Source organism: Kribbella sp. NPDC056861 (genome assembly GCF_040687575.1).
Classification (GTDB): Bacteria; Actinomycetota; Actinomycetes; order Propionibacteriales; family Kribbellaceae; genus Kribbella.
The window spans coordinates 31229-88899 of record NZ_JBFBNQ010000002.1 but is presented as its reverse complement, the minus strand read 5'-3'; the positions used below and the strand labels follow the sequence as shown (position 1 = coordinate 88899).

Here is a 57671-nt window from a genome sequence, read left to right as displayed (position 1 = left end):
ATGTTGTGGACCGGGGTGGCGACGGCTTCGAGCAGCCCCTCGAGGCTGTCGGCATCCGACCAGACGTCGGACATCTGCATCGTCCCCGGCGGGTGGTCCAGCCAGCGGCCGCGTGGGCGGCGGGGACCGAGCTGGGAAGTGAGTGCGTCGGCGGGCAGGCCGAGGATTCCTTCGAGCGCCTCGACGGCCAGCAGTGAGGCCGGGCGTTCAGGCCGGCTGCGACCTCGGCGCCAGTACGCCAGGGTGGTCTGGCTGACCATGATGTTCTGCTCGGCGAGCAAGGTCTGGATCTGCTCCAGGCGCAGGCCGCTGGCCTCGATCGCCAGGTGCAGCGCGGCGGAGAACGGTCCAGTCCGAAGCACATGGGCCAGTTCCCGGCCGATGATCTGCTCTCCCATGTGCAGAGTATCCGCCTCCGCCCGCCAGTTGCTGAGCCCGGACGCGCCGAGGCGGCCCGGCCGGGGCGCCGACTGCGCGCTCCGGCCGGGCCGTTCGGGTCAGGAGACGTTCAGGGCCACGTCGTCGACCACGAAGCTGGTCTGCAGCGACTGGTCCTCGACACCGTTGAACTTCAGCGTCACGGTCTGGCCGGCGAACTGCTTCACGTCGAGCACCTTCTCGGCGTATCCGCTGGCCTTGTTCAGGTTCGAGTACGACGCGACGGTGGTGCTACCGAGCGTCACAGTGAGCTTGTCGTAGGCAACGTTCTCGGTCTCGGCCGAGTCGATGTGCAGCCAGTACCGCAGCGTCACGGTCGCGCAGCCGGAGGGGATGGTCACCGACTGGGACGCGTAGTCGGTGTGGGTCACGCCCTGGCCACCGAGCCACGCGTACCGGGTGCCACCGTGAGCAGCCTGCTGCGACCAGCTGCCGATCACGTTGGCGTTCGCCGACCACGGGGTGCTGCCGGTCTCGAAGCCGGGGTTGCTGACGACCTGCTGCGCGGTGCAGCCGCCGGTACTTCCGATCGTCCAGGTGAAGGTCGTCTGCCCGGTCTTGTTGGCCGAGTCGGTGACGGTCACGGTCACGTTGTACGTGTTCTGGGTGGTCGGCGAGCCGGTGATCTTGCCGGTGCTCGATCCGATGGTCAGCCCGGCGGGCAGACCCGAAGCGCTCCAGGTGTACGGCGTGGTGCCGCCGGACGCCTGCAGTTGGAGGTTCGCCGTACCGCCGACAGCCGTGGACTGGTTGCCGGGGTTGGTCACCGTCGGGCCGGCCGGAGTGCCGCCGCCGATGAAGCCGGTGTAGAGCAGCACGTTCGGCGAGCCGGAGTTGATGCCGGTCAGCTTGCCCGTGGTGCCGTTGTTGACGAGCGCGTCACGGACCTGCTGCGGGGTGGCGTTGGGGTTCGCGCCGAGGTAGAGGGCCGCTGCGCCGGCGGTGTGCGGCGAGGCCATCGAAGTACCGGTCATCGTCGCGGTGCCGGTGTTGCTGCTGTAGGAGGCGGAGATGATGTTGGTCCCCGGCGCCCAGATGTCCAGGCACGAGCCGTAGTTGGACGGGCCGGTGCCGGTGTAGCGAGCGTCGTTGATGGTGCTGTTGCCGACCGTGATGGCTGCCGGCACCTTCTGCGGACTGAAGTAGCACGAGTCGTCGTTGTTGTTGCCCGCGGCCTGCACGAACTGAACGCCCGACGCGATGATGCCCTTGACCGCGTTGTCCAGCGCGTCGCTGCTGCAGCGGGAGCCGCAACCGACGCTGTAGTTGACGACGGCCGGCTTGACGGCGTTGGCCTTGATCCAGTTCATCCCGGCCAGGATCTGGTCGTTCTCACCGGAGCCCTGACAGTTCAGAATGCGAACGGAGACGACGTTGGCCTTCTTGGCCACGCCGTACGTGGTGCCCACCGCGGTCCCGGCGACGTGCGTGCCGTGGCCGTGGCAGTCGGCCGGGTTGCTGTCGTTGTCGATGTAGTCGACGCCCTGCTTCACCCGGCCGGTGAACTCCTGGTGGTTCGGGTTGATGCCCGTGTCCAGGATGTAGACGGTGACGCCCTGCCCGGGGTTGGCCGGGTAGGTGTACGACTTGCTCAGCGGCAGGTCGCGCTGGTCGATCCGGTCGTCGCCCCAGTTCGGCGGGTTGTTCTGGGTGTCGGCGATCTTCATGGTCTGGACCTGCTCGACGTACGCGACGGACGGGTCCGCCGCCAGCCGGCGGGCCTGCGAGTCGGTCATCCGGGCCGAGTAGCCGCCGAGCACCTGGTCGTAGACGTAGTCGACGGAGCCACCGAACTTGCCGACCAGGCCGTCGGCGCGGGTCCGCAGGGCCGCGGCCCGTACCTTGCCGGCCGGGGCGTCCTTCAAGGCGACGATGTACTTGCCCGACACCGCTGTCGGGGTGCCCGCGTTGCGGACGACTCCCTCGGCGGCCTGCGCGGTGGGCGCCGCCATGGTCGCGAAACTGATCGCGACCGCTGCGGCGATCAGCGCGCGCGCTGTTGTGTTCCTCATGCCTGGTTCTCCTCTGACGGGCGGGTCATGCCAGGCAACGGAGGCTATGGACAGCGGATCACCGGGGGATAGGTTCGCCAACACCTGCGGGACACCTGCTGTTTCAATACTGTTTTTTGACTGTGCGGGCACGCGAAGAAGCGGTCCGGACCCGGGTTCGGGTCTGGACCGCTTCTTTGGTGCAGCGTCAGTGCGTGTGCGGCTCGGTGCCGTGCTCGGCCTCGTGCGCCGCGATCTGCGCGCGGACCTCTTCCATGTCGACCGCGCGGAGCTGGGTGATCAGGTCCTCCAGCGCGGCGGCCGGCAGCGCGCCCGGCTGGGAGTACAGCACCACACCGTCGCGAACGGCCATCAGCGTCGGGATCGAGCTGATCTGGAACGCCTGGGCCAGCTCGACCTGGGCCTCCGTGTCGACCTTGCCGAAGGTGATGTCCTCATGCGTCTCGGAGGACTTCTCGAACACCGGCCCGAACATCTTGCACGGACCACACCACTCTGCCCAGAAATCCACCAGGACGAGTCCGTCGGAACCGACGAACTTGTCGAAGTTCTCCTGGGACAGCTCGACCGTTGCCACTACGACCTCCGAAGATAGACGAATACGTCCTGTACAACAGCGCGGGAGCCATCAGTGTTCCCAGTCGTGGGAACCGCAATCGACGCCGGCCGGCGGGCTGTCCAGCTCGAGCTGGTTCGGCTCGACCTGGCTCAGATCGGGATGTCGATGAACGGCGACCGGTAGTCCTGCACCTCGTCCAGGATCGCAGCCGCGTCGTCCGGGCTGAGCTCGGCCCGCTCCTGCTCCGCTTGAATCATCTGTTTCAGCAGTCTGGTCTCGCCGGCGGTGGCCAGTCCGGTGATCTCCGGGTGTCCGTTCAGCAGCCACGCTGTGGCGGCCGTCACATAACGCTGCTCGTCGAACGGCCGGTACCAGGTGTCGTACGTCTTCTCCTCGCCGTCGAGCCAGTTCCGCCGGGAGATCATCTTGATCGTCATCAGTGCGGCGTCCGTCGCCTGCACCGCCTCCACAAGCGCTGCGTAGTCATCGGCGTACTGCGGATCGGTGGACAACTTGTAGTTCAACGGCGTCAGCACGCTGTCGAAGTCGAACCGGCGCAGCCCCTCGCGGTGCACCGACGGCGCCTCGGCGGTGTGCCCGGTGATGCCGATCGCCGCCACCATGCCCTCCTCCTTGGCCCGGATCGCGGCCTCGAGCGAACCGCCCTTGCCGGTGACCAGGTCGAGGTTCTCCAGATCGCAGACGGCATGCATCTGGATCAGGTCGAGGTGGTCGGTCTGCAGCCGCTCCAGGGAGCGGTTGATCTCGGCCCAGGCCTCGTCGTACGTGCGCCGACCGGTCTTCGTGGCCAGGAAGATCCGGTCCCGGATCTCCGGCATTCGCGGCCCGAGCCGAAGCTCCGCGTCGCCGTAGTCGGCGGCCACGTCGAAATGGTTGATCCCGGCATCGAGTGCTTCCTGGATCGAGGCGTCGGCGCGATCCTGGTCGACGCCGCCGAGTGATGCGGCGCCGTAGATCAGGACCGAACTCCGGTGCTCGAGCCGGCCGAGTCGACGAGTCTCCATGCTTGTCCTCTCAAAGTCCGCGGATCGGTCAAACACTAGTACTTTGACCCCGCGCCACGGGAGAGTTTTCCACAGGCCGGTCCAGCGGATCGGTTACTATCTGTGATCAGTTGAATCGTTCTGCTTACCATGTTCACTGGACGGATATTCGAACGTCGGTTCCATGTGGCATGGTGTGCGCTGCCTGATTGACGTGATCGGGCATGAGAGAGGAGTTATGGCGAGGGTACCGAAGCTGTCACGCTTCACTTTTCGAGGTGCAGCGGGCGCGGAAGCGGGTAACAGTATGGCTGCGGGGAGCGATGGAACCTCGGGATCCTGGTCTCAGGCCTCCCGGCGAACAGTTGCTTGCCGTATTCTCCCGGCTACTGTCCGCGTAACTGCTGTCTGAGGGGCGGGTAGCGATGAGTTGGTGGCGAACGTTGCTCAATCTGCCGCCAAAAGGTGAGCACTGGGCGGACCAGAAACGCACGAAGCAGAGCCGCTCCAGCAAGGCGGGTAAGCAACGCCCGCAGAGCAACACTGCGCCGGAGTGGTGGTCCCACCCGGATGGGCCGGTGTCACCCACGCCTCGGCAGGCGCAGGGGGTGGCAGCGCAGTACAGCCAGCCCCAGCCGCCGAACACCGGTGGCGTGATGGCACCTCCGCGACGGCCGCAACAGCCTGGAGCCCAGCCGCCTCCTGGTCAGGCGCCCCCTGGCCAGCCCCCGACCGCCGGTCCGACGGGCCCGCAGCAGCCGGGCGGTCCGAGGCAGCCCGAGCGACTTCGGCAGCGGTCACCGCATGGCGCCCACGCGGCGCCTGGTCCAGTGCGCGAGCCGATCCTCGAGCCCAACCAGACGCCTTGGTCGACCGAGCCCGAAACCTCCTTCTCGATCTGGGGCAAGCGGTTCTTGCGCGGCCTCGCGGTCGCCGTCCTGCTGCTCGCCGCGATCAGCGGCGTACGGTCCTGGATCCGGCCGAACACGACGGCGACCACCAACGGCGGGGTCAGCCAGAGCAGCTTCCCGTCCGACGAGGCCCGAGCAGTCGCGACCCGGTACGCCGTCTCTTACCTGAACTGGGACGAAGGCAACCCGGACGCACGCCCGGCCCAGATCGGTCTCGACCTCGCCGCCGGCCTGGACGCCCGGGCCGGCTGGAACGGCCGCGGCAAGCAGACCGCGGACAAGGCCTACCCGGGTGAGGTGAAGGTCGACTCCAGTGGCGTGACGGCGGTCGTCGACGTCCGGGTCCAGGTCCGGGCGTTCACCAAGTCGGGCCGCAGCTACCTGCCCGGTCCGTACACCTGGCAACGCGTCTCCGTGCCGGTGGCACGGTCGACGTCGCGGGTCGTCGCCAGCGGCCCGCCCACGTACATCGCCGACGAGCGGGTCGCCCTGCCCGAGAACATGCCGCCGGCCGGACAGCCGGACGACGAACTGACCGCAGTGACCATGAAGGACGCCGAGGCCTTCTTCAGCGCCTATGCCGAGTCCGACGCCAAGGTGGAGGCGGTGACGGCGCCCGGCGCCGCGATCCGCAGCCTGAACGGCGTCGTCAAGCTGGGCGACCTGAAGTCCTGGCAGGTCTACACCGGAAACGACAACGAGCGCCGGGCCACGGCTGCCGTTACCTGGGACGGAGCCGGGGACACCACCCTCGACCAGACCTATTCGCTCACTCTTCGGCGTACTGTCGCCGCGGACGGAGCACAGCGATGGCAAGTGGCTGCCGTCGGATGACCACAGCAGACAGCCGTCGGATGATCAGCGCAGCAAGGGAGATACCGCAATGATGACGCACCAACTCGTCGCGACCATGGTGGAGCTGACCGCGCCGCTGGCCGACAGCAACGTCCCCACGGGGGCGGACTTCAAGGACTGGGTCCTGGTCATCGCGGGGAACATCTTCATCGCGATCCTCGTGCTGCGCGCGATCGGGCACTACTTCAAGCGCGAGTGGGGCGAGCTGTTCGGCCACATCGCGGCCGGTGTCCTGGTCGGTGGGCTGATCTACGCCAACAACCAGACCATCAACGTGCTCAAGGGCTTCTGGGGATTGCTGGCCGGAGGTAATTGATGCGTGTCGGCCGCACCCTGACCCACCACTTCGAGATCGAGACCCGGCAGTACGACCTGCTCGGGATCGACCTCGGTGAAGGCGCCCGCCGCCGGATGATCATCTTCGGCGCGGTGATCATCCTGGTCTGGATCGCCTTGCTGGTCCCGTTCATCGGCGTTCCGCAGAAGGCCACCGTCAGCCTGTACATCGTGCCGCCGTTCGTGATCACCGCGTTCGGCTGGCGGGCCGGCCGGCACCACGAACGCCGTCGCCGGGTGACCGAGTGGGCGCTCGCCGTCCGGTACGCGTTGCGCGCGCACCGGCCGATCATCGGGCTCGGCGCCCGGGCCGCCGACAAGACGGAGTACCTGCCCTGGCGTGAGCGGGTCGCCACCCAGAAGGTGGCCAACATGGCGCGCGCCCGGGTGACGCCGGAGTGGGAACGCGACGACGTGACAGAGCTCGACCCGCAGGTCCGCGCCGGTGCGGACATCACGGTGAACCAACGGGCCCGGCTCCTCGGAGCGGACTACGTGCAGAAGGTCAGTCGCAGGACAGCGTCTGGGAAGAGGACTTGATGAAGATCGCTGACAAGCTCCTGAACCTGGTCGGTGTCGGCCGCGAGCGCGGGCTGCCGCCGCCACGGCTGGTCGCCATCGCCGACGGTCTGCTGGTGACCGAGCGCAGCGCCGAGGCGTGGTTCCTGATCTCCGTCGCGAACACGGACCTGGCCACCGAGGCGGAGCAGGACGCCGCCCTCGACGCTGCCGTCAGCGCCGCCGCGACGATCCTCGGCGACCGGCTCAGCCACCTCAAGGTGGTCTGGGGCCGCTCGACCGGCCAGGACTACATCGACAGCGTCGCCGGCCACTACCGGATCGGCGACCACGAGGGCTGGGCGCAGACCCGCGCCGACCGGATCGACGAGATGCGGATGCCGGAGCGGTACGTCGCGCTCGGCGTCCACCTCAGCGACCGCGACCCACGCGCGACGGCGCAGGTCCGCGGCTCGATCAGTGACGCCCTCGGTACGACGTCGTGGCGGGTGAGCGCGCGCGAGCTCGCGCACCTGGACGAGCGCGTGCACAAGCTGGCCCGCCAGCTCGGCTCGACCGTCTGGCGCGCCCACACGGCTCCGGCCGAGGTGATCTCCTGGCTGATCAGTCGCGAGATGCACCGCGGCGCCGTCGCGGCTCCGCGCCGCGGCCTGATCACCGGCGCCTCGCTGGCCCGCCTGACGGCCGGCCGGGTCGTGCCGTACACCGACCACCTGCGCATCTACGACAGCCGCGGCCAGATCGCGGCGTACACGAGTGTGCTGGCGATGACCGACTTCCCCGAGGAGCTCGAGACCCCGGGCGCGGGGGAGTGGCTGCGCACGCTGTCCGAGATCAAGGCGATCGACGACGACGGCGACGAGATCGACGTCACCGTCGAGGCGTCGGTGCGGTTCCGGGTGCTGACCAAGAAGACCGCGCGGCACCTGGTCGACGAGACCCGCAAGAGCGCCAAGGAACAGCGCCGCTCGGCCGCCAAGGGCACCGCCGAGGAGACCGCGGACGAGATCGTCGAGACCGAGCGGATCATGCGCGAGGTCAAGCGCGACATCAACCGCTCCGGCCTGACCCTGGTCGAGGACCACCCCCGCCTGCTGGTCAGCGCGGACACCCGCGAGGACCTGGACGCGTACGTCGACGCCGTCATCGCCCACTACGCCGACCGTGGCATCACGGTCGCCGCCGGTGCGGACGAGCAGCGGGACCTGTGGCTGGAATCGCTGCCAGGAGACCAGCTGCGAGTCCCCGACCTGGGACACGTGCGGGAGTCGACCGCCTTCTTCGGATCATGGTTCTGGGGCGGTGCGTCGATCGGTGACGCCACCGGCCCGTCGATCGGCTATCTGACCGGCTCGACGCCCGGGCTGGTGCGCTTCGACGCTGCTGCCGGTTCGGCCCTGGGTGACGCGACGACCACGCTGTTCCTCGGTCGATCGGGTCGAGGCAAGACCACCGCCGCCATGCTGGGTGGCCTCGACTCCGCCTTTGCCGGTGCCTGGGTGCCGCTGCTGGACCTCAAGGGTGACGCGGCGGGAGTTTCGGCGGTAGCCGCGGAGTACGGGGTGCCTACTGCTGTCATCGAGATCACGGCCCAGTTCTCTGGTGCTGCTGACCTGCTGCGCGTGCTGCCTGTCGACGACGCTTTGCTGCAGGCGCCTTCGCAGCTGATGCTGCTGCTGCCTCCGCACCTGCGTGGTGCGGCGGAAGCGCCTGTCATGGCGGCGACCCGGGCCGAGATCCAATCGCCCGACCCGTCATCGTGGGGCGTTATCCAGCGGCTCTGCGCGGCCGACTCGGAGACCACACGGACGGTCGGTTTCGCCCTGCGCGACCTCGTCGAGACGGGCCTCGGCTCCGTCGTCGCCGGCCCGCCGTCAGGCCTCTCGTCGCTGACGACCAACCCTGGCCTGTGGGTAGTCCAGATGCCCGGCCTGACGCTGCCCTCGCCGGAGTCCGCGCCCGAGTCGTGGTCCCCGATCGAACGGGTCGGCATGGCCTGCCTCCGCGGCTGCCTCGCCTGGATGGTCCGTACGACGGGCCGCCGCGAGTTCCGTGGCCGCTCGAAGGTCGTCATCGTCCCCGAGGTCCACCTGCTCACCAAGACCCCCGACGGCGCCTCGTTCCTCGACTACATCGCCCGAGTCGGCCGAGCCCTCGGCGCCTCCCTGGTCCTGGACACCCAGGACCCGGCGTCGATCCTGAAGCTCCCCGGCCTGGTCGAGCAGATCACCACCCTGTTCGCCTTCAGCCTCCGCTCCCGCGAACAGGTCGACTCCCTGCTCGAACTCCTCGGCCGACCCCAGACAGCGCCGTACCAAACCCTGGTCCGCGGCATCAACACCGCCGCCAACGGCAAGTCCATCCGCCACGGCCACTGCATCATGCGCGACCGCTGGGACGAGGTAGCCACCGTCCAGATCGACATCCCCAGCCAGCGAGTGGCCGAACTCCTGCGCACGACTCCCGAGTCCGAACACGACCTCGAGCCCACGCAACCCATCCTGGCCCCCTACGAGGACCCGGACCCCTTCGCCGAAGACGACGAAGACCGCGCCGACGCCCTCCTCGACCGAGCCGACACCGTGCTCCCAGCCGCCGCCGCAGTGGCCCAGGCAGAAGCCCACACCCAGGAGCCCGTCCAGGACGACCCCCTCCCATCGGTCCCGGTAGTAGAAACCTCCTCCCACCACGCCCCACCTGCGCCTCCGCCACCGCCCGGTGCCGCGGCCGCCACGCGCGTCGCCACCCCGCAAAACGGCACCGCCCTCACCAACGGCTCCCACCCCGTCCCGCCGCCTCCTCCCACCAGCGAGGACCACCACCACCCCCCTCGCTACGAAGAGCCCATCGGCCCCAACGAGGTCTACGACCAAGAAGCCGACTACAACGAAGCGATGTACCCCGCCGACCCCTCAACCTCGTCTGCTGAGCAATCCCCACAGAATGCTTCGGCCAAGAAGGAGCACGTCGGATGAAGTGGTCGCGGCGGATCAGAACGGCGTTGACGGTCCTCACCTTCTCGGTGATCGTCACCGCTCAGCTCGCATTGGCAGCTGATCCGCAGCAGCAGACGACGCCGACCGGTTTCGGTGATCTGCTGCCGGTGCCGGACCTGACTCACGGCGATACCCGCACCTTGTTCGAGCAGTACAACCCGATGGCCTACAGCCTTGAGTACGAAGGTAGCTTCAGCGATCCGTTCCGGCCGGTCTTCAACTCTTTCGCCGAACTGCTGATGCTCTACATCGTTGCCTCAACTCGTGCGGCGATCGCTATCGGCTGGTGGTTGTTCGCGTTCACCGATATCCGGGCGCTGATGGATGCGACGTCGCAGGCCATCGGCGGTGTCAGCACCCAGCTCACCGGTTGGCTGCTGCCGTCTGCGCTTGCGCTGGGTGCCATCGCGGCCTATGTGCAGCGCAGGACGAGCGGTTCGGCGCTCGGGCAGCTCGTCTGGGTCTTCGCAGCGGGCCTGGTGGCGATCAGTCTCGCGCTCGGTCCCGCGACCTGGCTCAAAGGTGTCGACGGGGCGCGCCAGATTGGTGCTCAGACGGTGATGGGAGCGTCCGGCCAGGTAGTCGGTGGGACGATGAAGGTCCCCTTCGAGACACCAGAGCCGGCCTTTCCGGGGACGCCCAGAGACACGATGTTGAGGAAATCGGGAGATTCCGCTTGGCGTGGGTTTGCGGTGACGCCGTGGTGTATCGCCGAGTTCGGCTCGATGGAGGCCTGCACGCGGTACGGCAAGGGCATGCTCGATGTGGGTATCGACAAGAGCCAGCGGATGGACTACATCAAGAACACCGTCGCCAAGGCCGAGGGAGGCGGTGACACGGCAACGGTCAAATGGGCGAAAGGTGAGAATCCGTTCGGCCGGATCGGTGTACTGCTGATCGCCGCTGTCGCCGCTACGTTGTTCGCATTCCTCAACATCGGCCTTGCCGCGACGGCGTTGATGGCGTTCGTGGGGTGCCTGGTGATGCTGGTGGTCGGCGTCATCTTCGCGTGCCTGTTCATCATTCCCGGCAGATCTCGCCAGTGGGGTATGAATTGGCTTGAAGCTCTCCTCGGGTTGGTTCTGCAATCTGTGGCAGCCATGCTCGTTTTCGGGGTGGCCCTGTCGCTCCTCACGGCGGTCTTCGGACTGAGCCAAAGCCTTGGCTGGCTTCCTGTCACCGGGCTCGCGCTCGTAGTCCTGATTGCGGCGTTCCGGCTGCGGAGGCTGCTTGAGTCGATGACGTCGATGATGCGGCCAGGTGTCGGCAGCATGATGATGGGATCGTTTGCCCGACGAGGCGCGGTCCAGGCTGTTCGTCGGGTCGTCACTGCCATTCGCAGCCGAGGCTCGGCGCCCGCCAGCGCGGAAGGCGAGAAGAGCCGCCCAACGACCCAGCGAGGCGGTGGCGGGCAGGATGCCGATGGTCGCACCGAGACCAACAGGGTCTATCGAAAGATGCCCGCTCCTGGGACAGGTCGTGGGCAACAGGGTGAGGGTCACGCCGACACTTCTCCAGAGCAGACGGTCGGCAAGCCGGGCGACACATCGAGGCCCGGTGTCGGCGGAATCGGAACCAAGAAACCCGGCGGTCGACGCGACACGACCAGTCGTCCAGGAGGCGTTCCCGCGCCCGGCGGCCCCAAGCCGTCAACGAAGCGAGTATCGAGAGACATCTATCAAGGTGGCACCATCGAGGCACCCCAGCCCACTGTCGGCTCGAAGAAGAACTCGACCGATCGAAGCTCGGGCCGGCATGCGAAAGCCTCGGTGACTGCTGAGCAATTGCGTCAGGGACGGTACGAGCCTCGGAGCCTTGTTCCCTCGGCCAGCCTGCGCGAGGGCCCGCCCAAAGCGCCACGGGAACTCCGTAAGACGGCAGCGTCCCAGCGTCGATTCCGGGAGTACTCGGCTGCTCGGAGCAGTGGACCGACCAGCCATCGATCCGCGGGCGGTCGGTGATCCCGCGTGGGCTCACGACCAGGCCGCAGGGAGGCGAAGCGGCGGGACCAGGCCGGGGACGGATTGTGGGCCTCCGGCCCCACGCCCGAGGACGAGGACGACCCTCGCTCCCGGCGCGCACGCCGGCGCGATGATCTCGCGCGGCAACGCGCGACACTGCGGGATCGTCGGACCAGCGAGCCGGCGAGCCCGGTCGGAGTCATAGTCGTCATCGTGCTGCTGGCAGTTCTGGTGCTTGGCATCGGTGGCGGTTTGCCTAAATTGCTGAACCGCGATGGGGAGAAGGCGCAAGGACCCGTGGGTCTGCTGACGCCGAGCGGTCAGGGCACGGAAGCACCAGTGCCGTCCAGCGGTCCCCAGTCCAGTGATACGCCAGGATCTACTCAGTCTGTGACAGCGCTACCGCTTCAGTCGCAGCGACCTGGGGCCGAGCAGACTACGTCAGCTGATACGACGGCCAAGAACTGGGCAAACCTGTTCTACGCGCGCACACCTCTCAGCGAGACCTACGAGCAACTGGTGGGGCGTGCGGCCGAGTTCACAACGTCTGAACTGGCGTCGAGTTTCTCCACTGCGGGCGATGCCACGTACGACGCGCTCCGGACCTCGGAAGGGACGTCGAAAGTCGTGTCGGTCAAGGTTGCAGCCCCGCGTCCCGACACTGCACCGGTCGACACTCCGACCCGTATTACAAGGCTTGTGACTGTCACGGTTGCGACCACTGGAAAAGACGCGACCCAGTTCGAGGTCCCTCTTCTCCTCACCGTTATCCCTGAGGGCGATCGCTGGCTGATCAGTGTGGTGAACGGTGGCACTGGGCCATGAGGACCGGGGGCGAGCGCGATGTATAGCACTAGAGATCTTGCCGGGGCCGCGGGTCTCGGTGCGGCCAAGGGAGTTGCGACCAAGGTCGCGACCGCCGGGGGACTCATCCTGGTGATGGTCGTCATGATGCTTGCGCCGTTCGGGGCCAGAGGAGACCAGGTCAACGCGGCCTGTCCGCCGGGAGTTGCCGGCGGAGCTCGCGATCCGGTGCCGGACGGGCCATTACGAATTACCCAGATCGCCTACGCGAAGATCATCGATGGCGTCGCGGTGTCCCGAGGACTCCCCGGCCAGGCGACTCTGGTTGCGTTGATGACCGCATTGCAGGAGTCACAGCTGCAGAATCTGACCTATGGCGACCGTGACTCCGTTGGCCTTTTCCAGCAGCGGCCCGCTGCGGGCTGGGGGACAGTCGACGAAATCATGGATCCGGTCTATTCAGCTGAGGCGTTCTTCGGTGGTGACAAACCGCCAAGCCCGCCAGGTCTGGTGGACATCGACGGCTGGGAATCCATGCCCTACACGGTTGCCGCGCAAGCCGTACAGGTCTCGGCGTTCCCGGACGCCTACGCACGTCACGAAGACACGGCGCGCGACATCGCTGAGCAGGCCGGTATCGACCTGAACAGAGCAGGTAATCCTTACGCGGGACGCGACAAGGTGGCACCTCCCGCAACAGGGTCTGTCGTTCCTGACGTAGAGCAGGCCGACTGTGGGGGTGGTGTCCTTGACGGACGCCCCATCGCAGGAACCTGGCCGCCCGAGGAGCAGTCAGTGCCGGACCCCACCGTCCCCGGAGGGATGTTGACCCCTCGCACCGCAGCCTGGGTAGCCAAGGCCAAGTTGGCGCTGCAGAATCCGAGCATGTCCTGCTGGGACGCACACGTCTGGAACCCCACCAGTGACCATCCGAAGGGCAAAGCCTGCGATGTGATGGTTGGCGCCGATGGCCGGAAGTCTGCGGTCGCCAAGGCCAAGGGCGATCAGATCGCGAACTGGAGCATCGAGACAGCGGCGACAACCGGCCTCAGATACGTCATCTGGTACGGGAAGATCTGGAGTGCCAGGACCGGCCAGTGGAAGCCGTACAACGGTGGTGGCGTCTACAATCCGACGGATGCGACTGGCGGTCACTATGACCATGTGCATGTGTCGATGTACTGACGACCGCCGGGTCGCAGGAATGGCGCCCGATCTGGTAGTGGATTCAACGAAGGAGACGTCAACTGTGCAGCCGTCCGGTGGATCAAGGGCATCCCATGAGCGGCTCTGACGGCAACGAGGGCAGGCCAGGAGGGTTCTCACCTGACGACTGGCAGCCGCCCACTGGGCCACCTCCTGGTGGAGCACCGGATGCGCCTGACTCTGCTCCGGGGTCCTTCTCGTTCAGTGACCCTGTTTCGTCGACTCCGATCACTCCAGCAGGACCGCGTATGTCTGTTCCGTCAGCGGCCCAGCTGTTGCTGGGGATCCCCTGGGTGATCTGGAGTTTCGGAATCGTCTCATCGTTGTCGACGATGATCTTCGACGGTTTCTCCGCAGTGGTGCCGGTCGTGCTGTGGATACTTTCGGGGTTGCTGATCTTCTGGCCACGGACGGAGTACTACCTCGCCAAGTTCTTCTTCCGCCTACGCGAGCCGACCATGCTCGAGCAGCAGAAGCTGGATGTCGCCTGGCGCGCAGTGTGCTCCCAAGTTCATGTGGATCCGAAGTATTACAAGCTCTGGATCGAGGAGTCCGACGACATCAATGGGTACGCCATGGCGGGAAAGTCCGTCGCGGTGACTCGTTGGGCCCTCAACTCCCTGCCGCCGCGTCAGCTCCAGGCCGTTCTTGCTCATGAGCTCGGACATCACCAGGGCGGGCATCCGTGGGCCGGTCTGGTGGCCTTCTGGTATTCCTTGCCCGGTCGGTCACTGGCTGGACTGGTGAGCGCCATCCTCCGCTCAGGTCCGGTCGCCGGCTGTCTCGTGGGTGGGTTTCTGTTCTGCTCCGCAGCCGGCCTGTTCATGGCTTCGCTGATCTTCAACCACGGCTGGGGCTGGGTCTTCTACACGTTCATGCCGATCCTCGTGCCGATTCCGCTTGCCTGGTTCAACCGGAAAGCCGAGTTAATGGCGGACCGAGTGGCAGCGGACCTCGGCTACGCCCGTGACACCATCACCTTCCTCTATGACCTTCAGGCGCAAGGAGAAGACGTCGCCAGGCGTGCCGCTGGTTGGCGAGGCGCCCTTTATTCGAGTCACCCATCGCTTGCGGTTCGCATCACCACACTCGAACGCTATCTACAAGGCAGCCGGCCATGACCAAGCGCCGTGAGCAGTTCGAGGCGCTCAGGCAGAAGTTGGCAGCCATCGCCGGGTCGGTTTCTGGCCCTGCGAACACAGAGCCAACCCGGCAGACGGGACCGACCGTGCCGCCTTGGGAGTCCATCCGGGCCGCGCACCCGCGGCTGGCCAGCCAGTTGGACGAACTCGCGGCCGGCGCCGACTTCAACGACGTCGATCGGGCTCGCCTGATCAACGCGATCCGCGGTCGTGCCGCAGAGCCCGCTCAGCTCGAGCAACTGGCGCAGGCGATCGAGCGCGACAGCAGCGCCGCGTTGGTCCACCCGTCGCAACAGAGAAATCTTCCCGGCCGGCGGTTCGCACAGCACAATCTGCTGGCTGGCCAGGTCCGGCTGGGAGAGGTCGTACCGGACCATCGGGGTGACTTCGAGATCACTGGTGACTTCGGGATCGACCTGGATGTGCTGAGGACCTCCATGCTGGTGATCGGTCCTCCCGGCTCAGGTAAGACCCGCGGAATTGCGACACCCATCGTGGAGCACCTCTCGCTGGCGGCTCTCACCGGTAAGGCCAGCATGGTCGTGGTCGATCCGAAGGCGATGGACTTCGCCTATGACGGATGGTTCGACGTCACCATCGACCCACTGAATCCCACCTGTGGTTTCAGTCTCTTCGGTGGTTCACGAACAGCAGACGTTGCAGCTGACCGTTTGGCCTCGGCACTGTTGCCGCCGCAGGTAAGCGATGACAAGGCCTACTTCATCGATGCGTCGAAGAACGCCTTGTACGCGTGCCTGGCACCCTTCGAGGCAGCCTACGAACGATGGCCGACGGTTCCTGAACTCCTTGGCCTCCTGCGCGCGGAGCAGTCTTCGATCGACCGGGTGAAGGAGCGTCTCAAGGGCCCCGGCTCGAAAGAGATGAAAGCTCTTCTCGACACGCGAAAGAGCCAGTCGCTTCGCACCGCGGATCCTGCCGCGAGCCTCGTGGAGCGGTTTGCGCTGCTCGATCGGCCGGCACTCCGTCGGCTGTTCGATCACCCCGGCCCGACATTTCAGATGCGCGACCTCAACAGACCAGTGCGAGTTAGGGTCGCACTGCCAGAGGCGGAGTACCCGGACGCATCCCGGATCCTCGCTCGTCTTGTCGTGTCACAGTTCGTTCAGATCACCTCGTCGTCCGAGACTGATCGTTCCATCTTCAAGTCGTTGGTGATCGACGAGGCGGGCCGGTTCGTCGACGACTATGTCGCACGGGGCGTACAGAAGCTGAGATCGAACAATGCCGGCTTGGTGCTGCTGTCGCAGACGATGTCGGACTTCCCGATCGAAGTACGGGCGACGATCTTCGGCTCCACTGGCTGCAAGGCGGTCTTCGGAGGCATCGATCCGGTGGACGCCGACATCTTCTCGAAGTGGTTCGGTGATCAGTACATCAATGAGACGACGATCAGTCGCAGTGCGCAGGCGGGGCTGCAGTACAACCAGCAGGGGAGGCCGGACGGGCGTAGCAGCAGCGAGACGACCGGCTACAGCATCCGTCGCGTCGAGCGGGCTCGTTGGACGGTCTCCGACATCATCACCGGAGTTCCGACCGGCCACGCGCTGATTTCCCTGGCCCGCTCTAACGGGGAGCGGGTCGGCCCGGTACTGGTCAACCTGCGGGGGTAAGCAGACCGCGGCGCACGGAGTCAGATCCGAAGATGCGCCGCGGTCTCATCGACGTCAAAAGTGTTGGTGCACCTCGGCCGACAACGAAGATCATACCGCCCCTATTCCACCCACTGGTGATGGCGGGCCACCAACCTCCTTGATAGCCTGAAGGCTCAGACAGAAGTACCACACGGTGCTTTCGTTCACACTTGTGATCGATTCGCCTTGTGGTTGTTGGTGCAACCGTGGCGAACTTTCACCTGTATTCAGGAGTCAGATCCTATGGTTGCCACTAACACCCGCCGTACGCGCACTGCTTTCATCAAGAGAGTTGAGCGTTGGAATGCCAACTTGGCTGCACTCACCTCGTTGATTGCGACCTTTACCGGTTTGCTTCGGCAGACTGTTCAGGTTGTTCTCATCGTGGTTGCCGCCGTGGCGGTGTTCTCACCGGGGCTTTTGCCGCTGGTTGCTGCGTTGTCGGCTCTGCTGCTGCAGATTCGGCGTTCGTAAGCGCTAGCCGCGTTCAGCTCGACCCTTCGGGGTCGAGCTGTTCGTGCGTTCACGGCAGGTAGCGGACCTCGGTGGTGGCTGATGGTGTGGCGAAGGCGAGGAGTTGTTGGGCTTCGTCGTCGATCGCGCGGCGGGCCGACTTCGACAGTTTGATGATCGGTTGGATTTCCAGCGTCGCGGACCTCTTGCCCTGCTTGGTGAGCTTCCACAACCCTGCTGCTCGGCCGTCGTGGAGGATTGAGCCTCGGGTTAGGACCTCTTGGAGGGTTACTCGGGCTCGGTCTGATTCGGTGATCCAGCGGGTGCGGTCGGCGTGGGAGAGGAGGAGGTTGTCGTATTCGGGGAGGAAGCGGGTGGGGACTTCGGTGTCCTCGTGGGGGAGGGTGATGGTGGGGAGGTCGTAGAGGGGGCGGTTGGTGGTGGCGTCGGTGTGGGTGACCAGGTCCAGGCGGTCGAAGACTTCGGACAGGCGGGTCAGGCCGGACCAGGTTTGGGCGTCGGCTACTGAGGCGGGGCCGTAGGCGGCCAGGTAGCGGAGGACCAGGGTGTCTACGTCGGGGGTGGTGGTGACGGGGGTGTTGAGCCAGAGGTCGGCGGTGGTCATGGTGGGGTTGCCGCCTTTGCCCCAGATGCCGCGTGGGGGGATCTGGATGGTGGGGAGCAGGCAGCGGACGGCGTGGGCGAGGGAGGGGGCGTCGCGGTCGGGCCAGAGGGGGGCCAGGTGCTCGCGGAGTTGTACTGCGGTGGCGGGGGAGGTGGTCATCCGGGCGATGCCGGCGGCCAGGACGGCGTCCATGTCGACGCCTTCGAGGCGGGCGCGGCCGTAGGTCTGGTTGGCGTAGACCTCGCGTTCCAGCCGGGGCTGGATCAAGGGGCGGATAGCGAGGAAGTCGCGGCTGGAGACCAGGTGGATGGTGGCTCGCATCATGGAGCCGCGGACCGCTTGGCGGGTTTCCAGCAGGTCGGCCAGTTCTGACGGGGCGAAGTCGGTCAGGCGGGCCCACAGGCCGACGTACGGGGCCAGGGGGCTTTGGGCCTGCATGCCGACCAGGTGTTCGATCGCGTCCAGGGCGGTGGCGGTGTGGCGGCTGATCAGCCACTGGCGGTCCAGGGTGGCGCGGTTCAGGGCGCGCAGACTCAACTTCGTCATGGTTGATCCTCTCGTGAGCTCGAGGTCAACGCTAGGAGCGGCAGCGGACAGGCCCTGACCTGTACTCCGGTGAGCTTGCCCTGCGCAACCTGCGCAACCTGCGCAACCGCGGATCGGAGGGCGTTAGATGTTTTCCCTTGCCGACCCGGAATCGCTGGGAGTTTTGCTTCCCACGAAGGCATCCAGCGAACTAGTGTCGCGACGGATCGTAGTCGTACCACCACGGTCGTTCGCCCACCTTGGGAGGGAAACACAATGAGGGAGCAATCGCGTCGCCGGAAGGCGATCGCAGCCGTCACCGCCACTGGCGTGGTGCTGGCACTCGGGTTGACGTACACCAGCGCGGCGGGGGCAGCGCCGGCGAACACCTCGGCCGCCACCGCGGTGCCGGGCAACCTGAAGCTGATCAAGACCAAGACCTCGCTGCTCGGCAAGCACTACTGGTACCAGCAGACGTTCAAGGGTCTCCCGGTCGTCGGCGGGTACTACGCGCAGCACGTCGACAAGTCGGGCAAGGTGCAGGTCGCCGACGGCCGCGACGCCGTCCCGGCCGACCTCGACGTCAGCGCCAAGGTGCCGTCGGCAACGGCCACCAAGAGCGCCAACACCGCTGTCACCGCACGCGCCGCGCGGAGCCGGAGCGCGGGTGGCAAGAACGTCAACCCGACCCCGGCCGCGACCCAGGGCGCCGCCCAGCTCGCGATCCTCGGCGGGCCGAACGCCAAGCTGGTCTGGAACGTCACCTCGCGCTCCAGCGAGGGCGTCACCCGGTCGCTCGTCGATGCCAAGGCCGGCACCGTCGTGGAGTCCAAGGTGATCAGTGATCACGCCGACGGCCGGGGTTCGGTGTTCGACCCCAGCCCGAGCGTGACGCTGAAGAACGAGGACCTGCTCGACAACGACGACAAGAACTCGAACCAGCTGTTCCTGGCGCAGAAGAACGTGATCCTGCGCAACCTGGACGGTTCGGGTCACCTGATCGGCCCGTACGTCAACATCCTCGAGGCCAAGGGTGGGGTGGCGTACAACAAGAACAACAACTTCGTCTTCCAGCGGGCGAACGACAAGTTCGAGCAGGTGATGGCGTACTACCAGGTCAACCAGACCCAGGAGTACATCCACTCGCTCGGCTTCACCGAGGTGAACAACGAGTCGCAGGACTTCTCGATCAACACCTTCGACGGCGACAACTCGTTCTACGACCCGTCGGTCGACCTGATCACGATGGGCGAGGGTGGCGTCGACGACGCCGAGGACGCCGAGGTGATCTGGCACGAGTACGGTCACGCGATCCAGGACGACGTCGTGCCGGGCTTCGGCGAGTCGCTGGAGGCCGGTTCGATCGGCGAGGGCTTCGGCGACTACTGGGCCGTGCAGCAGTCCATCCCGGTCAGCAAGAACTACGACATCCCGTGCGTGATGGACTGGGACGCCACCTCGTACACCGACGGCCCGAAGCACTGCCTGCGGCGGACCGACACCGGCAAGACCACCGACGACATCGTCGGCGAGGTGCACGACGACGGTGAGATCTGGTCGAACGCGCTCTGGGACATCCAGAAGGCACTCGGCCGGACCAAGGCCAACAAGGTGATCCTCGAGGGCACGTTCTTCTACGCCCCCGACACCTCGTTCGCCGACGCCGCCCGGGTCACCGTGCAGGCCACCCGGCTGCTCTACGGCAAGGCGGCCGCCGCGAAGGTGACCACCGCCTTCCAGGCCCGCAAGATCCTCTAGTACTGCGTACCGCCACCCAGCTCATGCGCCCACGACTACTGTGGGCGCATGAGCTGGAGCACTTCGGACATCCCTGACCTGACCGGCCGCCGCGCACTCGTCACCGGCGCGACCAGCGGACTCGGCTACGAGACCGCCCTCGAACTGCTCCGGCACGGCGCCGGGGTGACGATCGCCGCGCGCAACCCGGAGAAGTCCGATCAGGCCGCCGCGAAGCTCGCCGCGGCCACCGGCAAGACGCCCGAGATCCTCGCGCTCGACCTGTCCGACCTCCACGGCGTCGAGACCGCCGTCGAGCAGTTCGGCAAGACCAACGACAGCCTCGACCTGCTGGTCAACAACGCCGGCGTGATGGCACCGCCGTACCGGCAGACCGCGGACGGGTTCGAGCTGCAGATGGGCACCAACCACCTCGGCCACTTCGCGCTCACCGCACGGCTGCTGCCGCTGCTGCTGAAGACATCGAGCCCGCGCGTGGTGACCGTCAGCTCCTTCATGCACAAGACCGTGAGCACCGTCAGCCAGACCGACTTCCGCGCCGAGCAGGTCTACGCGAAGTGGGACGCCTACGGGAAGTCCAAGCTCGCCAACCTGCTCTTCATGCTGGAGCTCGACCGCCGCGCGCGAGCAGCCGGGGCAAACCTCACCAGCGTCGCCTCCCACCCCGGCTACGCCCGCACGCACCTGCAGTCGTCCGGCCCGGCCCTCGACGGCGCGAACCTCGAGTCCCGCATCCTCGGCTTCGGCACCAAGCTCGTCGCCCAGTCCGCCGCGGCCGGCGCCTGGCCCAGCCTGTACGGCGCAACCGCGCCCGACGTCCGTTCCGGCTCGTACTACGGTCCGTCGCTGTTCGAGCTGCGCGGCAAGCCCAAACTGGTCCAGCCGACCAAGGCCGCCAAGAATCCCGAGCTCGCCCAGCGCCTCTGGGCCTGGTCGGTCGAGGCGACCGGGGTCGACGCGTTCTGACCGAACGTGCCGACCTAGTGACACAACGGTAATCTCGTGGTTACCCTTCGGTAAAACCGAGCAGTAACCCCGCCCGGAGGTCACCGATGCGCCGACTTGTGCTCGCCCTTACCGTCATCCTCGCGAGCATCGGTCTCGCCCCGATTCAGGCGCAGGCCGCGCCAGGCTTCAGTACGGCGCACCAGCGCATCCCCGGCGCCGGTGGAACCGAGATCGGCGCCGTCGTGCTCACGCCCACCGGCCAGGGCGCCGGCCCGTTCCCGCTGGTGGTGATGCCATCGAGCTGGGGCGTGCCCAACCTCGAGTACGTCGGCCAGGGCAGCAAGCTCGCCAAGGCCGGCTTCCAGGTGATCTCGTACTCCAGCCGCGGCTTCTGGGACTCCACCGGCGGCATCGACATAGCCGGTCCGCCGACGGTCGCCGATGTCTCCGAGGTGATCGACTGGGCCGCCGAGCACACGCCGGCCGACACCAGCCGGGTCGCCTCCGTCGGGATCTCGTACGGCGCGGGCATCTCGCTGCTCGCCAGCGCACAGGACCCACGGATCAAGGCGGTCGGCGCGCTCAGCGGCTGGGCCGACCTGATCGCTTCGCTCAACCCCAACGACACCGTCAACCTGCAGGCCGTCACCGCGTTGCTTGCACTCGGCAACATCACCGGCCGCCCCGGTCCGGAGATGCAGTCATTGCAGACGAAGTTCATCGGCGGCGATTTCGACGGCGCGATCAGCGAGGCGACCGCGCTGGCACCGGTCAGGTCGGCGAAGACGGTGGTCAGCCAGATCAACGCGAAGCAGCCCGCGGTCTTCCTGGCCAATGCGTTCGAGGACTCGATCTTCCCGCCGACGCAGTACACGGACTTCTTCACCCAGCTGACCGGCCCGAAGCGGCTGCTGCTCGCGCACGGCGACCACGCGACCCCCGAGGTGACCGGCGCGATCGGCCTGCCCAACGAGGTCTGGGACGAGCTCGCGCCGTGGCTGAAGCACTTCCTCGCCGGTGCGGACAACGGCGCCGAGCAAGAAGCGCCGGTCCAGCTGAAGTCGCAGCGCAACGTCTGGCGTGGGTATGCCGACTGGGCCTCGGTCGGCGCGGCCAAGACGATGTACCTCACCAAGCCGGCCGGTCTCGCCCGCACGGGAACCCTGCAGAACAAGGCGTCCAGCGGCTGGTCCAGTGGCATCGCCGCCGGCGTTCCGACCGTGGCGGACAGCGGCATCGTGCTCGTCTCCGGCGCGCTGCAAGGCCTGCTCTCGATCCCGGTCGGCGTCGCGACCCCACTCGTGGATCGCAGCTTCGCCGGCGTCTGGTCCGGACCGGCGTACGGCGCCAAGACAATCGTCAACGGCGCCCCGCGGCTGCACGTGACGGTGACGCCGAGCGCGCGTGACACCTCGCTCTTCGCCTACCTGTACGACGTGGACGCGCTCGGCGTCGGCTCGCTGATCTCGCACAAGCCCTACACGCTCCGATCTGCGACACCCGGCCAGCCCAAGGCGATCGACCTCAAGCTGGAGGCGACCAGTTGGGAGGTGTCCGCCGGGCATCACCTCGTGTTGGTGGTCGACACCGTCGATCCCCGCTACCTCGGCCGCAGCAAACTCGGCAGCACGGTCAGCTTCAGCTCGCCTGCGACCGACCCAGCACACCTGACTGTCCCAGTTGCGTAATTTGCAACCTTCGTTGTGCCTCTTGCCACATCCTCCGAGCTAGGCCACCCTTTGTGGTCGGACGATCACCTACGCTCGGAGGATGTGTCATGGGTACGAGCCGCCGCCAATTCCTCGGACTCACCGCAGCTGCCGTCGGCACCGCTGCAGTCGGGATCACCACCCAAGCCAATGCGACCTGCCGGGCGACCGGGACGCTGTATCTCGGCACCTACACCTCCGAGTCGGGCGGCGGTACCGGGATCGGGCTGGCGTCGTACGACACGGTGACGGGTCAGATCACCTCGACCGGCGCGCTGGCCGGCGTCCAGGACCCGTCGTTCCTGATCCTGTCGGCCAACGGCCGCAACCTGTACGCCGTGAACGAGCAGTCGACCGGCGGCGTCACCGCGGTCGCCGTCGACTCGCCGGGCAACCTGCGGGTGCTCAACCGCCAGCCCAACGGGGGTAGTGCGCCGTGCCATCTCGCGCTGGTTGCTAACGGCAAGTACCTGCTGAGCGCCAACTACAGCTCCGGCGACATCGCCGTCCATCCGGTCAAGACCGACGGAAGCCTTGCGGCGCGGACAGATCTCGTCAAGCATGTCGGTTCGGCGCCACACGCGCACCAGGTGGTCCAGGACCCGACCGGCAACTACGTGCTGGCCGTTGACCTGGGCACCGACACGGTCTACACCTACACGATTGCCAACGGCAAGCTCTCCCTGAAGAGCCAGGCCAAGGTGAAGACCGGCGCCGGCCCGCGGCACCTCGCGTTCCACCCGAACGGCCGCTACGCCTACGTCGCCAACGAGTTGAACAGCACCATCAACGTCCTCCAGTACGACGGCGCGACCGGCAAGGTCACCACCGGCGCCGCGCAGACCACCGTCCCGGCCGGCTCGCCGACGAACTACCCCGGAGAGGTGATCGTCTCGCCGGACGGCCGCTTCGTCTACCTGAGCAACCGCGGCCACAACAGCATCGCCGTCTTCGCGGTCGAGTCCGGGGGAGCCACCCTGCGCCGGATCGGTACGCCGACCTGCGGCGGCGACTGGCCGCGCCACGTCACGCTGGACCCGACCGGCAAGCTGATGTTCGTCTCCAATCAGCGGTCGAACAATGTCGCGACCCTGCAGGTCGACACCGCCACCGGCCTGCTGACCAAGAAGTCGTCCTTCACCGCCCCGATCCCGGTCTGCGTGCTGCCGGGCTGATCGCAGCTGACCACATCTGGCCAGAGTGATGTTTGATTCTGACTGAACTCTTGCCTTTTTGTTCCTACCCCTCTTGAATGACGAGCGTGTCCGCCCGGTCACGCTTCGTCATGGGAGCGTTTCCACGTGGACTGAACCTTTCTCCGCCCACGAAAGGGATGCCCCCCATGAAGTTCAGACGACGTGCGGTGGCGGCCGCGGTCGCAGGCCTGCTGGCCGCGACCGCGCTCGCCACCGGTAGTCAGCAAGCGACGGCAGGTCCGCAGGACCCCGCTGCCAAGGCCGAGTCCCAGGTCGCGACGCCGCCACTGAGTACGCCGTGGACCGACGACGTGTCGCCGACCAACGCGCTGCCGGAGTACCCGCGGCCGCAGTTGACCCGGTCGAAGTGGCAGAACCTCAACGGCCTGTGGGAGTTCGCCCCGGCCGCCACCGGCGAGGCGCCGCCGATCGGCAGGACGCTCGCCGAGCAGGTGCTCGTGCCGTACCCGATCGAGTCGGCGCTGTCCGGACTCCAGCGGCACGAGGACCGGATGTGGTACCGCCGTACCTTCACCGTGCCCAGCAGCTGGAAGGGTCAGCGGCTGATCCTGCACTTCGGCGCCGTCGACTACGACGCCAAGGTCTGGGTCAACGGCCGCCAGGTCGCCACCCACCGCGGCGGCTACGACGGCTTCGACGTGGACGTGACGAACGTGCTCCGCAGGTCCGGCCCGCAGGAGCTGATCGTCTGGGCCGAGGACCTCACCGACGAGACCTTCCAGCCGATCGGCAAGCAGCGCGAGGTCGGTGACAACGGCATCTTCTACCAAGGCAGCTCCGGCATCTGGCGGACCGTCTGGATGGAGCCCGTCGCCCGGTCCGCGATCGACCGGCTGCAGATCACCCCGGATGTGCCCGGCAGTTCGTTCAAGATCACCGCTGACACCAGCGGCCCGGCCGGCCTCGACGTGGAAGCGACGGCGTACGACGGCAGCAAGATCGTCGGCAAAGTGAAGGGCACGGCCGACACCGCGCTGACCCTGCCGATCGCCAAGCCCAAGCTCTGGTCGCCGGACAGCCCGTTCCTCTACACGCTCAAGGTCAAGCTGGTCGACCGGGGCAAGACCCAGGACGAGGTCGGCTCGTACGCCGGGCTGCGGTCGGTCGGCAAGGTGAAGGGTGCCGACGGCAAGCTTCGGCTCGCGCTGAACGGCAAGATCCTGTTCAACCTGTCCACCCTCGACCAGGGCTTCTGGCCGGACGGGCTGAACACCGCGCCGACCGACGAGGCGCTGCGGTTCGATCTCGAGCAGCACAAGGTGCTCGGCTTCAACACCGTCCGCAAGCACATCAAGGTCGAGCCGGACCGTTGGTACTACCACGCCGACAAGCTCGGCCTGATGGTCTGGCAGGACATGCCGGCCGCCAAGACCGACCCGATCCCGGGGCCGTGGCGCGAGCAGTTCAAGGCCGAATTGCACGAGATGGTCGAGGAGCACAAGAGCTTCACCTCGATCACCACCTGGGTCCCGTTCAACGAGGGCTGGGGCGAGTGGGACCTGGCCGAGACCGGCCGGATCGCGGACAGCGTCAAGGCGCAGGACCCGTCCCGGCTGGTCAACGCCCACAGCGGCGTGAACTGCTGCGACTCGCTGGGTGACTCCGGTCGTGGCGACATGATCGACCATCACGCGTACCTCGGCCCCGCCACCGCGGCCCCGGCTGGTGATCGGGTCGCGGTCGACGGCGAGCACGGCGGGTTCGGGCTGAAGGTGCAAGACCACATGTGGTTCGGCGACGGCTTCGCCTACGAGATGACGCCGGACAAGGCCACCCTCACCCGCCGGTACGTCGAGAACCAGCGCGACGTGCTGAAGTCGGCCAACTCCTGTGGCATCAGCGGCTCGGTCTACACCCAGATCACTGATGTCGAGGGGGAGCTGAACGGCTTCTTCACCTACGACCGGCAGATCCCGAAGATGGACTTCGCCCAGGTCCGCGCGATCAACCAGGCGATCATCCAGGGCGCCGACGGTACTGGCACGAGCGGCCCGACCCCGCCGCCCGGCACACCAGGGGCCGACGGCATCCACTTCTACCCGCTCGACGGTACGACGGAAGATGCCGTCGGCACCCAGGACGCCACCCTGCAGGGCGGCGCGGCCTACGGTCCCGGCAAGAACGGGCAGGGTGTCGTGCTGAACGGCTCGACCCAGTTCGTCGACACCGGCGCCCAGTTGCTGGACACCTCCGGCAACTACACCGCGACGGCGTGGGTCAAGCTGAACAAGGCCGACGGCGCGTTCCAGACCGTGGTCAGCCAGGACGGCGATCGCGACAGTGCCTTCTTCCTGCAGTACTCCGGCGCCGACCAGCGGTTCGCGATGAGCTTCCCCGGTCAGCGCGCGTTGGCGCCGACCAAGCCCGTCCCGGGCCAGTGGTACCACCTCAGCGGCGTACGGGATGCCGCGAAGGGTGAGCTCAGGCTGTACGTCGACGGCGAGCTCGTGGCCACCAAGAGCGCCTGCAGTCTGGACGCCACCTCGACCGGCAACTCCGTGATCGGTCGCGGCAAGTTCGGCGGCAACCCGGTCGACTATCTGGACGGCACGGTCGACCAGGTGCACTTCTTCGACCGGGCCCTCGGCACCGACGAGGTGCGCGCGCTGTACGCCTCCGGGCGCTGATCGGAACAGTTTCAAGATGCGAGGACGTGGCTGAGGACCGATCCTGGTAGTGGTGCCGACAGGGAGGACCACTTCGATGACCGCTCCCAGCCACGTTCTCAGTCCACTGACCCCGACGAAGTTCCGCCTGCCCCGGTTCGGGCTCGGCGGTTCGCCCATCGGCGAGCTGCCGGGCCCGGACGGGGACGCGATCGCGACGGTCACCATCGATGCGGCGTACCAGGCAGGGATCCGGTACTTCGACACCGCACCCCGCTACGGCGCCGGCCGGTCCGAGCAACGCTTCGGTACTGCGCTCGCGCGGCGTCCGCGGGAGGAGTTCCTGCTCTCCACCAAGGTGGGCCGCACTGTCGACGGCACCCCCGACTTCTCTGCCGACGGAATCCGCCGGTCGCTGGCTGAGAGCAGCGAGCGACTCGGTCTCGGCATCGATCTGGTGCTGCTGCATGATCCGGGGGAGCACTGGCAGCAGGCTATCGACGAAGCGCTGCCGGTTCTCCACGAACTCCGCGCGGCGCGGGAGATCACCGCAGTCGGCGCAGCATCGGACGATTGGCGGCTGCTCGATCGATTGGTCCGCGACACGGAGCTCGACGCAGTACTGCTGGCCGGGCAGTACTCGTTGCTCGACCGGTCGGCGGCGCCGCTGCTCGATCGCTGCCAGGCCAGGGGAGTGCTGGCGATCGCGTCCGGAGTACTGAGTCAGCAGGTGCTGCAGACCAATCGCGCCAAACAAACGACTGACCCAGGAATCATCCTGGCGCGGCGGATCTCGGCCGTCTGCGAGCGGTACGGCGTATCGCTGCCGCAAGCCGCTTTGGCCTTCCCTGGCAGGCATTCCGCGATCGCGGCGGTGTTGATCGGCGCGGCCAGTCAGGCCGAGATCCGGGCCGACGCGGCACTGGTCCGTCAATCGGTGCCCAATGAACTCTGGCAGGACGAAGAATTCCTGCGACTTCTGGCCTGACCGGCTCTTGTCAGTGACCCTCCACTGAGTGATTCTGGTCCCTCGGATTCCTGTGGGGGGATGGCTTATGTCCAGAATCACTCAGTCCTGCCTGCGCGCCGCCGCGCTGGCCGGGCTGCTCGGCGCCGGCCTGGTCGCGGTCGTCGCACCGGCCGCCTCGGCGGCCACCATCACGGTCACCACGACTGCCGACGTCGTCAACGGCGGTGACGGCCAGACCTCGTTGCGGGAGGCATTCACCACCGCCGGCGCCAACGGTGTCGACGACGTCATCGCGCTCGGCGCGGGGCTGACCTACACGCTGACGAACTGCGCCGGTCCGCTGACCCACGGTGACGCGCACGAGTTGGTTGTCCAGGGCAACAACTCGGTGATCGACCAGAGCTGCAACGCCAAGGGCATCATCGACAGCACCGACCACGCCGGCCGGCTCGAGCTGCAGGACCTGGTCATCGACGGTGGCCCGAACACCACCGCGACCGCGCTGGAGGGCGCCGCGGTGCGTTCGGACAGCGAGTTGCTGCTGGCGAACGTCGAGATCCGCAACGTGTTGTCACCGGGTGGTTCGGTGGTCTGGTCCAGCTTCGACCACGGCATCACGCCGTACCGGATGACGCTGAACTACAGCAACCTGCACAACAACACCGGCAGCGTGGTGAGCTGCGACAACTGCTCGCTGGCGCTGGACAACACCACCATCACCGACAACGTCGGGTCCGGCATCTCGCTGGTCGACGGTTATCCGGTGATGATCGACTACTCGACCATCTCGAACAACACCCGGGCCGGGATCAGCAACACCGGCCAGGGGTTCCCCACGAACAAGACGCAGATCGACAACTCGTCGGTCTCGAACAACGGCCGGGTCGGCTTCCGCTGCGTCAACTGCGGCCGGCTGCAGACGTACTCGACGTCCTTCTACGGCAACGGCCTGACCGCCGCCGACGCGCTCGGCGGCATCTCGATGTCGATGTCCCAGCGCAACGGCACCCCGGCCTCCTCGATCAGCCTGCTGCTGTCGACCGTCTCCAACAACAAGAGCACGGTGGCCGGTGGCGGTCTGTCGGTCACGCCGGTCCTGGTGGAGGACGGCGGCAACCAGGCGGTCACCTCGATCGACCGGACGGCGATGGACAACAACATCTCCGCCGGTGACGGTGGTGGCGCCGCGATCAGTGTCGGCCGGTACAGCAACTACAAGGGCAGCTTCATCGGCAACACGGCGACCGGCCGCGGTGGCGGCGTCGCGTACCTGACTCCGTTGCCGGAAGGCGAGCTCTGGCTCGACAGCAACGAGATCTACAACAACACGGCCGGCGGCGACGGCGGCGGCGTCTTCGCGTTCAGCACCGGCTCGGTCGGCGGGTTCCAGCCGGACATCCACGACAACACCTCGGCCGGCAACGGCGGTGGCGTGAAGGTCGGCTTCGCCTACCAGGCCGACTTCGACTACGCCCGGGTCTACAACAACAAGGCCGTGCACGGCGCGGGACTCGACCTGGCCGCCGAGTCGGTCACCTTCGACAAGTCCACGATCAGCGGCAACACCGTCGTACCGGCTACTGGTACTGGTGGCGGCGCCCGGATCTCGGCGTTCGGGGCGAGCTTCCTGAACTCCACGATCAACGGCAACACCGCGGCGGTCGGCGGGGGCCTCAACTTCACCACCGCCACGCAGGTCACGCTGACCCACGTGACGATGGCCGACGACAAGGCGACCACCGGCGCGCACATCGCCGCGGTACCGACCGCGACGGTCGCGATCAACCGGAGCGCGCTGGTCCTGCCCATCACCGGTACTGCGTGTGCCGGTGTCGGTGGTGCCTTCCACGGGACCTCCGGCGGCTTCTCCGTACTACGCGACGCCACCTGCGGCACCGTTGCATCCGACCTGGTGACCTCCGCGGACCCGCAGCTGGCCCCGCTGGCCATCAACTCGCTGCCCGGACGGTTGCCTGCGGCCACCAGCCCGCTCGGCGGCCGGGTGCCGGTCGCCAGCTGCACGACCGAGGACGACCAGCGTCTGCAGCTCCGCCCGCTCGGCGCGAACTGTGACGCGGGCTCGGTCGAGTTCGCCGAGTCGGTTGCCGCCAGCCCTGACAAGGCGCTGAAGGACCTGATCGCCGAGGTGAAGGCGCTGCACCTGAACAAGGCGCTGGAGGCCAAGCTGGTGCTCAAGCTCGCTCTCGCCAGGTCTGCGATCAGCTCCAACCACAAGCCGGCCGCGAAGACCCTGCTGACCAGCTTCATCACCGAGGTGAAGGCCAACTCCGGGACCAAGATCCCGGTGGCGGCGGCGAAGCAGCTGGTGATCAAGGCCACCGCGATCAGGGACTCTTTGTAGGTATCCTCTAGGGAGGCCCACCGATCGCGGTGGGCCTCCGGACGAGATTGCGCCGTACCCGGCCGACGACAAGACGACGCTGGTCCCTGGAGGGGCCGAGCTGATGCATGTCGTCGATGTGATCGAGATTGTCGGTGCCCTGACCGTGCTGGTGGCCTTCGCGGCTGCCCAGGCCGGACGGCTCGAACAGAAGACCTTGTCCTACCAATTGCTGAACCTGCTGGGGTCCAGCGTGCTGGCGGTGATCGCGGCGGTCGAGAACTCGTGGGGCTTCCTGCTGCTGGAGGGCAGCTGGGCTGTCGTCAGCCTGATCGGGCTGCTGAGCCTGCTGCGCAACAAGCCCAGCGCCAACAAGCCCAGGCAGGCCGCCGCTTAGAAGCGGTCGCCGGGCTCCGGAGTACCGGGCGATCCCGTGCCGGGCGACGTCGGCCGACCCGTGGTCGGTGTCCCCGGCGTACCGGGAGTCGGCGAACCGGGCGTGCCGGGCGGCGGGGTAGTCGGCGTAACGGTGACGGTCACGGTGTTGCTCGGGGTCGGGATCACCGGCTCCGGCTCCACCTCCGGGGAGTTGCGGAACAGCAGCCAGGCGATCAGGATCGCCAGCACCATGATGATCAGCATGGTCAGCAGCGACAGGATCATCGCCAGCCAGGAGGCCGGCCGTAACGAGATCGGCCAGGGCAGCGGCCAGATCCGGAACAGGCCCGGGCGGCGGCGGTGCTCCCAGTAGTGCCGGAAGTCCGGTCCGCGGACCTTGCCGATCGGCGGGATCTTGTCCATCAGGACCGCGGACAGCACGTCCTCGCCCCGCCGCTCGGCGATCAGTTGCTCGTCGGCGGCGGCACTCGAGCCGTCGTCCGGACGGATCGGGCCGAGCGCGACCCACAGCGCCAGATCGTCGTCGTCTGCGTCGTTGTGGGCGAGCACGACGTCCGCGGGCAGGTCGTCGACCGCGATCACGAACCGGTCCCGCGCCGAGGCGTCGTCGGACGAGCCCTCGGTCATCATCGCGACCACCGCGTCGCGACCGTTCTCGTCGCTGGCGGAGTACAGGTAGCCCGCCGCGTTCGCGCCCAGCCGGGCCCGCAGCCAGAAGTCGCCGACCCGCGGCGGATCCTCCGGCAGCAGCGGCAACGCGTCCGGCAGCAACCGCGCAGGCGCCTCGGCCGGAGCCTCGGGCTCGGCCGGCGCCGCGGTGTCGGTCTGGGAGTCGGTCGCGGTCATCGCCTCCAATCCCACCACATCACTGGTAGCGCTGTCGCCCACGCCCGCCGGTACGGCGTACTTCGGCGGTCTGTTTCTTGCCGCGGGCCCCTGCGGAGGTGTTCGGATTTGAGCGGGTGGGGAGGATAGGAGGGGACCCGAGGCGGGGCGTGGTCAGCCCCCGGCCCCGGGATCTGATGGAATGGCGACTAGTTCCCGAGCGCAGACACAAGGTCCACGCGGACCCCGGAAGGACAGGCATGACCGAAACCACTGTGCCGGCAGGGTCAGTGGCCCAGCAGTCGCACCTGGTCAGCGAGGCGATCGCCGAGGTCAAGCGGGTGATCGTGGGCCAGGAGCACATGGTCGAGACGCTGATGGTGTCGCTGCTGGCCAAGGGTCACTGCCTGCTCGAGGGCGTGCCGGGTGTCGCCAAGACGCTGGCCGTCCGGACCTTCGCGTCGGTGGTCGGTGGTTCGTTCGCCCGGATCCAGTTCACCCCCGACCTGGTCCCGTCCGACATCGTCGGCACCCGGATCTACCGGCAGACCCGCGAGGCGTTCGACATCGAGCTCGGCCCGACCTTCGTGAACTTCGTGCTGGCCGACGAGGTGAACCGGGCCCCGGCCAAGGTGCAGTCGGCGATGCTGGAGCTGATGGCCGAGCGGCAGGTGTCGATCGGCGGCCAGACCTTCCCGATGCCGAAGCCGTTCATCGTGATCGCGACCCAGAACCCGATCGAGTCCGAGGGCGTCTACCCGCTGCCCGAGGCGCAGCGGGACCGGTTCCTGGTCAAGATCGACGTGCCGCACCCGCGCGGCCACGAGGAGTTCGAGATCCTCCGCCGGATGAGCGTCGACCCGCCCTCGGCGCGGCAGGTGCTGAAGCCCGAGACGATCATGGAACTGCAGCGCTCGGCCGAGCAGGTCTTCGTGCACAACCTGGTCGCGGAGTACGCCGTCCGGCTGGTGATGGCGACCCGGACGCCGTCCGACTTCCACCTGCCCGACCTGGAGCCGATCATCGAGCTCGGAGTCAGCCCGCGGGCCACCCTCGGCCTGGTCTCGGCCGGCCGGGCGCTCGCGCTGATCCACGGCCGCGACTACCTGCTGCCGAGCGACGTCCAGACGGTCGCCCTCGACGTGATGGGCCACCGGCTCGGGCTGACCTTCGACGCGGTCGCCGACAACATCGACCCGCGCGCCGTGGTCGAGCGGATCCTGGCCACCGTGCCACCGCCGCAGCCGGTCTGGCGCGACGGCAGCGACGGCTCCGGCCGGCCAGAGTTCGTCTAGGGACCGACCAGATGGCCAAACGACCGGACCCGCGGGCTGCGATGACGATCTCGCAGCTCGCTCCCGAGCGCGCCCTGCGCCGGCTCGAACTGACGGTCGTCCGCCGGCTCGGCGGCTACCTGCACGGCGAGCACCTCGGCCTGCTGCCCGGCCCGGGCACCGAGCTGGCCGAGGCCCGCGAGTACCAGGTCGGTGACGACGTCCGCCGGATGGACTGGGCCGTCACCGCCCGGACGACGGTCCCGCACGTTCGCGACCTGATCGCCGACCGCGAGCTGGAGACCTGGGCGCTGGTCGACCTGTCCGCGTCGATGGACTTCGGCACCACCCAGCTGGAGAAGCGCGAGCTGGCGGTGGCGGCCGTCGCGACCGTCGGCTTCCTGACCCATCGGCTCGGTGACCGCTTCGGCGGACTGATGTTGCGCGACTCCACGCTGCGCCGCTGGCCGGCCCGGTCGGGGCGGCTGGCCCTCTACGGTCTGCTGCGGGCGCTGCTCGCCGAGACCGCGACCGGCGAGCACCAGGCGCGCAGCGACCTGGCCGGCGCGCTGGACTCGATGGCCCGGACGCAGCGCAAGCGCGGCCTGCGGGTGATCGTGTCGGACTTCCTCACCCCGGAGGACGGCGAGACCGACAGCCGGATGGAGCCCTCCTGGGAGCGCGCGATGCGCAAGCTGACCGCCCAGCACCAGGTGCTCGCAGTCGAGATCGTCGACCCGCGCGAGCTGGAGCTGCCGAACATCGGCGTCGTCCTGATCGGCGACCCGGAGACCGGAGCGATCCGGGAGATCGACACCCGCAAGCAGCGGGTACGCGAGCAGTACGCCGCGGCCGCCCTGGCGCAGCGCGAACGAACCAGAACGGCCCTGCGTAGGGTGGGAGCCGGACATCTGGTCCTGCGGACCGACCGCGACTGGGTCGCCGACACCGTGCGGTTCGTCCTCGCCTACCGGCGAGTGGCGCCCCGCCTGCACCAACCGCCGAAGGGAGTGGCTCGCTGATGGAGTTCCTGTCTCCGGCCAGACTGTGGTTCCTGTTGCTCATCCCGGTCGTCGTGGCCGGGTACATCTTCCTGCAGCGCCGGCGCGCGCAGTACGCGCTGCGGTTCACCAACATCGCGCTGCTGGACCGGGTCGCGCCGCGCCGGCCGCAGTGGCGCCGGCATCTGGCCGTCGTACTGGCGCTGTTCGCCGCGACCTCGTGCATCATCGCGTTCGCGCAGCCCAAGGACGAGGTGAAGGTGCCGCGCGAGCGGGCCACCATCGTGGTCGCGATCGACGTGTCGCTGTCGATGATGGCGACCGACGTCGACCCGAACCGGCTGGAGGCGGCGAAGAAGTCGGCGAAGAACTTCGTCACCCAGCTGCCGTCGAAGTTCAACGTGGCGCTGGTGAACTTCGCCGGCACCGCCTCGATCATCGTTCCGCCGACCACCGACCGGGCCACTGTGCAGCGGTCGATCGACGGGCTCGAGCTGGCCGAGTCGACCGCCACCGGTGAGGGAATCTTCACCTCGCTGCAGGCGCTCACCCAGGTCCCGCCGGACCCGGAGCACCCGGACGACCCGGCGCCGGCCCGGATCGTGCTGCTGTCGGACGGCAAGCGCACGGTCGGCCGGACGGCGCAGGAAGGCGCGCAGGCGGCGAAGGCGAAGAACACGCCCGTCTACACGATCACCTTCGGCACCGACTCGGGCTTCATCGAGATGGACGGCATCCGCCAGCGCGTTCCCCCGGACCGCGCCGAGCTGCGCAGCGTCGCCGAGATCACCGGGGGAGAGGCGTACACGGCCGAGTCCGCAGGTGAGTTGGAGGATGTCTACAAGGACATCGGTTCCTCGGTCGGCTACGACAAGGTCGACAAGGAAGTCACCTCCCGGTTCGCCGGCATCGCGATGCTGCTGACGTTGGCCTCGGCCGGCGCCTGCATCGCACTGGCCTCGCGCTTCCCGTAAGAAACAGAAAGAAGACCCCGCCGGGAGAGGAGCTCCGGCGGGGTCTTCTTGTTCTGTCAGGACCCGTTGATCAGTCGTACTGCGATGTCTGGACTGAAGGTCCCCGCAGGCACGGTCGGCGCGATCCCGCACTGCCCGTCCGAGTTACCCGGCACCTTGATCCACAGCAGCATCTCGGCACCACCACCCTGCTGAGGAGACGAGCCCAGCTTGCGACCCGCCGGGTTGCACCACACGCCGTTCGACCCGTTGCCGTTGCGGCTGGTGTCGATCACGAACGGCTTCGCCGTACCGAGGTTGCTCCGCACGTTGTTGGCGTAGGAGACCGAAGCGCTGGTGGTGTAGTAGTTCGAGACGTTCACCGAGAAGCCCCGGGCATTGGCGATCCCGGCACTCTGCAGCCGCTGCGCCATCGTTGCCGCTGGCACCCATCCGGCGTTGCCACCGTCCAGGTAGGTCCAGGTGTTGGGCGCCCGGTCGCGGAACTGCTGGGTGGCGAAGGTGAGCATCCCGTTCCGCTCGGCGATCTGCGCCGCGGTCATGCACTCGAAGTCGCCCAGCGCGTCCGGCTCGATCACGACCACGGCCGGCCGGGTGCCGATCGAGCTCGCGAACGCCGAGATCCAGGTCCGGTACGCCGCGGGCGATCCGGCTCCGCCGCCGGAGTGACCGCCACACGCGTCCCGGCCGGGCAGGTTGTAGGCGACCAGCACCGGCAGCTTGTCCGCGTTGTCGGCGGCACCGACGTACCCGCCGACCATCGCGCCGATCGTCGTACCAGAGGGCGGGTTGCCGAACCATTTGGCGGTCGGCTTGCTGGCGATGTTGGTGTTGATGGTCGCGGCCCGGGAGTCGCTGGCATGGCTGTTCACCCAGGCCTTGGGCGTCGAGGTGGGGTTGACGTAGAACCCGCTGGTCAGACTGACCGGGCTCGCGAGGGCCTTGGCCGGGCTCGCGAGGGCCTTGGCCGGAGCTGCTGCGCCGGCTGACGCGGCGTGTGGCCAGGACAGCCGGCTCGTCGAGTCGGCGAACGCGGTGATCCACGCCAGCGCGGAGTTCCAGTTCACCGCGACCTCGTTGGTGGAGTACGAACCGATGTTGTCGAGGTAGCAGGTGGCCGGCGCGCAGCCCTGGAGACCACGCTCCGCGACCGGGTCCTGCAGACCCGAGTTCGGTCCGCCTGCAAGGGATCCAGGCGCCGGCGACGGCAGAGCCGGGTCCATCGACTTCGCCCAGAACCGGTGGTGCTGGTTGTGACTGTCCCGCTCGCCGTAGCCGGTCACGTAGGACTGGTTGATCGCATTGCGCCCGAGCAGGTAGTCGAGCGACTCCAGCGCAGCCTCCCGGTACTTCGGCAGCCGGGTCAGGTCGTAGGCAATGGCAATGATCATCGCGTTGTTGGCGACGGCACTGTTCGAACCCCAGACGTACTTGCCGTCCGCCGGCAGGTACGGGTTGGCGTACCCCTGCGAGCGCAGGTCGGCGACGTACTTGTCGGCGGCCTTGGCGATCCGCAGCGTGAGCTTCAGCCGCTCGAGCAACGGGAGCCGCTGAGGCGCGCGAGCCAGAGCGAGGTCGGCGAGGCTGCCCGTGTCCCGCCAGGAGAAGCCGTCCTCGGCCTTGATCTGGGTCGTGATGGCCTTCTTGTAGGCCTGCTTGCCGGTGGTCGCGAACAGTTCGGCGGCGGCCCAGGAGAACTCGTCGGTGACCTTGACGTCGTCGTACGCGCCGCCGCCCTCACCGCCGTCCGGTGCGTAGACCGCCGGGTTCGCCAGTGCTGCCTTCCAGGCCTTGTCGGCCGCGGCGAGACACTGAGCGGCCAATGCCTTGTCCCACTTCGCGTAGACCCGGGCACACCGCGCGCCGACCGCGGCGACGTTGAGCGTGGCGGCCGTCGACGGGGGATAGAGGTAGCGCTGCTGCGGGTCGGCGGCGGGCTTGAGCGGCAGGCCGGTCCACTTCACGTCGTGGATCTTGTGGTGCACCATGCCGGACGGCGCCTGCATCCGGAGCAGGAAGTCGATCTCCCACTTCGCCTCGTCGAGGATGTCGGGAATCTTGTTGCCTGCTTCGGGAATCCGGAGCGGCTGGTCACCGGACTGCTCGTACTGGTCGAGCAACTGCCACGCGGCCAGCGCGCCGTTGACGACGTACTTGCCGTGATCGCCGGCGTCGTACCAGCCACCCCGTACGTCGAGGCTGTACGTGCACGTCCCCGGGAAGCAGGGGACCGAGACGTCGCCCTTGTTCGGCGCGACGCCGAGGTGCCCGGCAGCTCGCGCTCGTTCGGCGCCGACGTACTGGGCCTCGATCTCGATGCCGCTGCGGTTGTTGTAGAAGTAGGCGAGCGCGTCGTCGCGCAGGGAGCGGTAGAGGTCGTCGCCGACGCTGAAGGGCTCGCTGAGTTGGTCGCCGACCGCGAGCCGGTAGCCGTCGCCCGTGCCGCGGAAACGGTCGAAGTCGATCAGCTGGACCTTGCTGCCGGACATCGCGTCCGCGCCGTACGGCTTGGTCTTGCCTTGGGCAACGACACCTTCGGTGGCGTCGAGCAACCGCCAAGGCTGCGGCGTGGTCACGTCGGTGACGTAGGTGGCCCGCTTCGGGCCGCCGGCCAGATAGCCGAGCTGGTTGACCCGCACCGGCGATCCGAAGTCCCGTACCCCACCAGGTGGCACGACTCCGCCGACGACCGAGATGTTGTCCAGACACAGCGTGTACGGCTCGGTGCTGGCGCCGGCCTGGAAGCTGACCTGAGTGTGGTCGGCGGTGGTGGTCGACGTCCCGGTGAAGGTGAACGTCTGCGCGGTGGTGGTGACGTTGACGGTCTTGTTCAGCACCGTCGCCACCGGCTTGGAGGCAGTCTGGACGACGGCCCGGAACGTGGTCGCCCGGCTGGCCGAGGCGTCGAACCGCAGCGTGTAGGGCTGGCCGGCCTCGACCGGCAGGTCGTCCTGGCCGATCATCGAGTCCCAGACGTTCACCGTGCCGCCCGGGATCTGAGCGCACAGCCGCCCGTCGGTGACGGCCGACGGGGTGTTCCCGCTGGTCCACCACGGGCTCTTGACGCCGCTGTCGAAGGTCCCGTTCAGGACCCGCTCGTACGGCGAGGCGTCGCCGGCCGCCGTGGCCGGTCCAGCACTGGTCAGGGGGACGAGGAGGAAGGCGCTCAGGCTGAGCGCCGAGAGCCTCCGGAATCTGGTCATGCAGCTGCCTCCGGAAGGGGAATGCGCTGGGAGCGCTTTCACTATCGGCCTACGAGTCAGCGGCGTCCCTGTGCATGGTGCCGACGGCGCCCGGGTGTGTCAAGACTGAAACGAGCGCGAAATCTGCTCTTCACAAGAAGACCACGGTGCCTTATGGTCAACCGGAAGCGCTCCCAGTTTCGAACCCGAGTACCGCCCCTCAGTCTTATCGGGTTCTGCCGGAGCTGACTCAGCGGCGTCACCGTGGCCTCGGCGTCCGCAGTGCTGGGAGCGCTCCCAAAAATCCGTAGGTGGAGTGGAAAGGTTTCTTCATGCGAATCAGGAAAGCGCTTGCCTCGGCAACCGCCGTGGGCGTGAGCGTGGCATTGCTGGCGACCGGCTGCGGGGGCGGTGGCGAGGAGTCGGCGAACGGCAAGGTGACGCTGACGATCAAGACCTTCGGGCAGTTCGGCTACGACGACCTGATCAAGAGCTACGAGGCGTCCCACCCGGACGTCCAGGTCAAGCAGGACAACATCGCCAAGCTGGCCGACTACACGCCCAAGCTGCAGCAGTGGCTGACCGCCGGCAGCGGCGCGGGCGACGTGGTCGCGCTGGAGGAGGGCATCCTGATCAAGCTGATGGGCAAGCCCGACCAGTTCGTCAACCTGCTCGACCAGGGCGCCGGCGACCTGAAGGGCAACTTCCTGGACTGGAAGTGGCAGCAGGCGCTGACCCCGGACGGCAAGAAACTGGTTGGCCTCGGCACCGACATCGGGGCCCAGGGCATGTGTTACCGCACCGACCTGTTCGCCAAGGCCGGGCTGCCGACCGACCGGGAGAAGGTCGGCGCGCTCTGGCCGACCTGGGACGGATACCTTGCCACCGGCAAGAAGTTCGTTGCCGCCGGCACCGGGGCGAGCTACTTCGACACCGTCGGCGGGGTCTACCAGAACATCTTGATGCAGCAGGGCGACACCACGTACTTCGATCGCTCGAACAAGCTGATCGTGGACAGCAACCCCGGGGTCAAGACGGCCTGGGACCAGTCGGTCGCGATGGTCGGCGCCGGACTGTCCGGCAAGCTGCAGATGTGGAGCCCGGCCTGGAACGCGGGCTTCAAGAAGGGCACCTTCGCCACCATCCCGTGCCCGGCGTGGATGCTCGGCATCATCAAGGATCAGGCCGGCCCCGAGAACGCGGGCAAGTGGGACGTCGCCCGGGTGCCGGGTGAAGGCGCGGTGCGAGGTGGGTCGTTCCTCGCAGTACCGGCGCAGAGCAAGCACCCCAAGGAGGCTGCCGAGCTCGCGAAGTTCCTGACCAACCCGGCCGGTCAGACGGCCGCGTTCAAGGCCAAGAACAACTTCCCGTCGTCGCCGCAGGCGATCGACGACCCGGCGGTCTCGAGTGCCGTCAACGCGTACTTCAACAACGCGCCGGTCGGCAAGATCTTCGGCCAGTCCGCCAAGGACCTGAAGCCGGTCTACCTCGGCCCCGACAACCAGGTGGTCGGTGACGGCGTCGGCGACGCGCTCACCGCGGTCGAGCAGGGCAAGCTGCAGCCCGACCAGGCCTGGACCAAGGCGCTGACCGACGCGAAGCGAGCAGTCGACAAGTGAGCACGACTCTGATCCGCCCGCCCGCTGCGAAGGCAGCGGGCGGGCGGCGGAAGAGCAAAGTGAGTTGGGCCGAGCGCCGCAACCGGCTGGACCTGCACGGTTCGCCGTACTTCTTCATCACGCCGTTCTTCGTGCTGTTCGCGCTCTTCGGGCTGTTCCCGCTGCTCTACACGGCCTGGGTCTCGTTGCGGGCCTGGGATCTGACCGGCGACGCCGGCTTCGTCGGGCTGAAGAACTACTCCCGGCTGCTCGGCGATCCGGACTTCTGGAACGCGATGGTGAACACGCTCGGCCTGTTCGTGTTGTCGACCGTGCCGCAGCTGTGCTTCGCGCTGATCATCGCGGGACTGCTGAACCGGCCGATCCGGGCGCTGATGATGTTCCGGCTGGGCGTGCTGGCGCCGATCGTCACCTCGGTGGCGGCGGTCGCGATCGTCTTCGGGCAGCTGTACGGCCGCGACACCGGGCTGGTCAACGGTCTGCTCGGCCTGATCGACATCGGCCCGATCGACTGGCAGGCGAGCAAGACGTCGTCCTGGATCGCGGTCTCCAGCATGGTCAACTGGCGTTGGACGGGGTACAACGCGCTGATCTACCTGGCCGCGATCCAGGCCATCCCGCGTGATCTGTACGAGGCGGCCGAGCTGGACGGGGCCGGACCGATCCGGCAGTTCCGATCGATCACCGTGCCGTTGATCCGGCCGGCCCTGATCTTCACCGTGGTGATGTCGATCATCGGCGGCATGCAGCTGTTCACCGAGCCGCTGCTGTTCGGCCAGGGCGACATCTCCGGCGGCAGTCTGCGGCAGTTCCAGACCATCGCGATGTACATGTTCGAGCAGAGTTTCCAGAACTTCGACTACGGCTACGGGTCGGCGATCGCGTGGGCGATCTTCCTGCTCACCGTCGTGGTCGGCGTCGTGAACGCGCTGATCGCCCGGCGCTGGAAGGGTGGCACCCAGTGAGACGCCGTACCCAAGGCAACACCCTCGTCTATCTGACTCTGCTGATCAGCCTGGTGCTGTCGGTCTTCCCGCTCTACTGGCTGTTCGTGGTGGCCACCCGCTCCAACGACGTGGTCGGCCAGATGCCGCCGCCGCTCATCCCGGGTGGCAACCTCGGTGAGAACGTCAGCCGGTTGTTCAGCGCCGAGGAGGCGCACTTCGCGCGCGGGCTGGCGAACTCGATGATCGCCTCGATCGCGGTCACCGTCTCGGTGGTCTTCTTCTCCTCGCTGGCCGGCTTCGCCTTCGCCAAGCTGCGGTTCCGGGGCCGCAACGCGTTCCTGATCGCAGTACTGGCGACGATGATGGTGCCGGTCCAGATGGGCATCGTGCCGCTCTACATGGTGATGGTGAAGCTCGGCTGGCAGAACCAGTTGCAGGCGGTGATCGTGCCGTTCCTGGTCTCCGCCTTCGGCGTCTTCCTGATGCGCCAGTACGCCGAACGCGCGGTCCCGGACGAGCTGATCGAGGCCGCGCGGCTGGACGGCTGCAGCACCTTCGGGCTGTTCGTCCGGGTGGTCGCGCCCGCGTTGCGTCCCGGCGCCGCGGTACTGGGGTTGTTCACCTTCATGAGCACCTGGAACGAGTTCCTCTGGCCGCTCGCGATCCTGGAGGCGGACAACCCGACGGTGCAGTTCTCGCTCAGCCAGCTGGCGACGCAGTACTACACCGACTACACCCTGATGTTCTCCGGCACGCTGATCGCGACGGTGCCGTTGCTGCTGGTGTTCATCCTGTTCGGCCGCCAAATCATCGGCGGCATCATGGATGGAGCCGTGCGCTCGTGACCGGGATAGGGTTTCGGCCAGGCCAGGCGAAGGAGAACCAGCAGGTGACCACGGAGACACCGAGGCGGCAGCCGACGCTCGAAGAGGTCGCCGAGCGCGCGGGGGTGTCGCGATCGGCCGCCTCCCGGGCGATCAACAACGCGCCGCACGTCAGCAGGGCCAAGCGTGAGGCGGTCCAGCGGGCGATCGACGATCTCGGCTACGTGCCGAACGCGACCGCCCGCGCGCTGGCCACCCAGCAGGCCGGCGCCGTCGTGCTGGCGATCTCCGGCGACGACCCGGCGATGTTCGCGGACCCGTTCTTCGCCGAGATCGTGGTCGGGGTGAACTCGGTGCTGGAGGAGACCGAGCTCGAGTTGATGCTGTCGCTGGCGACCTCGTCGCGGGGCCAGGCCAGGCTCGAGCAGGTACTGCGGACGCGGCAGGCCGCCGGCGTGATGCTGATGTCACTGCACGGCGACGACCCGCTGGCCGCGCTCGCCGACAACGCCTCGGTACCGGTCGTCTTCGGCGGCCGCCCGCTCAACTTCGAACCCCGGTACTACGTCGACGCCGACAACCGCGGGGGAGCGCGGCTCGCGACCGAGCACCTGGTCGCGGCCGGCCGCCGCAGGATCGCCACCATCACCGGCCGCCTGGACGAGGGCGCCGGGATGGCCAGGCTGCAAGGCTTCCAGGACGCGCTCGCGGTCGCGGGTCTCGACAACAGCCTGATCGATCACGGCGACTTCAGCGAGGAGGGCGGCAGCCTCGCGATGACGAGGTTGCTGGACCGCGCGCCCGATCTCGACGGCGTCTTCATCGCCTCCGACCAGATGGCCATCGGCGCGCTGCGGGTGTTGTCGAAGGCCGGCCGGTCGGTGCCCGCCGATGTCGCCCTGGTCGGCTTCAACGACATCACCAGCGCCCGTCATACCGAGCCGCCGCTGACCACGGTCAACCAGCCGATCCACGCGCTCGGCCGGGAGATGGCCAAGATGCTGCTGGCGCTGATGTCCGGCGACCAGCCGAGCCCGCTGATCCTGCCCACCCAGTTGGTGATCCGCTCCTCGGTGTGACCATTTGCGGACCGGCCGGTTCCGGATTGCGACACGACGGTGATGTGGTTGACACGGCGATGTTGCTGGTATCCAAGGGTTCCGTGGTGCAGTATGGGTGTCGCCGTCCGGGATCGACGGCAGTTGTTCGAGAACGCTGGGGAAGGCGCAGCTCGAGCACAGGAGGTCCCGGTGGCGACGACTCGTGGCGTTTTATACGTCCACACCGTGCCGTCAGCGTTGTGCCCTCATGTCGAGTGGGCAGCGGGCGGCATCCTAGGCGTGCCCGTGAAACTTGATTGGACGCCGCAGCCCGCGGCACAGGGCACCTATCGCGCGGAGCTGTCCTGGCAGGCAGCGAGCGGTACCGCGGCCAAGCTGGCGTCCGCGCTGCGTGGCTGGCAGAAGCTCCGCTTCGAGGTCACCGAGGAACCGAGCAACGGCGTCGAGGGTGAGCGGTACTCCTTCACTCCGACCCTCGGGGTCTTCCACGCGACAACCGGGGTGCACGGCGACATCATGGTGCCCGAGGACCGGCTGAAGGCGGCGATGCTGAAGGCCGTCAGCGGCGAGGCCGATCTGACCGAGGAGGTCGAGCGTTTGCTCGGCCGCCCCTGGGACGACGAGCTCGAGCCGTTCCGGTACGCCGGTGACGGCGCGCCGGTCCGCTGGCTGCACCAGGTGGTCTGACCAGATCCTGAGAACTTCAGAAGAAAGTCAAGAAACAGGAGACTTCCTCGCCTTTTTCGACAATGCTATGAGCAGACGTTCCACTGAGTCGCCACAGTCGTGGCCGCTGGGGCCACCGGGTGTCGGGACACCCCCGGTTGTCGCAAACAGCGGCCGCACCACGTGAAAGGGCGCGGACCTCACGGTCCGCGCCCTTTCCCTTTGTCCCTGGCTTTTTACTGGCCGTACGACTTCGCGGTCCAGTTCAGCGCACCGAGCGAACCACCCTTGATGTCGGTGCCGATCCGGTCGGTCTGGTTGGCGTCGAAGTAGATCGAAGCCGCCCCCGCCGGGGTGATGCCGAGCAGCGGCCGGCCGGCCTGATGCGATTGGCAGTAGCCACTGCTCAAGCTGCCGAAGCTCGACCATCCGGTCGACTGCAGAACCGTCGAGCCGATCGTGGTGGGCGTGGCCAGGTTGACCCGCCACTCCTTCAGCTCACCGTTGGTCTTGGTCCCGATCAGTACGTCGACCGCTGCGGCGCCGGTGCCCTCGGTGCGCTCGTAGGTCAGCGTCTTGACCGCATCCCAGCCGGTCGCCTTCAGCGTCGTCGGCGCGGACACCACGTACTTGCCGCCGGTGTAGGTCAACGTGTAGCGGTACAGGGCGGTGCCGGCGACGCGGTACACGTAGGTGCCGATGGTGAGGATGCGGGTGTTGGCGAAGCCCGACGACATCCGGGTGGCGGTGTTCTTGGTCATCTTCCAGACCCCGTTGGTGCGCTCGCCGCGACGCTCCAGGTCGTACAGGTAGCCGTCGGTCGGGTGCGTGACCAGTTCGCTGCTGATGAACAGGTCGGTGTCACCGGCGCCACCGATCTGCTGCTGCGCGGACGGCACCCAGGTCAGCTTGTCGCCGGGGTACGACGTGATGCTCGTCTTACGGGCGTCGTACCCGTAGGAGAGCCGCTGGCCGTCGGAGCGGTAGGCAGTCGTGTAGACCGCGCACTCCGCCGGTACGTCGCCGACAGCCGCGCTGGCGGGCAGGGCGGTGAGGGCGGTACCGGCCAGGGCGATTGCTCCGACGGCAGCGATGAAAGGTTTGCGCATGGGCGGTGGTTCCTCCGTGAGTTCAGATGACAGCTCGCCAGTATCGACGCAGGCGATGGCCTCGCCGGTTCCCATCGGAGGCCGGCGGTACACCCTGGCCGGGCTAGAGCGGGATGTTGCCGTGCCGACCGCGGACGCGGCCGCCCGCCTCGGCGGTGGCGATCGCGGCAGCCAGTGCCGACCGGGTCTTGGCCGGCTCGACGATCTCGTCGACGACGCCGATCTCGCGGGCGCGTTCGATGCCTCCGGCAATCTTTTCGTGCTCGGCGGCCAGCTCGGCCTCCACCTGCGGGCGCAGGTCCGGCTCGACGTCGGCCAGCCGGCGGCGGTGCAGCACCCGGATCGCGGCGACGGCGCCCATCACGGCCACCTCGGCGCGCGGCCAGGCGAACACTCGGGTCGCGCCGAGCGAGCGCGCGTTCATCGCGATGTACGCGCCACCGTAGGTCTTGCGGGTGACCAGCGTGACCCGCGGTACGACGGACTCCGCGAAGGCGTGCAGCAGCTTGGCGCCTCGGCGTACGACGCCGTCCCACTCCTGACCGACACCCGGCAGATATCCCGGGACGTCGACCAGCACCACCATCGGTACGCCGAACGCGTCGCAGGTCCGCACGAACCGGGCGGCCTTTTCCGCCGACAACGCGTCCAGGCAGCCGCCCAGACGCAGCGGGTTGTTGGCGATCACCCCGACGGTCCGGCCACCGAGGCGGCCGAGCGTGGTGACGATGTTCGGCGCCCAGCGCTGGTGCAGCTCGACGCCGGACTCCTCGTCGAGCACACCGCCGACCAGCGGGTGGACGTCGTACGCGCGCTTGGCCGACTCCGGCAGCAGACCGGACAGGTCGGTGTCGGCGACGTCGCCGGACACCTCACCCTGGTTCGCGAGCAGATCGGCCAGCCGGCGGGCCTTGTCGATCGCGGCGGCCTCGGAGTCGGTGGTGATGTGCACGACGCCGGAGCGCCGGCCGTGCGGCTCGGGACCGCCGAGCCGGAGCATGTCGACGTCCTCGCCGGTGACCGAGCGGACCACGTCCGGACCGGTGACGAAGATCCGTCCCTCCGGGCCGAGGATGACGATGTCGGTCAACGCCGGCCCGTACGCCGCGCCGCCGGCGGCCGGCCCGAGCACCACCGAGATCTGCGGGATCTTGCCCGAGGCCTGGGTCATCTCGTAGAAGATCTTGCCGACCGCGTGCAGGCTGAGCACACCCTCGGCCAGCCGCGCGCCGCCGGAGTGCCACAGCCCGACGATCGGCAGCTCCTCGTCCCGGGCCACCCGGTACGCCTGGACCACGACCTCGCAGCCCTGGTCGCCCATCGCGCCGCCCATCACGGTGGCGTCGGAGCAGAAGGCGATCACCTTCGCGCCCGCGATCGTGCCGCGGGCGGCGAGCATCCCGGACAGGTCGTCGGGCGTGATCAGCTCGAGCGTGCCGGGGTCGAACAAGGCGGTCAGCCGGGAGACCGGGTTGCGGGGATCCTCGTCGCGCGGCAGCTTGGCCGGCTTCGCAGGGGCGGTGGTCATGGCATCTCCCGGGCAGAGTGGGGTGCAACTGAAAGTGGGGCCGGGGAGACCCGGCCCCACGGAGAAATCAGATCGACTTGAAGGCCAGCGCGACGTTGTGACCGCCGAAGCCGAACGAGTTGTTCAGCGCCGCGATGTCCCCGTCGGCGAGCTTGCGCGGCTCGGTCGCGATGTCGAGCTGCACACCGTCGTCGAGCTTGTCCAGGTTGATGGTCGGCGGGACGATCCGGTGGTGCAGGGCGAGCACGGTGGCGATCGACTCGACCGCTCCGGCCGCACCCAGCAGGTGACCGACCATCGACTTCGGCGCGGTCGCCACGGCGGTGTCGGCGACCTTGCCGAGCGCCTTGCGGATCGCCACGGCCTCGGCGACGTCGCCGGCCGGGGTGGAGGTGGCGTGCGCGTTGATGTGCACGATGTCGCCGGTGGACAGGTCGCCCTCGCGCAGCGCCTGCACCATCGCGCGCTCGGCGCCCGAACCGGTCGGGTCCGGCTGCACGATGTCGTGACCGTCGGCGGTGATGCCGGCGCCGGCGAACTCGGCGTAGATCTTCGCGCCACGGGCGATCGCGTGCTCGTAGGACTCCAGCACCAGCACGCCGGCGCCTTCACCGAGCAGGAAGCCGTCGCGGTCGGCGTCCCACGGACGGGACGCGCGCTCGGGCTCGTCGTTGCGCTTGCTGAGCGCCATCATCTGGCCGAACGCGGCCAGCGGCAGGCCGGCGATCGAGCCCTCGGCGCCACCGGCGACGACGATGTCGGCGCGGCCGAGCCGGATCTGGTCGGCGGCCAGCGAGATCGCCTCGTTGCTGGAGGCGCAGGCCGAGACCGGGGTCTGGACGCCCGCCAGCGCGCCCAGTTCGAGGCCGACGTTGGCGGCGGCCGAGTTCGGCATCAGCATCGGGATCGCCAGCGGCGAGACGCGGCGCGGGCCCTTCTGCAGCAGGTCGTAGTTGGCCAGGGTGGTCATCAGGCCGCCGATCCCGGTGGCGATGGCCACGCCCAGCCGGGTCTTGTCGAGCTCGACGTCGGCCAGGCCGGAGTCGGCCCAGGCCTCGCGGGCGGCGACGACGGCGAACTGCGCGTTGCGGTCCAGCCGGCGGGCCTTGACCCGCTCGATCACCTCGGTCGGTTCGACGGCGGCGGGGGCGGCGATCTTGACCGGCAGCTCCTCGACCCAGTCGGCGGTCAGCAGCTTCGCGCCGGACCTGCCGGCCAGCAGCGCCTCCCAGGTGCTGGCGACGTCGCCCCCGACCGGGGTCGTCGCTCCGAGCCCGGTGACTACGACTCGGGTCTTCGACATGGTTACCTCATCCTTCGGCGTATCAGCGGGTGGTGGAGCCAGGGGAGGCCGGTACGGCGTACCGGCGGGGGCTGCTGGAGCGGCGGCTCACCGGACCTCGCGATCCGGTGAGCCCGCCACGGCTGCCAGCACGACCGATTCCAGAAAAGGAGTCGATCAGCCGTTCTGCGCGCGCTCGATGAACGCGACGGCGTCACCGACGGTCTTCAGGTTCTTGACCTCGTCGTCGGGGATCTTGACGCTGAACTTCTCTTCGGCGGCCACGACCACCTCGACCATGGAGAGCGAGTCGACGTCGAGGTCGTCGGTGAAGGACTTGTCCAGCTGGACGTCCTCGACCGGGATGCCGGCGATCTCGTTGACGATCTCGGCGAGGTCGGAGCGGATCTCTTCGGTGCTGGCCATCAGTGTGTTCCCTTTCGAAAATGTGTGCATAACTAGCCGGGCCGGCCACTTGAGCCGTCCCGGACAACAGTGGGTACTACGGGAGCCGGATCACCTGAGCGGCGAAGGTCAGGCCCGCGCCGAAGCCGATGATCAGAGCGAGGTCACCGCTCTTCGCCTCGCCACTCTCGCGCATGGTGGCGATCGCGAGCGGGATCGACGCGGCCGACGTGTTGCCCTGCCGCTCGATGTCGCGGGCGACCTTGACCGTGTCGGGCAGCTTCAGGGTGCGGCGCATCGCGTCGGTGATCCGCATGTTCGCCTGGTGCGGGACGAACAGGTCGAGGTCCTCGGCCTTCACCCCGGCCACGTCCAGCGCCTGCTGGGCGGTCTTGGCCATCTCGAAGGACGCCCAGCGGAAGACCGGGTTGCCGTCCATGGTGAGGTTCGGCCACTGGTAGCTGCCGTGCGCCTCTTTCCAGGACTCCTTCTGGCTGATCACCTCGTGCTGGGTGCCGTCGGAGCCCCAGACCACCGGGCCGATCCCGGTCTGCTCGGACGGACCGACCACCGCCGCGCCGGCGCCGTCGGCGAAGATGAACGCCGTACTGCGGTCGGTCCGGTCGGTGATGTCGCTGAGCCGCTCGACCCCGACCACCAGCACGTACTTGGCGCTGCCGCCGCGGACCATGTCGTTGGCCAGCGCGATGCCGTAGCAGAAGCCGGCGCAGGCGGCGGAAACGTCGAAGGCGGCCGCGGTGGGCGCGCCGACCGCGACGGCGACCTGGGTCGCGATCGCGGGGGTCTGGTAGAGGTGCGTGACGGTCGCGACGATGACGCAGCCGATCTGGGCCGGGTCGATGCCCGCGTCGGCGAGCGCCTCCTTGGCCGAGTTCGCCGACATCATCAGCACGGTCTCGTCGTCGTCGGCCCAGCGCCGCTCCTTGATCCCGGAGCGGGTCTGGATCCACTCGTCACTGGAGTCGATCTGCTCCAGGATCACCGAGTTCGGCACCACCCGGCGCGGCCGGTACGAGCCGAGGCCCAGTACCGAAGCGTGGGCGGTCGGGATCGATTCCGTGATCTGTCCGGGCATGTCAGCTCACTCCACTAGGGTGCAGCCGGATCAGCGGCTGCCCTGGGGCGACCGGGTCGCCCTCTTCCACCAGCCACTCGACCACGCTGCCGCCGTGCGGCGCGCGGACCTCGACCTCGTCGCGGAGGCTCTTCACGATCGCGACCACCTCGCCGGCCTCGACCGTGTCACCCGCCTCACGGGTGACCTGGCCCTCGCGGGTGAACGTGCCCTTCATCGGCGCCACCAGCAGCCGCCAGGTGGGCTGCGCGTTGATGTCGGAGGGGCTGCCGTGCTTGTCCACGAAGGCGCGGGCGTCGTCGAGCTGGTCCGGCGTCTTCAGCGCGAACACCTCGACACCCTTGAGTGCGCGCCGGGCGATCCCGGTCAGCGTGCCGGCCGGGGTCATCTCCAGGATGCCGGTGACCTGCAGGTCGGCCATCGTCTGCATGCACAGGTCCCAGCGGACCGGCGCGTTGACCTGCTGGACCAGCCGGCGCAGTACGTCACGGCCGTCGTGCACGATCTGGCCGTCCCGGTTCGAGATCAGCCGGGTGCGCGGGTCGTGGGTGGTGATGGAGCGGGCGTAGCCGGCCAGGGTCTGGACGGCCGGCTCCATGTGCCGGGTGTGGAACGCGCCGGCCACCGAGAGCGGGATCAGCCGGGTCTTGGCCGGCGGGTCGGCCTGCAGCGCGGCCAGCTCCTCAACGGTGCCGGCGGCAACGATCTGGCCGGGGCCGTTGTCGTTGGCGGCGGTCAGCCCGTACTGCGCCAGCTTGGCCAGGATCTCGTCGCGGTCTCCCCCGAGCACCGCGGTCATCGAGGTCGGGGTCAGCGCGGACGCGGCCGCCATCGCCTTGCCCCGCTCCCGGACCAGCACCATCGCCTGCTCGCCGGTGATCACGCCGGCGCCGACAGCGGCCGCGATCTCACCGACACTGTGACCGGCCAGCGCGCCGATCTTCTCGAACGCGTCACCCGGGTGCGGGAACAGCGCCAGCGCCGACAGCATGCTGGCCGCGACCAGCAGCGGCTGGGCGATCGCGGTGTCGCGAATCGTCTCCGCGTCGGCCTTCGTGCCGTAGTGGGCGAGGTCGAGACCGGCGACCGCGGACAGCCAGTTCAGCCGGTTCTCGAAGACTGGATCCGCCAGCCACGGCTCGAGGAATCCTGGGGTCTGGGCGCCCTGTCCGGGCGCGGCGATGACGAGCACGCTGACAACTCTCCCTGAGTACTGCGGTTCGTGGTGCGGAAAGCAGCACGAATTCTACCCGCAGGACTTTGTAGGGTTCCTACAAAAGCGACGATCCTGGCTCCGGGTTGAGCAGGCGCCCGAGGGCCAGTGCGACACCGAGCGTGAAAGCGTCGCGCGGATTCGACGGCGAGTAGCCCGTGAGATCGCCCACACGCTTCAACCTGTACCGGACAGTATTGGCGTGGATGAACATCGCCCGGGCCGTCGCCTCGATGGAACCACCTGAGTCGAGGTAGGCCGAAACAGTGTCGAGCAGTACTCCGTCGCCCATTGTGAGCGGGCCGTAGACGTCAGAGGCGAGTTGGCGGCGGGCGTGACCGTCTCCGGACAGCGATCGCTCGGGCAGCAGTTCATCCGCTTGAACGGGTCTCGGGGCACCTGGCCAGGCGGGAGCGGCGCGGAGACCGGCGACTGCTGCCCGGGCACTGGTGACGGCCGACATCAGGTCCTTCACGACCGGTCCGACGACGATCGGACCAGGTCCGAACCAGCCGATCAGCTTTTGTACGATCTCGACAGGTTTGCTCGTACCACCGAGTACCACCACCAGCCGATCGCCCTGCATCGCGCACAGCGCGTCAGCACCCGCCTCGCGCGCGGCATGCCGTACTGCGTCGGCCACGTTGGCGCTGCCGGACTCCGTCTCCAGAGCTCGCCCGACGACCACGGCGACCTCCGACGAGGTGCTGCCCGTAGTACTGGTGCCGGTCCAGCCGAGGGCCGAGGCGCGCGATCGGACCGACTCGTCGGCCTCGCCGCGGATCACCGAATCGACCACCAGCGCTTCGAGCCGGGCGTCCCACGCGCCGCGCATCTCGGCGGCCTGGGCGTAGATGGTGGCGGCGGCGAACGCGACCTCGCGGGCGTACCGCTGCATCGACTCCCGCACCGCCGGTACGTCGTCAGCCGGCAGCAGGTCGCCGATCGTGTGCTCGATCATCTCGATCGTGGTCCGCAGCAGATCCACGGTCTGGTGCAGCGAGATCACTCTGGTGAACTCGCGTGGCGCGGAGCCGAACATCCGGGTCGGCATCGAGGCGTGCACCTCGGGATCACGGAACCAGTCGACGAACGCGGTGATGCCGGACTGGGCTACCAGGCCGATCCAGGAGCGGTCCTGCGCGGAGAGCTGGCTGAACCAGGGGAGCTTCTCGTCCATCGCGGCGGTCGCGGCGGTGGCGAGGGCGCCGGTCGCGGCCTGCAGCCGCTCGGCGCGTGCCTCATGTTCCTTGAGCTCCTTGAGCTCCCGCTTGGTCACCACGTCCTGACCATACAGAGCCTGTCGGAGAGGAGGTTGTGGTTCGCAGGTGAGTGCGAAGTGCAGCCAGTGCTGGGTGGCGGTTGCTGGTGCGCCAGATCAGCGAGTGCGGATAGACCGGGGTTGGGTTGTGCAGAGTGATCCGGCGCAGGTCGTAGGCGTCCGGCCAGCGCAGCCGGGTCTGCTCGCCGACGAAGGTGGCGCGATCGGGGGACTCCGCCAGCGCGTCGAGCATGGCGTCGACCCCGAAGTTCGGTCCGACCGTGTCGATGGTGAAGCCGAACGCGGCGGCCAGCTCGTCGTAGTACGCGGCCCACTCGGTGCCGGCGATGTTGCCTGGCATCCAGATGGTGCGGTCTTCGAGATCACCCAGGGTGAGGCTTGGGGTGTCGGCGAGCGGGTGTGTGGGGCCGGTGAGGAGCTGCAGAGGCTCGTCGAACACGCGGAGGCTGTCGATCTCCGGTTCGGCCGGCGGCATGGTGAGCCAGCGGAAAGTCGCATCGATCGAGCCATCGCGTACTGCGGCGACGGCTGTCTCACCGTCCGGCAGCGTGACGATGTCCAGCTCGACGTCCGGCTGCACGCGATGGAATTCTCTGACCAGCCCTGCCGGCGCGAGAAAGCCGCCGATCACATCGACCCGGAGAGCGCGGTTAGCGGGCTGGACGGAGTTGAACGCCTGCCGTTCGACCTCGAGCAGCCGGCGCGCATGCGGGAGAAACGCCTGGCCGTCGAGAGTGAGCTGCGCGCCCCGCGCAGTACGGGTGAAGAGTTTGCTGCCGAGGTGTTTCTCCAGCGCGGCGATGCGTTTGGAGACGGCCTGCTGGGTGATCCGGAGATCGTCGGCGGCGTCCTGGAACTTGTCGGTGGCCGCTGCGGCGACGAAGGTGCGCACGGCGTCGAGGTCCACGGACTCTGTTCTACAACGTCGGGTTGTGGCTCGCCGAGCGGGTCGTTGTTTGAGCCGGCCCGGGGTGGCGGGCTTGGATCTGTCGGGTGAGTGAACGGAAGCTGGGCCGGCAGTTCGGCTGGTTGTGGACCTCGTACGCCGTGAGCACGGTCGGGACCTGGTTCGCGTTCGACGCGTTCCCGTTGATCGCGATTCTGGTGCTGCACTCGGGGCCTGGTCAGGTGTCGTTGCTGGCCGCCGCCGGGCTGGCGGTCGGGGCTGTGGTCGCGGTGCCGCTCGGGCCTTGGGTGGAGTTCCGGCGCAAGGTGCCGGTGATGATCGGGATGGATCTGGTGCGGTTCGGCGCGTTGGTGACGATCCCGGTGGCGTACTGGTTCGGGTGGCTCAGCTTTCTGCAATTGGTGGTCGTCTCGGTCGTGGTCGGTGCCGCCGACAACGCTTTCACCGCCGCGACTGGCGCAGTACTGAAGGCTGTGGTGCCGCGATCGCGGTTGCTGGTCGCGACGGGACGGTTTGAGTCGACCACGTGGACGGCCACGATGATCGGGCCGCCGTTGGGTGGCGCGTCGATCAGTGTGTTCGGGCCGGTCGTGACGGTGTTGGTGGATGCGGTCAGCTATCTGGTGTCGGCCGCGAGTGTGCGCGCGATTCGGCTGCGGGAGACGCCGCCTGTACGCCGTGGCGAGCGGTTGAGGCTGGCGGATCTGCTCGACGGGTGGCGTTACATCCTTGGGCATTCGGCGCTGCGGTTGCTGTTCTTCAACGGAGTATTGACCAGTGGGTTGATCATGGCGACCGCGCCGCTGCTCGCCGTACTGATGCTTGGTGAGCTCGGGTTCGCGCCTTGGCAGTACGCGCTGGCCTTCGGGTTGCCGTGCATCGGCGGGTTGATCGGGTCGCGGTTGTCGGCGCCGTTGGCCGCGCGCTTCGGCGCCCATCGGGTGTTGATGGTCACGGGCTGGCTGCGCGCGTTCTGGTTGCTCGGGCTGGCCTTCGTGCGGCCGGGGGTGTCCGGGCTGCTGATCGTCATCCTGGTGGAGCTGGGGCTGATCACTTGTATGGGGATCTTCATGCCGCTCTTCGCCGCGTACCGATTGACGGAGACGCCTGATGACCGGGTGGCGCGGACGCTGTCGGCCTGGTCGATCTCCAGCAAGGCGGTGATCGCGCTGATGACTGCCCTGTGGGGCGTGCTGGCTGCTGTCAGCACGCCCCGGGTGGCGGTCGCTGTCGCCGGGGTGTTGATTCTTGCGACGCCGTTGCTGCTTCCCCGGCGAGAGCTGTCAGCGGCTTCCGCTGAACGGACCCTCTAGCCCGAACGCGAGATCGGCGAACCGCTCGGCCAGCTGGTGATGCGTGGCGTTGTCGGGGTGCAGCTGGTCCGGCAGCGGGCGTACGGCGAAGTCCTTCTCGCCGTACAGTTCGCGGCCGTCGAGGTAGCTGATGTTCGGGTCGGTCTTCGCCCGGACCGCGATGATGGCTGCCAGCTCTTGGCGGATCCAGTTGAGGGTGAGCTTGCCGGGCTCGTTCGGATCACCGGTCGCCATGAACTGCACCGTGCCGCCGCTGAAGTCCGGCGCGCCCGGGCCGGGGGTGTCCTCGTGGATCGGGCAGTAGATCGACGACACGACCAGCAGCGGCGTGGTCGGGTGACCGTCGCGGATGGTGTCCAGGAATCCGTGCACGGCCGGGCCGAACGCGCGCTGCCGCATCAGGTCGAGGTTGACCAGGTTGATGCCGAGCTTCACGCTGATCAGGTCGGCCGGCAGGTCGCGCATCGTCCGCGCGGTGAACGGATCGAGCAACGCGCTGCCGCCGAAGCCCAGGTTGGTCAGCTCGACACCGGCTCGCGCCGCCGCCAGGGCCGGCCAGATCTGGGTCGGGCTGTCCGCGTTCGACCCATGGCTGATCGAGCTGCCGTGATGCAGCCAGACCTTCCTGTCTTGCTGGGTCTGTGGCTCGATCTCGGCATTGGTGCGCAGGGCAACTAGTTCGGTCCGCTCGCGGTGCGGGAGCCAGATCTCGATCGTCTTGTCGGTGCCTGGCAGTTCACTGAAGCCGACCGTGGTCGGCTCACCGGGCGCGAACTCCGTCGATCCGGTCGCGAGGTCGAGGGTGAAGACGTTGCCGCCCGCCGAGCTGGCCTGCGCCGTGAGCCTGCCGTCGACGAGCAGGTCGTACACGCCGTCGGGGCCTGCCGGCGCACCGGCGTACCGGACCTTGGTCGGCAGCACGTCCAGCTCAATCTCGGTGGCAGTCGTGCGGAAGCTCAGCCGCACGCCGGAGGGCTGCGCCTCGGCCATCGCGAGCTGCCCGTCCGCGGTCTGCGCCCGAGCCCAGGCCGGCAGTCGATGCGGCAGTACGCCGTACTGGGTGCGCTCGAGCTCGACCGCTCCTCGGACGAGATTCTGATCGATCGGGGTCTGTATCCAGGAACTCATAGGTACTATCCTAGAGGTACTAGGCAAATACTTTCTGGAGGACCCGGATGCCCCGCGTGGGAATGACCGCCGACCGCCTCACCCAGGCCGCGGCCGAACTGGCCGACGAGATCGGCTTCGGCAACGTCACCGTCTCGGCCCTGGCCCGCCACTTCGGCGTGAAGGACGCGAGCCTCTACTCCCACATCAAGAACGCCCACGACCTCCGCATCCGAGTGGCCGCCCTCGCCTTCACCGAACTCGCCGACATAGTCGCCGCCGCCATGGCCGGCCGCGCAGGCAAAGACGCTCTGCTGGCCTTCGCCAACTGCTACCGCGACTACGCGACGCGACACCCCGGCCGGTACGCCGCGATGCAACAAGACCTGGCCGCCGACAGCCTCGCCGCCGCCCCGGCCCGCCGGCATGCTGACCTGACCCGCGCGATCCTGCACGCCTACCGGTTGTCTCCGGACGCGGAGATCGACGCCATCCGGCTGCTCGGCGCCACGATGCATGGCTACATCACCCTTGAGCTGACAGGCTCCTTCCGGCATACCTCTCGCTCGTCAGACCTCTCGTGGACGATGGCCCTGACCGCGCTTGATCTGACGTTGAGCAATTGGCCGGCGGATTGACGCTGGCTCTGAGGTTCGAGCACGGGTTGGCGGCTGGCGTACGAAGTACTGGCAGCGGCTGAGGCGGGTTGTCCCCGGGAGGCGGCATGATGGGGGGATGAGTGATCGGGCGGGTGTCGAGGCCGCGGTGGAGGCGTTGCGGCAGATCGGGTACTTCCTCGAGCGGGAGCGGCAGCCGACGCATCGGGTGAAGGCGTACCGGCGGGCGGCGGACACGATCGAGGGTTTGCCGGCGGCCGAAGTACGGGCTCGGCGGCGCGCCGGGACGTTGACCGAGCTGGCGGGGATCGGGCCGAAGACCGAGGCCGTGATCGTCGAGGCGATGGACGGCGAGACCCCCTCGTACCTGCTGAAGCTGGAGAAGGCCGCGGGGGAGTTGACCACGGCCGGCGCCGGGGTCGCGCTGCGCGCCGAACTGAAGGCCGATCTGCACCTGCACTCCGACTGGTCCGACGGCGGTAGCCCGATCGAGGAGATGGCCCGTACTGCGGCTGCGCTCGGACACCAGTACATGGCGCTTACCGACCACTCGCCGCGGCTGACCATCGCCAACGGCCTGTCCCGCGAACGGCGGCTACAGCAACTCGACGTGGTCGCGGAACTCAACAAGAAGCTCGCCGACGAACTCGACGGCTTCACGATCCTGAACGGCATCGAGGTCGACATCCTCGACGACGGCTCCCTCGACTGCGACAGCGAGATCCTCGCCCGCCTCGACGTGGTCGTCGCCAGCGTCCACTCCAAACTCCGGATGGACTCCGAGGCGATGACCGAGCGAATGGTCCGCGCGATCGCCAACCCGCACGTCGACATACTCGGCCACTGCACCGGGCGCCTGATCACCGGGGATCGTGGCACGCGGCCGGAGTCGCAGTTCGACGCCGAGGTTGTGTTCGAAGCCTGCAAGCAGTTCGGTACCGCGGTGGAGATCAACTCCCGGCCCGAGCGTCTCGACCCCCCGCGCCGATTGCTGTCGCTGGCGGTGGAGACGGGGTGTGTGTTCTCGATCGACACCGACGCTCATGCGCCCGGGCAGCTCGACTGGCAGATCTACGGCTGCGAGCGGGCCGAGGAGTGCGAGGTGTCCCCGGACCGGGTCATCAACACCTGGTCAGCGGATGATCTGCGCGAGTGGATCGCGTCCTAGACGCCGCTCACTGCAACTTATTCACCATTGACTCACCTGAGTATGGTATTTAGTTACCAACACTCTGTGATCGCCCAGTGGCGCAACGCCACTCACTGGAGGTGTAGTCAATGAACGAGATCAGCCGTAGAACCGTCCTGAGAGCCGCCGGCGGCCTGACCGCGGCCATCGGCCTCGGAGCCGGGACCGTGCTCGCCACCGGATCCACCGCCAGCGCGGCCGGTGACGGTTTCGGCCTGCGGATCGTCGACCGCAACGAGGCCGACCCGCGGATGAAGTACTACCGGTTCCAGACCAGCGCCGTCGGCTGGAACCCAGGCGTCAACGTCCTGCTCCCCAGCGACTACAACAGCGGCCGCCGCTACCCGGTCCTCTACCTGCTGCACGGCGGCGGCACCGACCAGGACTTCATCACCTTCGACCGCTGGGGGATCCGGCAGCTCACTGCCGGCCGCCCGATCATCGTCGTGATGCCCGACGGCGGCCACGCCGGCTGGTACTCCAACCCGGTCAGCTCCAACGTCAGCGCCCGCAACTGGGAGACCTTCCACATCGCCCAGCTGCTGCCGTGGATCGACGCCAACTTCCGCACGTACGCCGAGTACAACGGCCGCGCGGTCGCCGGCTTCTCGATGGGCGGCTTCGGCGCACTCAAGTACGCCGCGAAGTACTACGGCCACTTCGCCTCCGTCAGCGCGCACTCCGGCCCCGCCAGCCTGCGCCGCGACGCCGGCCTCGTCACTCACTGGGCCAACGCGTCCTCAGCTGCGCTCGACCTCAACGGCGGCACCGTGTACGGCGTACCGTTCTGGGACGAGGCGCGCGTCAACGCCGACAACCCCTGCCAGCGGATCGAGAGCTACCGCAACAAGCGCGTCTTCCTGGTCGCCGGGACGAGCCCCGACCCGGTCAACTGGTTCGACACGATCAACGAGACCCAGGTGCTCGCGGGGCAACGCGAGTTCCGTGCGCTGCTCGGCAACGCCGGGATCGGGCACGAGTGGCACGAGGAGCCGGGCGGGCACATTTTCCGCGGCAACATGTTCAGCCGCGATCTCGACGGCATGATCGCCAGGCTGCGCAAGGCCTGATCGCCACCTCGCTTTCGTCACGGGGGTCAGCTCGTCGGCTGACCCCCGTGGTGATACTTGGAGCATGAGCAATCTCGAGAAGGACCCGGCCGAGGGTGTCTGCGGCGGTGAAGGCGCGGAGAGCCAGGTGCTGGAACTGTTGGAGGCTCGCGAGGTCCTCCTCGGACGTACGACGAAGGTCCGGCGGTTGCTGCCGAACAAGAACCGCCGGATGGTCGGCGCCTGGTGCTTCGTCGACCACTACGGTCCCGACGACCTGAGCGCCCGCGTCGACTCGTACGACGGACCGGGGGAGCGCGGCATGCTCGTACCGCCGCACCCGCACACCAGCCTGCAGACGGTGAGCTGGTTGTTCGAGGGCGAGATCGAGCACCGCGACAGCGTCGGTTCGCACGCGATGGTGCGCCCCGGCGAGCTGAACATCATGACCGCCGGCAACGGCATCGCGCACTCCGAGGTCTCGCTCCCGGACGGCCCGCCGCGGCTGCACGGCGCCCAGCTCTGGGTCGCACTTCCCGACTCGGACCGTACTGCGGTCGCACCGCACTTCAACACGTACGCCGACCTGCCGGTGCTCGACCTCGACGGCGCCCGCGCCACCGTGATGATCGGCACGGTCGCCGGCGTCACCTCACCCGCCCCGGCGTACACGCCCCTCGTCGGCGCCGACTTCCAACTCGCCGCTGGTCGCTCCCTCACCCTCCCGCTGACCCTGGCCTTCGAGTACGCCGTACTGGTGGTCGCCGGCTCGCTGGTTGCCGGCGACCTGACCGCCGGCTTCGGCGAAATGCTCTACCTGGGCACCGGTCGTGACTCCATCTTCCTGACGTCAGCTGACGGTGCCCGCTTCTTACTCCTCGGCGGCGAACCGTTCGAAGAGGAGCTGGTGATGTGGTGGAACTTCATCGGCCGCACGCACGAGGAGATCGTTGCTGCCCGCAACGACTGGATGGCGTCGATCGATGCCGGTGGCACCGACCGCTTCCCGGCTGTCCCCGGCTACGACGGCGACCCGCTGCCTGCGCCGCCGCTGCCCGGTACCCGCCTCAAACCTCGCCCTCGGTCGCGCTGAGCCTGTTCTTTCTTCAGCTCGCCGCACCACAGCCCTTCGCCAACGCAGCCGCAGGCACCCGCACCAGCAGTACGCCGGCCACCTGCCGCTGTCACGCAGTACGCCGGCCACCTGCCGCTGTCACGCAGTACGCCGGCCACCTGCCGCTGTCACGCAGTACGC

Annotated in this window: 48 protein-coding genes and 1 riboswitch (1 of these 49 cut by a window edge); of the genes, 31 read left to right on the top strand and 17 right to left on the bottom strand. The window is 67.9% G+C overall.

Going from position 1 to position 57671, the window contains the following annotated elements; translation table 11 throughout:
• The 4 genes from AB0P21_RS07425 to AB0P21_RS07410 all read right to left on the bottom strand — a co-directional run.
• A protein-coding gene (locus tag AB0P21_RS07425; protein ID WP_363694571.1) for an XRE family transcriptional regulator crosses the window boundary here: on the bottom strand, positions 1 to 398 show its beginning. The gene continues 535 nt to the left of window position 1, outside the view; 398 of the gene's 933 nt are visible here — the first part of the coding sequence; its start codon is at positions 396 to 398; its stop codon lies off the left edge, out of view.
• Positions 399 to 497: 99 nt separating this feature from the next.
• Complete coding sequence (locus tag AB0P21_RS07420; RefSeq protein WP_363694569.1) at positions 498 to 2450, bottom strand: S8 family serine peptidase; 1953 nt, start codon at positions 2448 to 2450, stop codon at positions 498 to 500.
• A gap of 187 nt (positions 2451 to 2637) precedes the next feature.
• Positions 2638 to 3027 carry a thioredoxin gene (trxA, locus tag AB0P21_RS07415; protein WP_363694567.1) on the bottom strand — a complete coding sequence of 130 codons (390 nt, stop codon included), beginning with the start codon at positions 3025 to 3027 and terminating at the stop codon, positions 2638 to 2640.
• A 131-nt stretch (positions 3028 to 3158) separates the two neighbouring features.
• On the bottom strand, positions 3159 to 4034 hold the full coding sequence (locus tag AB0P21_RS07410) for an aldo/keto reductase (RefSeq protein ID WP_363694565.1): 876 nt from the start codon (positions 4032 to 4034) through the stop codon (positions 3159 to 3161).
• An 809-nt stretch (positions 4035 to 4843) separates the two neighbouring features.
• On the opposite strand from AB0P21_RS07410, the gene AB0P21_RS07405 reads away from it, so the two are divergent.
• The 8 genes from AB0P21_RS07405 to AB0P21_RS07370 all read left to right on the top strand — a co-directional run bounded on the left by AB0P21_RS07405 (position 4844) and on the right by AB0P21_RS07370 (position 14722).
• Positions 4844 to 5758, top strand: a complete 915-nt coding sequence (locus tag AB0P21_RS07405) for a conjugal transfer protein (protein WP_363694563.1) — start codon at positions 4844 to 4846, stop codon at positions 5756 to 5758.
• Positions 5759 to 5807: 49 nt separating this feature from the next.
• Positions 5808 to 6095, top strand: coding sequence for a hypothetical protein (locus AB0P21_RS07400; protein ID WP_363694561.1), 288 nt, complete (start codon positions 5808 to 5810; stop codon positions 6093 to 6095).
• On the top strand, positions 6095 to 6655 hold the full coding sequence (locus tag AB0P21_RS07395; RefSeq protein ID WP_363694560.1) for a hypothetical protein: 561 nt from the start codon (positions 6095 to 6097) through the stop codon (positions 6653 to 6655). Before AB0P21_RS07400 ends, AB0P21_RS07395 begins: the two co-directional genes overlap by 1 nt.
• Positions 6655 to 9609 carry an ATP-binding protein gene (locus tag AB0P21_RS07390; protein ID WP_363694559.1) on the top strand — a complete coding sequence of 985 codons (2955 nt, stop codon included), beginning with the start codon at positions 6655 to 6657 and terminating at the stop codon, positions 9607 to 9609. Before AB0P21_RS07395 ends, AB0P21_RS07390 begins: the two co-directional genes overlap by 1 nt.
• Positions 9606 to 11591: a hypothetical protein gene (locus AB0P21_RS07385; protein WP_363694557.1), complete on the top strand. Its 1986-nt coding sequence runs from the start codon at positions 9606 to 9608 to the stop codon at positions 11589 to 11591. Before AB0P21_RS07390 ends, AB0P21_RS07385 begins: the two co-directional genes overlap by 4 nt.
• Before the next feature lie 213 nt (positions 11592 to 11804).
• Positions 11805 to 12416 carry a hypothetical protein gene (locus AB0P21_RS07380; RefSeq protein WP_363694555.1) on the top strand — a complete coding sequence of 204 codons (612 nt, stop codon included), beginning with the start codon at positions 11805 to 11807 and terminating at the stop codon, positions 12414 to 12416.
• A gap of 114 nt (positions 12417 to 12530) precedes the next feature.
• The gene (locus tag AB0P21_RS07375) at positions 12531 to 13580 is read left to right on the top strand and encodes a hypothetical protein (RefSeq protein WP_363696461.1); all 1050 of its coding nucleotides are present in this window, start codon (positions 12531 to 12533) and stop codon (positions 13578 to 13580) included.
• A 314-nt stretch (positions 13581 to 13894) separates the two neighbouring features.
• Positions 13895 to 14722, top strand: coding sequence for a M48 family metalloprotease (locus AB0P21_RS07370; RefSeq protein ID WP_363694553.1), 828 nt, complete (start codon positions 13895 to 13897; stop codon positions 14720 to 14722).
• Here the strand turns inward: AB0P21_RS07370 and AB0P21_RS07365 are convergent.
• A complete protein-coding gene (locus AB0P21_RS07365) occupies positions 14698 to 15120 on the bottom strand; it encodes a hypothetical protein (protein WP_363694551.1) in 423 nt (140 codons plus the stop codon). The two genes, AB0P21_RS07370 and AB0P21_RS07365, sit on opposite strands and share 25 nt — an antisense overlap.
• A gap of 60 nt (positions 15121 to 15180) precedes the next feature.
• Between AB0P21_RS07365 and AB0P21_RS07360 the strand changes: the two genes are divergently transcribed.
• Both AB0P21_RS07360 and AB0P21_RS07355 read left to right on the top strand, forming a co-directional pair.
• On the top strand, positions 15181 to 16374 hold the full coding sequence (locus AB0P21_RS07360) for a TraM recognition domain-containing protein (RefSeq protein ID WP_363694549.1): 1194 nt from the start codon (positions 15181 to 15183) through the stop codon (positions 16372 to 16374).
• A gap of 264 nt (positions 16375 to 16638) precedes the next feature.
• The gene (locus AB0P21_RS07355; RefSeq protein WP_363694546.1) at positions 16639 to 16869 is read left to right on the top strand and encodes a hypothetical protein; all 231 of its coding nucleotides are present in this window, start codon (positions 16639 to 16641) and stop codon (positions 16867 to 16869) included.
• Positions 16870 to 16918: 49 nt separating this feature from the next.
• On the opposite strand, the gene AB0P21_RS07350 is transcribed toward AB0P21_RS07355, so the two are convergent.
• Positions 16919 to 18019, bottom strand: a complete 1101-nt coding sequence (locus AB0P21_RS07350) for a winged helix DNA-binding domain-containing protein (protein ID WP_363694545.1) — start codon at positions 18017 to 18019, stop codon at positions 16919 to 16921.
• Between the two features lie 255 nt (positions 18020 to 18274).
• On the opposite strand from AB0P21_RS07350, the gene AB0P21_RS07345 reads away from it, so the two are divergent.
• The 8 genes from AB0P21_RS07345 (at position 18275) to AB0P21_RS07310 (ending at position 29944) form a co-directional block, all read left to right on the top strand.
• The gene (locus AB0P21_RS07345; protein WP_363694543.1) at positions 18275 to 19756 is read left to right on the top strand and encodes a M36 family metallopeptidase; all 1482 of its coding nucleotides are present in this window, start codon (positions 18275 to 18277) and stop codon (positions 19754 to 19756) included.
• A 48-nt stretch (positions 19757 to 19804) separates the two neighbouring features.
• Complete coding sequence (locus AB0P21_RS07340; RefSeq protein ID WP_363694541.1) at positions 19805 to 20722, top strand: oxidoreductase; 918 nt, start codon at positions 19805 to 19807, stop codon at positions 20720 to 20722.
• 86 nt (positions 20723 to 20808) lie between these two features.
• Positions 20809 to 22392, top strand: coding sequence for an alpha/beta fold hydrolase (locus AB0P21_RS07335; protein ID WP_363694540.1), 1584 nt, complete (start codon positions 20809 to 20811; stop codon positions 22390 to 22392).
• Between the two features lie 89 nt (positions 22393 to 22481).
• Complete coding sequence (locus AB0P21_RS07330; protein ID WP_363694538.1) at positions 22482 to 23588, top strand: lactonase family protein; 1107 nt, start codon at positions 22482 to 22484, stop codon at positions 23586 to 23588.
• Between the two features lie 167 nt (positions 23589 to 23755).
• Positions 23756 to 26257 carry a LamG-like jellyroll fold domain-containing protein gene (locus AB0P21_RS07325; protein WP_363694537.1) on the top strand — a complete coding sequence of 834 codons (2502 nt, stop codon included), beginning with the start codon at positions 23756 to 23758 and terminating at the stop codon, positions 26255 to 26257.
• Positions 26258 to 26333: 76 nt separating this feature from the next.
• A complete protein-coding gene (locus AB0P21_RS07320; RefSeq protein ID WP_363694535.1) occupies positions 26334 to 27224 on the top strand; it encodes an aldo/keto reductase in 891 nt (296 codons plus the stop codon).
• Positions 27225 to 27291: 67 nt separating this feature from the next.
• Positions 27292 to 29568: a right-handed parallel beta-helix repeat-containing protein gene (locus AB0P21_RS07315; protein WP_363694533.1), complete on the top strand. Its 2277-nt coding sequence runs from the start codon at positions 27292 to 27294 to the stop codon at positions 29566 to 29568.
• A gap of 11 nt (positions 29569 to 29579) precedes the next feature.
• Positions 29580 to 29651: riboswitch (guanidine-III (ykkC-III) riboswitch) on the top strand.
• 20 nt (positions 29652 to 29671) lie between these two features.
• A complete protein-coding gene (locus AB0P21_RS07310; RefSeq protein ID WP_363694531.1) occupies positions 29672 to 29944 on the top strand; it encodes a hypothetical protein in 273 nt (90 codons plus the stop codon).
• Here the strand turns inward: AB0P21_RS07310 and AB0P21_RS07305 are convergent.
• The gene (locus AB0P21_RS07305) at positions 29941 to 30792 is read right to left on the bottom strand and encodes a hypothetical protein (RefSeq protein WP_363694530.1); all 852 of its coding nucleotides are present in this window, start codon (positions 30790 to 30792) and stop codon (positions 29941 to 29943) included. The two genes, AB0P21_RS07310 and AB0P21_RS07305, sit on opposite strands and share 4 nt — an antisense overlap.
• 239 nt (positions 30793 to 31031) lie before the next feature.
• Here AB0P21_RS07305 and AB0P21_RS07300 point away from each other — a divergent pair, with 239 nt between their 5' ends.
• Genes AB0P21_RS07300 through AB0P21_RS07290 form a run of 3 tightly spaced genes read left to right on the top strand, consistent with a single transcriptional unit; the run spans position 31032 to position 34020 of the window.
• Complete coding sequence (locus AB0P21_RS07300; RefSeq protein WP_363694528.1) at positions 31032 to 32066, top strand: MoxR family ATPase; 1035 nt, start codon at positions 31032 to 31034, stop codon at positions 32064 to 32066.
• Between the two features lie 11 nt (positions 32067 to 32077).
• Entirely contained in the window at positions 32078 to 33067 is a 990-nt protein-coding gene (locus AB0P21_RS07295; protein WP_363694526.1) for a DUF58 domain-containing protein, read from the top strand.
• The gene (locus AB0P21_RS07290; protein ID WP_363694524.1) at positions 33067 to 34020 is read left to right on the top strand and encodes a VWA domain-containing protein; all 954 of its coding nucleotides are present in this window, start codon (positions 33067 to 33069) and stop codon (positions 34018 to 34020) included. Before AB0P21_RS07295 ends, AB0P21_RS07290 begins: the two co-directional genes overlap by 1 nt.
• Positions 34021 to 34076: 56 nt before the next feature.
• Here the strand turns inward: AB0P21_RS07290 and AB0P21_RS07285 are convergent, their stop codons facing one another.
• Positions 34077 to 37223, bottom strand: coding sequence for a glycoside hydrolase family 9 protein (locus AB0P21_RS07285; RefSeq protein WP_363694522.1), 3147 nt, complete (start codon positions 37221 to 37223; stop codon positions 34077 to 34079).
• 311 nt (positions 37224 to 37534) lie between these two features.
• Between AB0P21_RS07285 and AB0P21_RS07280 the strand changes: the two genes are divergently transcribed.
• The 5 genes from AB0P21_RS07280 (at position 37535) to AB0P21_RS07260 (ending at position 42340) form a co-directional block, all read left to right on the top strand.
• A complete protein-coding gene (locus AB0P21_RS07280; RefSeq protein WP_363694521.1) occupies positions 37535 to 38821 on the top strand; it encodes an extracellular solute-binding protein in 1287 nt (428 codons plus the stop codon).
• Positions 38818 to 39786: a sugar ABC transporter permease gene (locus tag AB0P21_RS07275; RefSeq protein WP_363694519.1), complete on the top strand. Its 969-nt coding sequence runs from the start codon at positions 38818 to 38820 to the stop codon at positions 39784 to 39786. Before AB0P21_RS07280 ends, AB0P21_RS07275 begins: the two co-directional genes overlap by 4 nt.
• Entirely contained in the window at positions 39783 to 40613 is an 831-nt protein-coding gene (locus tag AB0P21_RS07270) for a carbohydrate ABC transporter permease (protein ID WP_363694517.1), read from the top strand. Before AB0P21_RS07275 ends, AB0P21_RS07270 begins: the two co-directional genes overlap by 4 nt.
• A gap of 44 nt (positions 40614 to 40657) precedes the next feature.
• Positions 40658 to 41671 carry a LacI family DNA-binding transcriptional regulator gene (locus AB0P21_RS07265; protein ID WP_363694515.1) on the top strand — a complete coding sequence of 338 codons (1014 nt, stop codon included), beginning with the start codon at positions 40658 to 40660 and terminating at the stop codon, positions 41669 to 41671.
• Between the two features lie 171 nt (positions 41672 to 41842).
• Complete coding sequence (locus tag AB0P21_RS07260; protein WP_363694513.1) at positions 41843 to 42340, top strand: DUF3145 domain-containing protein; 498 nt, start codon at positions 41843 to 41845, stop codon at positions 42338 to 42340.
• Positions 42341 to 42555: 215 nt separating this feature from the next.
• On the opposite strand, the gene AB0P21_RS07255 is transcribed toward AB0P21_RS07260, so the two are convergent.
• The 8 genes from AB0P21_RS07255 to AB0P21_RS07220 form a co-directional block, all read right to left on the bottom strand.
• Positions 42556 to 43428, bottom strand: a complete 873-nt coding sequence (locus AB0P21_RS07255) for a hypothetical protein (protein WP_363694511.1) — start codon at positions 43426 to 43428, stop codon at positions 42556 to 42558.
• A gap of 103 nt (positions 43429 to 43531) precedes the next feature.
• Entirely contained in the window at positions 43532 to 44956 is a 1425-nt protein-coding gene (locus AB0P21_RS07250) for a carboxyl transferase domain-containing protein (RefSeq protein ID WP_363694509.1), read from the bottom strand.
• A gap of 67 nt (positions 44957 to 45023) precedes the next feature.
• Positions 45024 to 46259: a beta-ketoacyl-ACP synthase II gene (locus AB0P21_RS07245; RefSeq protein ID WP_363694507.1), complete on the bottom strand. Its 1236-nt coding sequence runs from the start codon at positions 46257 to 46259 to the stop codon at positions 45024 to 45026.
• A 156-nt stretch (positions 46260 to 46415) separates the two neighbouring features.
• Positions 46416 to 46667 carry an acyl carrier protein gene (locus AB0P21_RS07240; RefSeq protein WP_333486519.1) on the bottom strand — a complete coding sequence of 84 codons (252 nt, stop codon included), beginning with the start codon at positions 46665 to 46667 and terminating at the stop codon, positions 46416 to 46418.
• Positions 46668 to 46740: 73 nt separating this feature from the next.
• A complete protein-coding gene (locus AB0P21_RS07235) occupies positions 46741 to 47739 on the bottom strand; it encodes a beta-ketoacyl-ACP synthase III (protein ID WP_363694505.1) in 999 nt (332 codons plus the stop codon).
• Position 47740: 1 nt separating this feature from the next.
• On the bottom strand, positions 47741 to 48931 hold the full coding sequence (locus tag AB0P21_RS07230) for an acyltransferase domain-containing protein (protein ID WP_363694503.1): 1191 nt from the start codon (positions 48929 to 48931) through the stop codon (positions 47741 to 47743).
• 79 nt (positions 48932 to 49010) lie between these two features.
• Positions 49011 to 50234: a helix-turn-helix domain-containing protein gene (locus AB0P21_RS07225; protein WP_363694502.1), complete on the bottom strand. Its 1224-nt coding sequence runs from the start codon at positions 50232 to 50234 to the stop codon at positions 49011 to 49013.
• A complete protein-coding gene (locus tag AB0P21_RS07220; RefSeq protein ID WP_363694500.1) occupies positions 50194 to 51141 on the bottom strand; it encodes a LysR family transcriptional regulator in 948 nt (315 codons plus the stop codon). Before AB0P21_RS07220 ends, AB0P21_RS07225 begins: the two co-directional genes overlap by 41 nt.
• An 86-nt stretch (positions 51142 to 51227) precedes the next feature.
• Between AB0P21_RS07220 and AB0P21_RS07215 the strand changes: the two genes are divergently transcribed.
• Complete coding sequence (locus tag AB0P21_RS07215) at positions 51228 to 52454, top strand: MFS transporter (RefSeq protein ID WP_363694498.1); 1227 nt, start codon at positions 51228 to 51230, stop codon at positions 52452 to 52454.
• On the opposite strand, the gene AB0P21_RS07210 is transcribed toward AB0P21_RS07215, so the two are convergent.
• A complete protein-coding gene (locus AB0P21_RS07210; protein WP_363694495.1) occupies positions 52425 to 53582 on the bottom strand; it encodes a GDSL-type esterase/lipase family protein in 1158 nt (385 codons plus the stop codon). The two genes, AB0P21_RS07215 and AB0P21_RS07210, sit on opposite strands and share 30 nt — an antisense overlap.
• A 47-nt stretch (positions 53583 to 53629) precedes the next feature.
• Between AB0P21_RS07210 and AB0P21_RS07205 the strand changes: the two genes are divergently transcribed.
• The 4 genes from AB0P21_RS07205 (at position 53630) to AB0P21_RS07190 (ending at position 57509) form a co-directional block, all read left to right on the top strand.
• The gene (locus AB0P21_RS07205; protein WP_363694493.1) at positions 53630 to 54199 is read left to right on the top strand and encodes a WHG domain-containing protein; all 570 of its coding nucleotides are present in this window, start codon (positions 53630 to 53632) and stop codon (positions 54197 to 54199) included.
• A gap of 97 nt (positions 54200 to 54296) precedes the next feature.
• The gene (locus AB0P21_RS07200) at positions 54297 to 55346 is read left to right on the top strand and encodes a PHP domain-containing protein (RefSeq protein WP_363694491.1); all 1050 of its coding nucleotides are present in this window, start codon (positions 54297 to 54299) and stop codon (positions 55344 to 55346) included.
• A gap of 110 nt (positions 55347 to 55456) precedes the next feature.
• The gene (locus AB0P21_RS07195; RefSeq protein ID WP_363694490.1) at positions 55457 to 56437 is read left to right on the top strand and encodes an esterase family protein; all 981 of its coding nucleotides are present in this window, start codon (positions 55457 to 55459) and stop codon (positions 56435 to 56437) included.
• Positions 56438 to 56501: 64 nt separating this feature from the next.
• Positions 56502 to 57509 (top strand): pirin family protein, encoded by a 1008-nt coding sequence (locus AB0P21_RS07190; RefSeq protein ID WP_363694488.1) that lies wholly within the window; start codon positions 56502 to 56504, stop codon positions 57507 to 57509.
• Positions 57510 to 57671 lie beyond the last annotated feature (162 nt).

Coding starts and splice junctions, on each gene's coding strand:
- AB0P21_RS07420 (WP_363694569.1), bottom strand. CDS start 2,450: ATGAGGAACACAACAGCGCGCGCGCTGATCGCCGCAGCGGTCGCGATC.
- AB0P21_RS07410 (WP_363694565.1), bottom strand. CDS start 4,034: ATGGAGACTCGTCGACTCGGCCGGCTCGAGCACCGGAGTTCGGTCCTG.
- AB0P21_RS07400 (WP_363694561.1), top strand. CDS start 5,808: ATGATGACGCACCAACTCGTCGCGACCATGGTGGAGCTGACCGCGCCG.
- AB0P21_RS07395 (WP_363694560.1), top strand. CDS start 6,095: ATGCGTGTCGGCCGCACCCTGACCCACCACTTCGAGATCGAGACCCGG.
- AB0P21_RS07390 (WP_363694559.1), top strand. CDS start 6,655: ATGAAGATCGCTGACAAGCTCCTGAACCTGGTCGGTGTCGGCCGCGAG.
- AB0P21_RS07385 (WP_363694557.1), top strand. CDS start 9,606: ATGAAGTGGTCGCGGCGGATCAGAACGGCGTTGACGGTCCTCACCTTC.
- AB0P21_RS07375 (WP_363696461.1), top strand. CDS start 12,531: ATGGTCGTCATGATGCTTGCGCCGTTCGGGGCCAGAGGAGACCAGGTC.
- AB0P21_RS07365 (WP_363694551.1), bottom strand. CDS start 15,120: ATGGTCCGGTACGACCTCTCCCAGCCGGACCTGGCCAGCCAGCAGATT.
- AB0P21_RS07360 (WP_363694549.1), top strand. CDS start 15,181: ATGCTGGTGATCGGTCCTCCCGGCTCAGGTAAGACCCGCGGAATTGCG.
- AB0P21_RS07355 (WP_363694546.1), top strand. CDS start 16,639: ATGGTTGCCACTAACACCCGCCGTACGCGCACTGCTTTCATCAAGAGA.
- AB0P21_RS07350 (WP_363694545.1), bottom strand. CDS start 18,019: ATGACGAAGTTGAGTCTGCGCGCCCTGAACCGCGCCACCCTGGACCGC.
- AB0P21_RS07345 (WP_363694543.1), top strand. CDS start 18,275: ATGAGGGAGCAATCGCGTCGCCGGAAGGCGATCGCAGCCGTCACCGCC.
- AB0P21_RS07340 (WP_363694541.1), top strand. CDS start 19,805: ATGAGCTGGAGCACTTCGGACATCCCTGACCTGACCGGCCGCCGCGCA.
- AB0P21_RS07335 (WP_363694540.1), top strand. CDS start 20,809: ATGCGCCGACTTGTGCTCGCCCTTACCGTCATCCTCGCGAGCATCGGT.
- AB0P21_RS07330 (WP_363694538.1), top strand. CDS start 22,482: ATGGGTACGAGCCGCCGCCAATTCCTCGGACTCACCGCAGCTGCCGTC.
- AB0P21_RS07325 (WP_363694537.1), top strand. CDS start 23,756: ATGAAGTTCAGACGACGTGCGGTGGCGGCCGCGGTCGCAGGCCTGCTG.
- AB0P21_RS07320 (WP_363694535.1), top strand. CDS start 26,334: ATGACCGCTCCCAGCCACGTTCTCAGTCCACTGACCCCGACGAAGTTC.
- AB0P21_RS07315 (WP_363694533.1), top strand. CDS start 27,292: ATGTCCAGAATCACTCAGTCCTGCCTGCGCGCCGCCGCGCTGGCCGGG.
- AB0P21_RS07310 (WP_363694531.1), top strand. CDS start 29,672: ATGCATGTCGTCGATGTGATCGAGATTGTCGGTGCCCTGACCGTGCTG.
- AB0P21_RS07305 (WP_363694530.1), bottom strand. CDS start 30,792: ATGACCGCGACCGACTCCCAGACCGACACCGCGGCGCCGGCCGAGCCC.
- AB0P21_RS07300 (WP_363694528.1), top strand. CDS start 31,032: ATGACCGAAACCACTGTGCCGGCAGGGTCAGTGGCCCAGCAGTCGCAC.
- AB0P21_RS07295 (WP_363694526.1), top strand. CDS start 32,078: ATGGCCAAACGACCGGACCCGCGGGCTGCGATGACGATCTCGCAGCTC.
- AB0P21_RS07290 (WP_363694524.1), top strand. CDS start 33,067: ATGGAGTTCCTGTCTCCGGCCAGACTGTGGTTCCTGTTGCTCATCCCG.
- AB0P21_RS07285 (WP_363694522.1), bottom strand. CDS start 37,223: ATGACCAGATTCCGGAGGCTCTCGGCGCTCAGCCTGAGCGCCTTCCTC.
- AB0P21_RS07280 (WP_363694521.1), top strand. CDS start 37,535: ATGCGAATCAGGAAAGCGCTTGCCTCGGCAACCGCCGTGGGCGTGAGC.
- AB0P21_RS07255 (WP_363694511.1), bottom strand. CDS start 43,428: ATGCGCAAACCTTTCATCGCTGCCGTCGGAGCAATCGCCCTGGCCGGT.
- AB0P21_RS07250 (WP_363694509.1), bottom strand. CDS start 44,956: ATGACCACCGCCCCTGCGAAGCCGGCCAAGCTGCCGCGCGACGAGGAT.
- AB0P21_RS07245 (WP_363694507.1), bottom strand. CDS start 46,259: ATGTCGAAGACCCGAGTCGTAGTCACCGGGCTCGGAGCGACGACCCCG.
- AB0P21_RS07235 (WP_363694505.1), bottom strand. CDS start 47,739: ATGCCCGGACAGATCACGGAATCGATCCCGACCGCCCACGCTTCGGTA.
- AB0P21_RS07210 (WP_363694495.1), bottom strand. CDS start 53,582: ATGAGTTCCTGGATACAGACCCCGATCGATCAGAATCTCGTCCGAGGA.
- AB0P21_RS07205 (WP_363694493.1), top strand. CDS start 53,630: ATGCCCCGCGTGGGAATGACCGCCGACCGCCTCACCCAGGCCGCGGCC.
- AB0P21_RS07200 (WP_363694491.1), top strand. CDS start 54,297: ATGAGTGATCGGGCGGGTGTCGAGGCCGCGGTGGAGGCGTTGCGGCAG.
- AB0P21_RS07195 (WP_363694490.1), top strand. CDS start 55,457: ATGAACGAGATCAGCCGTAGAACCGTCCTGAGAGCCGCCGGCGGCCTG.
- AB0P21_RS07190 (WP_363694488.1), top strand. CDS start 56,502: ATGAGCAATCTCGAGAAGGACCCGGCCGAGGGTGTCTGCGGCGGTGAA.